General features: G+C 47.5%; 54 protein-coding genes and 2 pseudogenes (1 of these 56 running past the window's edge). 6 read left to right on the top strand and 50 right to left on the bottom strand.

What is annotated here, in order from left to right; translation table 11 throughout:
• The 13 genes from ACPV3A_RS23410 to ACPV3A_RS23350 all read right to left on the bottom strand — a co-directional run.
• Positions 1 to 828: the 5' portion of a glycoside hydrolase family 88/105 protein gene (locus tag ACPV3A_RS23410; protein ID WP_426201501.1), read on the bottom strand. The gene continues 219 nt to the left of window position 1, outside the view; only the first 828 of its 1,047 coding nucleotides appear in the window; the start codon lies at positions 826 to 828; its stop codon lies beyond the left edge, outside the window.
• Positions 829 to 906: 78 nt separating this feature from the next.
• Positions 907 to 1,641: a DUF1961 family protein gene (locus tag ACPV3A_RS23405; protein ID WP_220685080.1), complete on the bottom strand. Its 735-nt coding sequence runs from the start codon at positions 1,639 to 1,641 to the stop codon at positions 907 to 909.
• Positions 1,642 to 1,710: 69 nt separating this feature from the next.
• Positions 1,711 to 4,311: a hypothetical protein gene (locus ACPV3A_RS23400; protein ID WP_426201499.1), complete on the bottom strand. Its 2,601-nt coding sequence runs from the start codon at positions 4,309 to 4,311 to the stop codon at positions 1,711 to 1,713.
• A 259-nt stretch (positions 4,312 to 4,570) separates the two neighbouring features.
• Positions 4,571 to 6,895 (bottom strand): helix-turn-helix transcriptional regulator, encoded by a 2,325-nt coding sequence (locus tag ACPV3A_RS23395; RefSeq protein WP_426201497.1) that lies wholly within the window; start codon positions 6,893 to 6,895, stop codon positions 4,571 to 4,573.
• Between the two features lie 334 nt (positions 6,896 to 7,229).
• Complete coding sequence (locus ACPV3A_RS23390; protein WP_426201496.1) at positions 7,230 to 7,817, bottom strand: hypothetical protein; 588 nt, start codon at positions 7,815 to 7,817, stop codon at positions 7,230 to 7,232.
• A 16-nt stretch (positions 7,818 to 7,833) separates the two neighbouring features.
• Complete coding sequence (locus ACPV3A_RS23385) at positions 7,834 to 8,640, bottom strand: extracellular solute-binding protein (protein ID WP_426201494.1); 807 nt, start codon at positions 8,638 to 8,640, stop codon at positions 7,834 to 7,836.
• A gap of 125 nt (positions 8,641 to 8,765) precedes the next feature.
• Positions 8,766 to 9,650, bottom strand: coding sequence for a carbohydrate ABC transporter permease (locus tag ACPV3A_RS23380; protein ID WP_071219006.1), 885 nt, complete (start codon positions 9,648 to 9,650; stop codon positions 8,766 to 8,768).
• A 24-nt stretch (positions 9,651 to 9,674) separates the two neighbouring features.
• Positions 9,675 to 10,637 (bottom strand): ABC transporter permease, encoded by a 963-nt coding sequence (locus ACPV3A_RS23375; protein WP_194544812.1) that lies wholly within the window; start codon positions 10,635 to 10,637, stop codon positions 9,675 to 9,677.
• A gap of 256 nt (positions 10,638 to 10,893) precedes the next feature.
• Positions 10,894 to 11,727 (bottom strand): nucleotidyltransferase domain-containing protein, encoded by an 834-nt coding sequence (locus tag ACPV3A_RS23370; RefSeq protein ID WP_426201492.1) that lies wholly within the window; start codon positions 11,725 to 11,727, stop codon positions 10,894 to 10,896.
• An 85-nt stretch (positions 11,728 to 11,812) separates the two neighbouring features.
• Complete coding sequence (locus ACPV3A_RS23365; protein ID WP_194542939.1) at positions 11,813 to 12,136, bottom strand: hypothetical protein; 324 nt, start codon at positions 12,134 to 12,136, stop codon at positions 11,813 to 11,815.
• Positions 12,137 to 12,151: 15 nt separating this feature from the next.
• Entirely contained in the window at positions 12,152 to 12,880 is a 729-nt protein-coding gene (locus tag ACPV3A_RS23360) for an NAD(P)-dependent oxidoreductase (RefSeq protein ID WP_426201490.1), read from the bottom strand.
• Between the two features lie 315 nt (positions 12,881 to 13,195).
• Positions 13,196 to 13,528 (bottom strand): winged helix-turn-helix transcriptional regulator, encoded by a 333-nt coding sequence (locus tag ACPV3A_RS23355; RefSeq protein ID WP_071219003.1) that lies wholly within the window; start codon positions 13,526 to 13,528, stop codon positions 13,196 to 13,198.
• Positions 13,529 to 13,667: 139 nt separating this feature from the next.
• Positions 13,668 to 14,039: a winged helix-turn-helix transcriptional regulator gene (locus tag ACPV3A_RS23350; protein WP_194542942.1), complete on the bottom strand. Its 372-nt coding sequence runs from the start codon at positions 14,037 to 14,039 to the stop codon at positions 13,668 to 13,670.
• A 246-nt stretch (positions 14,040 to 14,285) separates the two neighbouring features.
• On the opposite strand from ACPV3A_RS23350, the gene ACPV3A_RS23345 reads away from it, so the two are divergent.
• Positions 14,286 to 14,864, top strand: a complete 579-nt coding sequence (locus ACPV3A_RS23345; RefSeq protein WP_426201488.1) for an NAD(P)H oxidoreductase — start codon at positions 14,286 to 14,288, stop codon at positions 14,862 to 14,864.
• Between the two features lie 48 nt (positions 14,865 to 14,912).
• Here ACPV3A_RS23345 and ACPV3A_RS23340 read toward each other — a convergent pair whose 3' ends face one another.
• Positions 14,913 to 15,509: a DUF1349 domain-containing protein gene (locus ACPV3A_RS23340; RefSeq protein ID WP_426201486.1), complete on the bottom strand. Its 597-nt coding sequence runs from the start codon at positions 15,507 to 15,509 to the stop codon at positions 14,913 to 14,915.
• A 247-nt stretch (positions 15,510 to 15,756) separates the two neighbouring features.
• Between ACPV3A_RS23340 and ACPV3A_RS23335 the strand changes: the two genes are divergently transcribed.
• Positions 15,757 to 16,215, top strand: a complete 459-nt coding sequence (locus ACPV3A_RS23335; protein WP_220685075.1) for a DinB family protein — start codon at positions 15,757 to 15,759, stop codon at positions 16,213 to 16,215.
• Positions 16,216 to 16,371: 156 nt separating this feature from the next.
• Here ACPV3A_RS23335 and ACPV3A_RS23330 read toward each other — a convergent pair whose 3' ends face one another.
• The 10 genes and pseudogenes from ACPV3A_RS23330 to ACPV3A_RS23285 all read right to left on the bottom strand — a co-directional run bounded on the left by ACPV3A_RS23330 (position 16,372) and on the right by ACPV3A_RS23285 (position 24,687).
• On the bottom strand, positions 16,372 to 17,520 hold the full coding sequence (locus ACPV3A_RS23330) for an enolase C-terminal domain-like protein (RefSeq protein WP_426201484.1): 1,149 nt from the start codon (positions 17,518 to 17,520) through the stop codon (positions 16,372 to 16,374).
• 165 nt (positions 17,521 to 17,685) lie between these two features.
• Positions 17,686 to 18,036: a DUF1048 domain-containing protein gene (locus tag ACPV3A_RS23325; RefSeq protein WP_426201482.1), complete on the bottom strand. Its 351-nt coding sequence runs from the start codon at positions 18,034 to 18,036 to the stop codon at positions 17,686 to 17,688.
• A 10-nt stretch (positions 18,037 to 18,046) separates the two neighbouring features.
• The gene (locus ACPV3A_RS23320; protein ID WP_426201480.1) at positions 18,047 to 18,394 is read right to left on the bottom strand and encodes a DUF1048 domain-containing protein; all 348 of its coding nucleotides are present in this window, start codon (positions 18,392 to 18,394) and stop codon (positions 18,047 to 18,049) included.
• 328 nt (positions 18,395 to 18,722) lie between these two features.
• Positions 18,723 to 20,420, bottom strand: coding sequence for an NPCBM/NEW2 domain-containing protein (locus tag ACPV3A_RS23315; protein ID WP_426201478.1), 1,698 nt, complete (start codon positions 20,418 to 20,420; stop codon positions 18,723 to 18,725).
• Between the two features lie 22 nt (positions 20,421 to 20,442).
• Positions 20,443 to 21,498 (bottom strand): LacI family DNA-binding transcriptional regulator, encoded by a 1,056-nt coding sequence (locus ACPV3A_RS23310; protein WP_426201476.1) that lies wholly within the window; start codon positions 21,496 to 21,498, stop codon positions 20,443 to 20,445.
• A 286-nt stretch (positions 21,499 to 21,784) separates the two neighbouring features.
• A pseudogene (locus tag ACPV3A_RS23305) lies at positions 21,785 to 21,880 on the bottom strand (acetyltransferase); the annotation flags it as partial.
• 104 nt (positions 21,881 to 21,984) lie between these two features.
• Positions 21,985 to 22,209, bottom strand: coding sequence for a hypothetical protein (locus ACPV3A_RS23300; protein ID WP_194542950.1), 225 nt, complete (start codon positions 22,207 to 22,209; stop codon positions 21,985 to 21,987).
• 175 nt (positions 22,210 to 22,384) lie between these two features.
• Positions 22,385 to 22,870, bottom strand: a complete 486-nt coding sequence (locus tag ACPV3A_RS23295) for a DinB family protein (protein WP_194542951.1) — start codon at positions 22,868 to 22,870, stop codon at positions 22,385 to 22,387.
• A 184-nt stretch (positions 22,871 to 23,054) separates the two neighbouring features.
• Positions 23,055 to 23,867 (bottom strand): arsenite methyltransferase, encoded by an 813-nt coding sequence (locus tag ACPV3A_RS23290; protein ID WP_194542952.1) that lies wholly within the window; start codon positions 23,865 to 23,867, stop codon positions 23,055 to 23,057.
• Between the two features lie 370 nt (positions 23,868 to 24,237).
• Positions 24,238 to 24,687: a MarR family winged helix-turn-helix transcriptional regulator gene (locus tag ACPV3A_RS23285; protein WP_194542953.1), complete on the bottom strand. Its 450-nt coding sequence runs from the start codon at positions 24,685 to 24,687 to the stop codon at positions 24,238 to 24,240.
• Positions 24,688 to 24,937: 250 nt separating this feature from the next.
• Between ACPV3A_RS23285 and ACPV3A_RS23280 the strand changes: the two genes are divergently transcribed.
• The 3 genes from ACPV3A_RS23280 (at position 24,938) to ACPV3A_RS23270 (ending at position 27,736) form a co-directional block, all read left to right on the top strand.
• Entirely contained in the window at positions 24,938 to 25,891 is a 954-nt protein-coding gene (locus ACPV3A_RS23280) for an ABC transporter ATP-binding protein (RefSeq protein WP_426201473.1), read from the top strand.
• 2 nt (positions 25,892 to 25,893) lie between these two features.
• The gene (locus tag ACPV3A_RS23275; RefSeq protein ID WP_194542955.1) at positions 25,894 to 26,727 is read left to right on the top strand and encodes an ABC transporter permease; all 834 of its coding nucleotides are present in this window, start codon (positions 25,894 to 25,896) and stop codon (positions 26,725 to 26,727) included.
• A gap of 292 nt (positions 26,728 to 27,019) precedes the next feature.
• Positions 27,020 to 27,736, top strand: a complete 717-nt coding sequence (locus tag ACPV3A_RS23270) for a GNAT family N-acetyltransferase (protein ID WP_426201470.1) — start codon at positions 27,020 to 27,022, stop codon at positions 27,734 to 27,736.
• Positions 27,737 to 27,750: 14 nt separating this feature from the next.
• Here the strand turns inward: ACPV3A_RS23270 and ACPV3A_RS23265 are convergent, their stop codons facing one another.
• The 19 genes and pseudogenes from ACPV3A_RS23265 to ACPV3A_RS23175 all read right to left on the bottom strand — a co-directional run bounded on the left by ACPV3A_RS23265 (position 27,751) and on the right by ACPV3A_RS23175 (position 49,039).
• Complete coding sequence (locus ACPV3A_RS23265) at positions 27,751 to 28,062, bottom strand: hypothetical protein (RefSeq protein WP_426201468.1); 312 nt, start codon at positions 28,060 to 28,062, stop codon at positions 27,751 to 27,753.
• A 51-nt stretch (positions 28,063 to 28,113) separates the two neighbouring features.
• Positions 28,114 to 28,269 (bottom strand): hypothetical protein, encoded by a 156-nt coding sequence (locus ACPV3A_RS23260; RefSeq protein WP_339293991.1) that lies wholly within the window; start codon positions 28,267 to 28,269, stop codon positions 28,114 to 28,116.
• A 19-nt stretch (positions 28,270 to 28,288) separates the two neighbouring features.
• A complete protein-coding gene (locus ACPV3A_RS23255) occupies positions 28,289 to 28,711 on the bottom strand; it encodes a DoxX family protein (protein ID WP_426201466.1) in 423 nt (140 codons plus the stop codon).
• Positions 28,704 to 29,192, bottom strand: a complete 489-nt coding sequence (locus tag ACPV3A_RS23250; RefSeq protein WP_426201464.1) for a phage tail protein — start codon at positions 29,190 to 29,192, stop codon at positions 28,704 to 28,706. The genes ACPV3A_RS23255 and ACPV3A_RS23250 overlap by 8 nt, the downstream gene beginning before the upstream one ends.
• Before the next feature lie 85 nt (positions 29,193 to 29,277).
• A pseudogene (locus ACPV3A_RS23245) lies at positions 29,278 to 29,500 on the bottom strand (effector binding domain-containing protein); the annotation flags it as partial.
• A gap of 226 nt (positions 29,501 to 29,726) precedes the next feature.
• On the bottom strand, positions 29,727 to 30,995 hold the full coding sequence (locus ACPV3A_RS23240; RefSeq protein WP_426201462.1) for a cytosine deaminase: 1,269 nt from the start codon (positions 30,993 to 30,995) through the stop codon (positions 29,727 to 29,729).
• Positions 30,964 to 32,241, bottom strand: coding sequence for a cytosine permease (gene codB / locus ACPV3A_RS23235; RefSeq protein WP_426201461.1), 1,278 nt, complete (start codon positions 32,239 to 32,241; stop codon positions 30,964 to 30,966). The genes ACPV3A_RS23240 and codB overlap by 32 nt, the downstream gene beginning before the upstream one ends.
• Before the next feature lie 661 nt (positions 32,242 to 32,902).
• Positions 32,903 to 33,910: an SGNH/GDSL hydrolase family protein gene (locus tag ACPV3A_RS23230; RefSeq protein ID WP_426201459.1), complete on the bottom strand. Its 1,008-nt coding sequence runs from the start codon at positions 33,908 to 33,910 to the stop codon at positions 32,903 to 32,905.
• On the bottom strand, positions 33,907 to 35,283 hold the full coding sequence (locus tag ACPV3A_RS23225; protein WP_426201457.1) for an FAD-dependent oxidoreductase: 1,377 nt from the start codon (positions 35,281 to 35,283) through the stop codon (positions 33,907 to 33,909). The genes ACPV3A_RS23230 and ACPV3A_RS23225 overlap by 4 nt, the downstream gene beginning before the upstream one ends.
• Positions 35,284 to 35,322: 39 nt before the next feature.
• Positions 35,323 to 36,336: a glycoside hydrolase family 130 protein gene (locus ACPV3A_RS23220; RefSeq protein ID WP_194542964.1), complete on the bottom strand. Its 1,014-nt coding sequence runs from the start codon at positions 36,334 to 36,336 to the stop codon at positions 35,323 to 35,325.
• A 34-nt stretch (positions 36,337 to 36,370) separates the two neighbouring features.
• A complete protein-coding gene (locus ACPV3A_RS23215) occupies positions 36,371 to 37,273 on the bottom strand; it encodes a carbohydrate ABC transporter permease (RefSeq protein ID WP_220685061.1) in 903 nt (300 codons plus the stop codon).
• Between the two features lie 142 nt (positions 37,274 to 37,415).
• Entirely contained in the window at positions 37,416 to 38,315 is a 900-nt protein-coding gene (locus ACPV3A_RS23210) for a carbohydrate ABC transporter permease (RefSeq protein WP_220685060.1), read from the bottom strand.
• A 72-nt stretch (positions 38,316 to 38,387) separates the two neighbouring features.
• The gene (locus ACPV3A_RS23205) at positions 38,388 to 39,794 is read right to left on the bottom strand and encodes an ABC transporter substrate-binding protein (RefSeq protein ID WP_426201454.1); all 1,407 of its coding nucleotides are present in this window, start codon (positions 39,792 to 39,794) and stop codon (positions 38,388 to 38,390) included.
• Between the two features lie 130 nt (positions 39,795 to 39,924).
• On the bottom strand, positions 39,925 to 41,550 hold the full coding sequence (locus ACPV3A_RS23200) for a response regulator (RefSeq protein ID WP_426201452.1): 1,626 nt from the start codon (positions 41,548 to 41,550) through the stop codon (positions 39,925 to 39,927).
• Positions 41,537 to 43,300 (bottom strand): cache domain-containing sensor histidine kinase, encoded by a 1,764-nt coding sequence (locus ACPV3A_RS23195; protein ID WP_426201450.1) that lies wholly within the window; start codon positions 43,298 to 43,300, stop codon positions 41,537 to 41,539. Before ACPV3A_RS23195 ends, ACPV3A_RS23200 begins: the two co-directional genes overlap by 14 nt.
• Positions 43,301 to 43,481: 181 nt before the next feature.
• On the bottom strand, positions 43,482 to 46,556 hold the full coding sequence (locus tag ACPV3A_RS23190; RefSeq protein ID WP_426201448.1) for a family 16 glycoside hydrolase: 3,075 nt from the start codon (positions 46,554 to 46,556) through the stop codon (positions 43,482 to 43,484).
• A gap of 348 nt (positions 46,557 to 46,904) precedes the next feature.
• Positions 46,905 to 47,735: an isocitrate lyase/PEP mutase family protein gene (locus ACPV3A_RS23185; protein WP_426201447.1), complete on the bottom strand. Its 831-nt coding sequence runs from the start codon at positions 47,733 to 47,735 to the stop codon at positions 46,905 to 46,907.
• 190 nt (positions 47,736 to 47,925) lie between these two features.
• Positions 47,926 to 48,495 (bottom strand): YdeI/OmpD-associated family protein, encoded by a 570-nt coding sequence (locus ACPV3A_RS23180; protein WP_426201445.1) that lies wholly within the window; start codon positions 48,493 to 48,495, stop codon positions 47,926 to 47,928.
• A 79-nt stretch (positions 48,496 to 48,574) separates the two neighbouring features.
• On the bottom strand, positions 48,575 to 49,039 hold the full coding sequence (locus tag ACPV3A_RS23175; RefSeq protein WP_194542971.1) for a VOC family protein: 465 nt from the start codon (positions 49,037 to 49,039) through the stop codon (positions 48,575 to 48,577).
• A gap of 98 nt (positions 49,040 to 49,137) precedes the next feature.
• Between ACPV3A_RS23175 and ACPV3A_RS23170 the strand changes: the two genes are divergently transcribed.
• Positions 49,138 to 50,058 (top strand): helix-turn-helix transcriptional regulator, encoded by a 921-nt coding sequence (locus ACPV3A_RS23170; RefSeq protein WP_426201442.1) that lies wholly within the window; start codon positions 49,138 to 49,140, stop codon positions 50,056 to 50,058.
• Between the two features lie 19 nt (positions 50,059 to 50,077).
• On the opposite strand, the gene ACPV3A_RS23165 is transcribed toward ACPV3A_RS23170, so the two are convergent.
• The 7 genes from ACPV3A_RS23165 to ACPV3A_RS23135 all read right to left on the bottom strand — a co-directional run bounded on the left by ACPV3A_RS23165 (position 50,078) and on the right by ACPV3A_RS23135 (position 57,241).
• On the bottom strand, positions 50,078 to 50,572 hold the full coding sequence (locus tag ACPV3A_RS23165) for a DUF4358 domain-containing protein (RefSeq protein ID WP_194542973.1): 495 nt from the start codon (positions 50,570 to 50,572) through the stop codon (positions 50,078 to 50,080).
• Between the two features lie 4 nt (positions 50,573 to 50,576).
• On the bottom strand, positions 50,577 to 51,716 hold the full coding sequence (locus tag ACPV3A_RS23160; protein ID WP_426201440.1) for a DHHW family protein: 1,140 nt from the start codon (positions 51,714 to 51,716) through the stop codon (positions 50,577 to 50,579).
• 12 nt (positions 51,717 to 51,728) lie between these two features.
• A complete protein-coding gene (locus ACPV3A_RS23155; RefSeq protein ID WP_426201438.1) occupies positions 51,729 to 53,135 on the bottom strand; it encodes an MBOAT family O-acyltransferase in 1,407 nt (468 codons plus the stop codon).
• Positions 53,136 to 53,170: 35 nt separating this feature from the next.
• Positions 53,171 to 53,854: a GDSL-type esterase/lipase family protein gene (locus ACPV3A_RS23150; RefSeq protein WP_426201436.1), complete on the bottom strand. Its 684-nt coding sequence runs from the start codon at positions 53,852 to 53,854 to the stop codon at positions 53,171 to 53,173.
• Between the two features lie 10 nt (positions 53,855 to 53,864).
• The gene (locus ACPV3A_RS23145; RefSeq protein ID WP_426201434.1) at positions 53,865 to 54,566 is read right to left on the bottom strand and encodes an N-acetylmuramoyl-L-alanine amidase family protein; all 702 of its coding nucleotides are present in this window, start codon (positions 54,564 to 54,566) and stop codon (positions 53,865 to 53,867) included.
• A 180-nt stretch (positions 54,567 to 54,746) separates the two neighbouring features.
• Entirely contained in the window at positions 54,747 to 56,567 is a 1,821-nt protein-coding gene (locus ACPV3A_RS23140) for a sensor histidine kinase (RefSeq protein WP_426201432.1), read from the bottom strand.
• Positions 56,564 to 57,241, bottom strand: a complete 678-nt coding sequence (locus tag ACPV3A_RS23135; RefSeq protein WP_426201430.1) for a response regulator transcription factor — start codon at positions 57,239 to 57,241, stop codon at positions 56,564 to 56,566. The genes ACPV3A_RS23140 and ACPV3A_RS23135 overlap by 4 nt, the downstream gene beginning before the upstream one ends.
• Positions 57,242 to 57,671 lie beyond the last annotated feature (430 nt).

The following is a 57,671-nucleotide window of genomic DNA, read 5'->3' as shown; positions in this document are numbered from 1 at the left end:
ATGAAGCGGATTATTCTGCATCACCATTGCCGCGGCAATGCCAGCCGTGGCTGACACCTCGCCATAAGCTTCCGGGTAGTCGAGCACGGTGCCCCAGAGGCCGTCATCCTTCTGCAGCTTTTTGATGGCGGCAAGCTGGTCTCGCAGCGAGCTTATAATATGCATAAATGGTGGGTACAGGTAAGCTTGCGGCAGCACATGTCCCACGCGTGACATCGTATAGGCCGCCCAAGCGTTGGCGCGTGCCCAATACATTCCTGACATATGATCTTTATTAAGGTGGTTATATCCGTGATACCACAGGCTGGTATTCTCGTCCTGCAAATAATTAATATGCCAATAAAACTGATGAAGTGCATCGTCAATAAGCTGCTTCTCCCCAAGCACCACGCCTGCGCGTAATAGGAAATATCCCGCCATAAACAGAGTGTCCGCCCAGCATTGCTCCGGAAAATCGTTTTTAGCCGACACCGTGTGCTGGAGCACACCGTCACCGAAACGCAGGGCGTTGTTCTCCAGATAGTCCACCTTGCTCATGATGATATCGAGGTATCTCTGATCCTTCGTCTGTTCGTAAAGGGTGAGCAGCATATGTCCCATCGAGCATGTGTTGACCGTCCATCCCGGAAGTCCTGCTTCGATATATTCATCGCACCACTCTATCATCCGTTCCAAATATGCTTGCTCGCCAGTCACTTCAAAGGCACGGCTGATCCCGTAATAGGCGACGCCGCAAGGCCAGTCCCAAGTGAGATCCATGCCGAAGGTGTAATCTGCAACGCACCCGACAACCTGCTTTAGATCGGCATTAGCAATAGTTAACTTCAATGTGCAAAGCCTCCTTGGTCAAAGCCTCTACTGAGATGGAAGAGGCTTTGACAGTAATTATGGAATTAACGGTGTTTACTACGATTTACTTTCGGCATATACGGTTAAATTCGCGTATTCTCCAATCAGAGGCGCCATCTGGCGGAAACCGAGCTTTCCGCCAGCGATTGGAAGCCCGTACGTGACGCCGTCGTCTTTCCACGAGAAAAGCGGAAGATTGTTAACGGCAAACGTAATGCGATGTCCGCTCTTAACGATCAGCATCCGGTATGGTCCGACTGCGTCCATGACACCCGGAATCGGGTCGGCACCTTGCGCGACCAGGTGGAAGCCGTAGCTTTTACGCAAATTGCATGTATGAAACTTCCGCTCCTCCTCCCACTTCCTCCGGAAGTAAGAAACGTGGAAAGCGTTCATTTCGCCGTGATGATACTGGTCGTATTCACCAGTCCGTGGCTTGATGGAAGAATCGAACAAATCCCTGCCTTGCGTGCCGCTTGCGCTAAAAAACATAATCGCCAGGCCCGGCTCGCGTACCGGCCAAAAATCCCATGAGACGGCGGCGTCCGCCGGAAAGTTCTCCGGGCACCACAATACGAAATTGGCTCGCTGCCCCTCCGCCTCGTCGCGGACGCTTTCGAGCCGCATACGTCCCAAAGGAAACGTGATGGCTCCTTCTCCCTCCATTCGAAAATCCGCGACATGCTCGGGCTTGGAGAGTGGGTTTGCATAAATCGCACGCCAACTTTCGGGAATCAGCGGGCTTTTAGCAGTATGCACGACCCCTGTTTCGGTTGGTTGATCTGTTGTCATCGTATTCACGCTCCTTTCTTCCCATGTCTGGGTTACCGCGCATGGGCGACGAGCGATAACCGAGCTGCATTACACATTAGCTTCCTGGCGGGCCGAGTCTACATGGTCAGGTAAAGAATCTGGGATCAGTTCCAGGCTGATGATCGTGTTCAAAGACCATTGCGACGCCTCATTCGTATTCATCCAGTCAATCTCCTTCAGCTTGTCGACGTACGTAACGTCAACGGCATCTTTTTCCAGGTCTGTGGTTGCAAAAGAGTGTCCCAGCAGCGTCGACCAGGCAACATCGGCTGTACGCCTGTCCTTACGGTACCACGCGCCGTAAGCGACGAGGGCCAGCGTCAGAACTGGATGCTCAAACCGCTTTGTGCTGATGGCGCCGCCTGTGATTTGATCCTTTTCTTCCTGCGAAAGATTATAGAAAACACCGAAATCGGCCATCATGTCGTCCCACTGTTTATCCTTCAGCATGCCGGACAGCTCGAACCATACCTGCGGCGCGCCCATGCATAACGCCAGATGGCGCCCCCAGTTGTCGTCACCCATCGACGTCAGCAAGCCGGTATTCGGATCATAACCGTAAGTCGGACCGGAGATCAGACCGTAATTCGCCTGTTTAATGCATTGAATGCCGGTAAGCAGTTTATCGCGGTAAAACATATCCTCTTTGCGCTCCCAGCGGGTCATCCAGTTGGAGCTTAAAGCCGCCCAATCCGGGCCGACCCGGATATGGGTCTTATGCTCGTCCTTGGGAAAATAGGCGCGCATCGGATCGATATGGACGGTCGTATAGTCGGCATCCTTCGCCTCGTCCATCATATCCCCGATCCGCTCGTCCCCCGTTAAATAATAATAGTAGCGATGGAGTCCGGCCATGCCGATCCGTGCCTCCTTGCAGCCGCAGCCCCAATGGACGACGTTATGCCGCGAACCGAGCCCGGCGTATTCACCGAAATGATAGACGTCGACCTCGCTCGTATGGCGCGTCATCGCCTCCGCCATCCGGAAAATATCTTCACGTCCCGAGCGCAAAAACATCAGCCACAGCCACATGTTCGGGACCAGCTCCGTATTTTGCCAAGCACAGCCGCCGAGGTCATAATTCCAGACATGGCGCGCAGGGTCGTAGCTGTGCATGAAATCGCCGTAATCCCAGAAGCCGTACCAGCGCCTCTGCTCCACCTCCCTTTGGTAAAAGGCGATGATCCCGTCCAGCTTCTCTTCGAGGCGGGATTTGGCGGGCGTTCCCCTGTCCGGCAAGCTCCAAATGCCAAAAGCGCCTTGGCTCCGCAAATAAGCCGGCTCGCATACAAGCTGCGGAGGCGAGTCGTTATAGCTCGCGTAAGCCTCCAGCTCAACTGGCGACGGCGTAAACGCCCGGCACCAAATCGTCAGCTCGCTCGTATTGCCGACGCCGTACGGAGTTGCCCGCAGCTCTTCCGCGCCTTCGTAGGAAGATTCAACATGCGTTAACGTATCGTAATGGCGCATGTCCATGGCCGGCGCTTCCGGGGACCAGAACCAGGCGATCAGCTGCGCCTGGTCCTCTGTGAGACCGTGCGCCTCCATGCCCGAAGGATGCTTTTGCCAGAAATTGCGCATCGCAAGAGCCAGTCCGCCGCCGGGCCCACCGACATATGCAACACCGCGCGCTCTCCGGCCTTCTCCGGATTTGATCCAGCTGCAGCCTGCCCTGGTCCGCTTGGCCATCAGATAATGGTCGGCGGAGAACTGCGTCACCTTAAAGCCGTCCCAGCTTGCGGAGTCGTGCAGCAGACTCATAAAGTACTCGTCGTCCATTTCTACGTCGGTCAGTGTTTCCCCATTGAGCTGACGCTTGAACAGCTCCAAATATCTGCCTTTTGTGCGCCGCGAATGAAGCGTTTTGGGCGATTCGCTTAAATAACCGGTATCACCGGCAAATCGGATGTGGCGGTTGTACAGCGGCCCACGAATCGGCAGGGTGAAACGGATGCCGAGTCCTTTCACGAAATCCTGGTTCGGATTGCCGTCATAAAAAAACGTATGCACCATCCGGATCGACTCCAGACCCGCGTAAGCATACAGGCGAAGCGAAAAAGGAAGCCATTCACCAGTTCCGTTCACGGCACGGTGGCGGCCCGTCAGCTTGACGACCGCTCGTACCGGACCTGCTTGCTCCACCTTCGCTTCGTAGATTTGGGATTGATAACGTTCCTCCCGGATCGTTCGGCTCCCGGTCAGCTCGCTTACGCTTTCCTTGATAGCGATCAACTCGCCATAAGAGCTTATACTGACACCGTTTCGTAGAACATCAGCGATCATTTGGCTACCTGTTTTCGGTACCCGAAAGGAAATGACGCCCGTGTCGATGGTAAAGCCATCCTCTGCTTCACGTACGGACAATGAAGCCGCTGTTGGTGAATGTTTGGAATCTCCCTTCACGATGGTATACCCATGAGGGGCACCAGTCGGAAATGCGGCGGCATGCGCCGTCCATTTGACGCTGCCGTCCGGCCAATATGCAGTCGGCCAGCTTTGCAGTGCAGGGGCAGTCCCGCCCTCCAAGTGCAGCGACAGCCGGTCGTCCCGTGAAAGCTCCCCCTCCTTCCACGGCATTCCCCAAGTCAGCCCGGCCGGAATATCAGCGGCTGCCTTTAACCAACGCAGTGATACTCGCGTGTCGTTCATGGCATCATCTCCTAAACGTTTTCTTGGCTTCCGTTCTTTCAACGCCCTCATTGTAGACAGCTGCGGCTTTCCCGGCAATGGCACTTTCTTGATGGCATCCGCCGGGCTAAATTGCACGATTTCGCGAGAATTGCACTTTATTGCACGTTAAGGTTTTTCTGGTGCTTCGCAGCCCTGCGCATCACAATAAAGCCGGCAGCGGTCACATCATGAACCGCTGCCGGCTGCTTCTTTCGATCTGTTTATCGCAGCTTACTTCCTAATCTGCCCGGCTAAGTTCACGATAACGGGTAGGAGTCATGCCCTCGAGCTTTTTAAAGATCCGATTAAAATAGCTGTGCCGATATCCGACTTGTTCGGCGACCGTGTTAATTTTCATCTCCGATTCCCGAAGAAGCTCCTTCGCTTTTTCCATACGCAGCTCGGTCAAATAATCGATAAAGTTTTTGCCGGTGACCTGTTTGAATGATTTGCTCAGGAAAAACGGGTTCGTGCCGATGTGGTCGGCACAATTGTCGAGCGAAATGTCGTGCATATAGTTTTGCTGCATATAGATCATGGCATGCTCAATCAGCCGTTTGACCTGGCCATCCGTTCGGGTCGTCAGCTCCTTCAAGAAAGGGGCGATCACCTTCACTTGGAACCATTCCCTGGCGCCAGCAGGTTCTTTAATCTGGGAAAGCTGCTCATACAGGTTGGCGCCCTTGAACAAACGATTCGGCTGAATACCGGATACCAGAATCGCATGCTGGACGGAACCCAGCAAATGAAGCATCCCCTGCTGGACATCTATCGCTTTTGCCTCCTGCACGGACAGCGCATTCTGGAATTCAACGAGCAAGGCGTTGGCGTCCGCTTCCTGTCCGGTTCGAAGCGCCTGAAGAAATTCTCTTTCCAGCGTAAAGGGATACTGCGGTTCGGACGAATCCTCGAAATTCAGCTGCTCCATTTCGATAATCTGGTTATCGTTATCGAATTTGCGGAAGCTGGCTGCGTGTTTCACGCCTTCAAATGCGAGCGGTATGTCGCTTACACGGCCGGTAGCCCGGCTGATCGCCACCGTCACCACCATGTTCAGCAACCGGTTAACCGTCTGCGCAAGCTTTTCGCAAAACGATTTGATCGTTTCTGTACATGGCTCCCCTTCCGGCAAGATGAGCAGCACCCCTGATCCAAGATCATGGAAATTGATCGTGCTGCTTTGCTCGAAATACGAATCCGCCAGCTCTTCGATCATGTTGACGGATGCGAAGGTAACCAGTCCCTCGTCGCCAAACTTGAACTTCCCTTCCATGCTGGCGATCCCGGTAAGCTGTACGTACAGCACGACAAATTGCTTTCCGCACACCTGCCATTTATACCGTTCCATCCGTGACCGCAGGTCCTCCTCCGTATAGGCGTACAAATAGCCCTGAAGGAGCTGATGGAGAAAGCTTTCCTTTACATGCGGCAGCTGCTCGAGCCACTTGGCGTTCAGCTCCCGACTCTCCCTGCTTAAATGCTGCCATTGCCGCTCGATTAGCGTAAACTCGTCCTCCCGGCCTCCGCCCGATAAGGAGGCGCTTGGCAGCAAATCCTTCATTAGCCTTTTTACAGGTAAGTACATTCGGATCGATGCAAGCCAAGCAAGCCCTATTGCCAGCAAGAGAGCGCTCAAGCTGACCGTCAAAATGACTTTGGATATAAAAACGACCGGTGCAGTTATATTAGTGATCGGCGAAGCCGACACGTACAGCCAGTTATCCATGATTCGTGCGAAATAACCGTACGTGACCGCATAGGTCTTGTCGTTCCATTCATAAAGAAACGAGCCTTCACTGTTCACGTTTGACTCGACCTCGCTTCTGACTGCCTTTACGAACGTCGAATCTATCGAGCTCCCGTTGGCGGATACGAATAGATGACTGCTCGGCTCCGTTAGAAAATTTTCGCCGTCGGCATAAGGAGTAATGGTCTGCAGCGCTTCCGCGACTTGATCGCTGTCCAAGCGGACGATCAAGGCTCCAATCGGTTTTTGGCTGCCACCGGGAACGAGATGCACAAACGTCAATTCCCGTTTTCCCGGCTGATCGGGATCCAGCGTTAGCTGTGTCCAATACGTCGTTTTTCCTGCGTCAAGCAGTTGGTTGTATAACTTGATGACACTTGCATCATGTAAAGCGGAATATTCCGGATAAAACAATACCGGCTGGCTTCCGCGCAAATAGAGGCTGACGTTACGAATCATCGTATTGGAGCCCTGCATGACGAGCAGCGTATTCGTAATATCGCGGGTCTTCTCAAAATCACGCACGAAGTCGCGTTCGCCGAGCGAATAATCGAAGCTCGTATCGAACGCCCAATGCGCCAGCATCATTTCGAGATTGGACAGCTGTTTATTCAGGTTCTGCGACCGCTGCTCAATCTGGTTGTTATGGAGCTTCAGCAGCTCCTTTTCCAGCTTACCACCGGCCATCGAATATACGAGAACCCCGGTAATAATGCCGGGAATTCCGGCAACAAACAGGAACATGATTAAGCTTTTCCTATAGAAGCTGCCAGATCTGCCGGATAAGCGGGCCAATAACATTTTCCATCCATTCATCGTCAGCTCACCAACCATATCTAAAATTAGTTTTGCCTTCCTTTGTTAGGCGGTCCTTTGCCTTTCAGATATGTAAGCGTATTCAAATATAGCAACAGCGAAATAAAATCGACTGTCTTAATTAGCATAACGCGGTCCTACTAATAAAACCTGCATATTTTCAGAGTAAATTGTTTAAAAAACAGAGGAATTCCAAAAACCGGCCATCGTGGAGTCTTGGCTACAGAGCAGCTACCGTCACTTTGTGGGGACTCTCGGAAGAAAAATTCGGATAGAGAAAAAAGAGGCAGTTGGCCTCTTTTTTCCGCTGAATATCACTGCTAATTGACTTCGTCTAGGATTTGGACGCTGCGTACAGCTCGTTGATTTCCTTCACGTAATCGTTGCCCCCGGATTTTTTCCACAGTTCGATTGCATCGCGCCAGCCTTGCTCGTCGATTTGGCCGACGATGAATTTAATGCGGGCATCATTAATAATATTGCCAAGCTGTTGTCCTTTTTGCGAATACACCTCAGAAATAAACGGCTCCGCCGGATTGGCGACGATGGTTTCCCGGTTTTTTATTTGAACCTCTGTTTGTTTTAAGCGAAGCGGTGTCTGGGCCACTTGCAGCCCTTTTCCTTCAGGAATGTAAGGTACCATCTGGTTAAGACCTTCGACTTCAGACTCGAGCAGCACGGAATCCGTACTTCTTTCCAGCGTTGTATCGTCGATCTTGGTATAATGCACGCCTTCAAGGCCGAAGCTGGTCAGCGTTTGCAGGTCAGGCTCGTTCAGCTGATCTAGAAATTTCAGAATGCGGTCGACTTCCTCCTCAGTCTTCACACTCGACTTCGGAATGGCCAATAGGCCGGCAAAACCGGAAGTAGGCAGCGTGCGAATTTGACCATCCGCACCGGTTACTGCACCGAACACATCCATGTAATGCTCCCTTGAATCATTGCCCGCCGCCGCGTTCGCCGCCTTGATTTTGTCGTCGACTCGAGCCGCTCCGTCGACGACGTCGACCAAACCACAGTTTGATCTGGTCGAAGCCCGCTCCCCAGCCGGCCGTCCATTTGACCATAACCAGTCCGTACGTGTCGTCTTTACCGTTGCCGTCCGGATCCTTCTCTTTGAACGCTTTCAGCATGTTGTAAAAATCGTCGATCGTTTTCGGTTGCTCAAGTCCGACGTTCTCCAGCCAATCCTGGCGGTAATAAACGCCGTTGCGGCCAAGCTCGCGCCCGCGATATACGCCGTACGTTTTGCCGTTAATCGAGGAGTTGTTCAGAATGATTTCGCTGGCCTGGCTGAGGTTCGGATAATTTTTGAGTTTGTCGGTCAAATCCCAGAACGCCCCCGATTTTACCGCACTAACGAAACTCGGGCCCTTTGAGTCCGGCACGTAAATGATTTTCGGCAAATTGCCCGATGCAAGCGTAATGTTGAATTTATCCGCATAGGAAGCGTTAGGCACCCATTCGAAATGAATGTCCGTGCCGGTCAGCTTCTCGAGTTCAGCCGCTACGGGACTGTCGTCCTTCGGATAGTTCGTTTTAAAAATCGGGAGCATGATGTTCAGCTTAAACGCTTCTTGCGTATCTGCGGAAGCGCTTGCAGGGGGAGCCGCCGTCGAATTGTTGGAAGAGTCTGTGCCACCGTTGTTTTTACCGGACGAGCAGCTTGCCATCAGTACGATACAAACCGTGCCTAGAATTAGAAATGTGGAAGCACGTTTCGCCTTCATTGTCTTTTTCTTCATTAAATAGCCTCCCTTTATCATTAAGATCATATTGCAAACCGCATGAGCTCCAAGCAAATCAATCAGCGTGTCTCGGGTATTAACAACAGAGCCTAAGCGGAATCACACATTTGGAATAACAAACTTTAGCCTTTGACAGAGCCAAGCAGGACGCCTTTGGCAAAATGCTTTTGCAGGAACGGATACACACACAAGATCGGAACCGTGCCGACAACGATCACGGCCATTTTGATCGATTGATCCGGCGGCTGCACGAAATTAGGGTCCATCGAGTTCAAATCGCCTGCAGCCGCTTGCGACAGCAGAACGATCTGGCGCAGCATGACCTGCAGCGGCCATTTTTCCGGATCGTTAATATACAGCAGTGCCGCAAAGAAATCGTTCCAATGCCCGACGGCGTAAAACAACGTAAACGTAGCGAGGACGGGCATTGAAAGCGGCAGCACGATCCGCCCTAAGAGGCCAAGCTCGGAGCAGCCGTCGATGCGGCCGGCCTCCTCGATCTCCTTCGGAATTTCCTGAAAAAAGTTTTTGACGATGATCAGATTAAACGCGCTGATCGCCCCTGGCAGCATGAGAGCCCAGAGCGAATCGAGCAGGTTCAGCTCCTTCACGACCAGATAAGTCGGAATCATGCCACCGCCAAACAGCATGGAGAAGATGACGAGATTCAGCACCAGATTCCGGCCGTACAACCCTCTCTTGGCTAAGGAATAGGCCATCGTAACCGTGAAAAACAGGTTGACGAGCGTGCCGATGACCGTTATGTAGACGGAGACGCCGATGCTTCTCATGATCGTATCTGTCGAAAAAATAAACTTATAAGCGTTTAATGTAAATGTTTTGGGTATGAAAAATACCGCTCTTGACGTAAGCTCCGCGTCCGAGGCAAAAGAGCCCGCAATCACGTAGACGAAAGGGAGCACGGCAGCCAGCCCGAACAACGATAGCACGATGTAGTTGGCAGCATCGAACGTGACACCGGCCGCGGATTTGTATTGCTTGGCCATAGATTGATTCCCCTTTCTTGCTTATCAGTAAAGCCCGGATTGGCCGAACTTTTTCGCCAGCCAGTTCGTGCCGAGCACCAGCGTTACGCCAACAATCGATTTAAACAGCCCGACAGCCGTACTGTAGCTAAAAGCGCCTTGTGTAATGCCCATCGCGTATACGTATGTGTCGAACACTTCGCCTACCGAGCGGTTAAGCGGATTCAACATCAGATAAATCTGTTCGAAGCCGTTGTCCAGCACGCTGCCCATCCGCAAAATCAAAAGAATTACGATCGTGCTGCGGATCGCCGGCAGTGTTATGTGCCAGATTTGCCTCCAACGGTTTGCCCCGTCAATCGTCGCCGCTTCGTACTGTTCCACATCGACGGCCGCCAGCGCCGCCAGGAATATAATCGTTCCCCAGCCGCATTCCTTCCAGATCGTCTGCAAAATAATCACGGGGCGGAACCAAGACGGATCGGACAGAAATTGGATTTTGTTCCCCGTATATTGGAATAACAGTTCGTTGACGGTGCCGCCTTCCGTGGTTAGGAACACGTACGTCAGGCTTGCCACGATTACCATCGATATAAAATGCGGAACGTAAATCATCGTTTGAATCGTGCGCTTAAAGAACGAAAGCCTTACTTCGTTTAACAAGAGTGCCAGTATAATCGGAGCGGGAAAAAAGAAGATGAGATTATAGAACGATAGCAACAGCGTATTACGCAGCAGCATTAAAAACTCTGGATTGTTAAAAAATAGCCGAAAATGCTCGAAGCCTACCCATTCGCTTTTCAAAAAGCCGGTAAACGGCTGATAGTTTTGGAATGCCAGCATGACCCCCCACATCGGCACGTATTTAAAAACCAAAAAATAAAGCAAGCCTGGGAGCAGCAGCAGGTAGAGCCATTTGTCCCTGCGAAGCCTCGCCGCGAAGCTCGTGCGGTGCTCCACCTGCTTGGACGTTTGCGGGAAATCCCTTTGAGCCGTAGCTTGCTTCATCATTCTCCACCTCCATATGTCGTTCATCACCTCGCGAGCGGTGTGGCCTTATTATGCGGCAGCGCTTTCTTTTCCCGCAATGAGACATTTTTGAAGAGTAAAAAAGCCTCGTTTTTCGGCATTTTTAAAGAAAGTGCAAAGTCGGCAAACGAGTGGTAAGACGCGTATAGTCCTGTATAAACAAGCACTTCTCGCAGAAACAAAAAAAATAAAACCTCCAAGTATCTGGAAGTTTTATTGTGTAGTATTGTCTTATTCAACTAAAGCCCCCGTTAGCTTTATAAGGAATGTTGGCTTCATTTGTAAAGTTAGCGCCAGCCCATTCCCCCTCAATCTTAAACAACTCATACACAGCCTTATGGTCTGTAGGCGGTTCATCTATCCAATTTAGCAGAGTGCGAATGATTGATTTTTTTTCTGGAAAGTGATGAAGAAAGACTTCAGACTGTTCGTGAAGTCGTGTCGTCCAAATCTGAGAACGCTCCATCACCATTGAATAGTATGTTCGAATGAGTTTACGAGCGAAGCTTTGTGTAATTTTTTTGAAATCCTCTCCAGAAGCTGTTGTTAACCTTGTTAACGTCCGATTAAGAACTTCATTAATATCACCATTAAAACGGATGGCTATCTCTGATGTAAGTTGATAAGGACCAAATCGTTCACCTAGATCCTCTCCATATACACAAACACAGAGTTCCTTAAGAAATGCATTTTCGTAATAATTTGAGGGGGCAAGCGTATAGTCATAATAGGCTACAGCAATACCAACATCCCGAACTATAAAACGATAATTATTAGATAGTTCTCCAGCAAGTTTCTTTAATTCAGCTAACTTATCAGAACTTAATTTGGTATTGAACATAGCGATAAGGTCTAAATCTGATTTAATTGCAATCGCTTCTCCTCTGGCTACGCTACCGTACACATAAACACTATGCAAATGTTGATGAAATAAATGTTTAAGGCTCTCGATCGATTCATGAATGCAAGTCGCATAGACATCCGCAATTTTGTCTTTACTCACATCGCTTACAATAAAGCCATTATGGTCTAGGCCATAACCCGCTTTTAAAATCCCTATTTCAATCACCAACTTTCCTTTTACCCAGCATTTTCCTAATTATAGCACCACAATCATGTGACTAAAAGCGGGTTAGGACGCTCCATCGGCTTCTTTAAAATGGCTTAACGACCATGAGCACCAATATGGCAATCATCAACAGCTGTGCTGCCGTCTCGATGGGTACGATCTTTTTGATCAGCTGGCCGAACTCGGCGGGTATATCATTACCCTGCTCTTGACTTTCAGATAGGATCTTAACAAGTACGAATCCGCCAATTTTAGGCATGATGGCAAGCTTGGTCGATATACCAAAAGTAAAGTGCAGCTGGCCGACGGTTCTTGCTGATCTTCGAATGATGGGCATCACGAAAGCGGGGCCAATAATGGCGATCGAAGCTAATATATGCAAAACGAGCAGTAATCCAAACAAATCCATGCCCCTCCCTTCTTCTCAGCTTACCGATATCTTGCTTTGATAGGCTAGACTGACCCTTTTCCCCTTAAACGCTCCTCCGAGCACAAGATGGTCCAACATACACATTACGACATCGTCATAAGCCACATTCAGCTCTTGAAATCGGCTGAACAAGTGACCGGCTATTTCTGCCTCGGAATATGCCTTAATCGTCTCCGGCATCGGAACGGGCAAGGTATCCGTTGTTACATGAAGATGAACCGGCTCTGGATGCTCGCTTGAATCCATCATGGTTCCCGGACACATCATGGACCAATCGAGCCCAGTCCGTTGCAGCCTTTCGAAATTCCGGTTGTGATTTTTATACTCAGGTGGGAACCCCGGTAAATTGTTGCCGATAAGTTCGGTATATGGAATATCCAGTAAACCGGCTCCTCCCATGACCCATACCCGCCCAGAGAAACTAGGCTCCAATTCACATTGGCTAATAATGTTATCGACGATACGAACAAACTCTTCTCCCTGGCCTGCATGGCCTGCTGCAATAATAGCGGCGTCTTGATTCACGAGCGCCTGACGGACACCTACCGGGTTCATCATATCGTCCACGATCACCTTCACATGCTTTGCGGAATGCTCACCTAATTGATCATATAGCTTCTCGGAATTCCTCACAAATGCGGTCATTCCATGGCCCATTTTTATCCCTTGTGACAGCACTCTTTTCCCTGTATTCCCTGTCGCTCCAAAAACAATAATTCTCATCGTTCGTTCCTCCTCTTTTAGGGTCCCAAATTTTGGCTAACTCAAGCTTAGCATCGCTTCAATATGATGTTAAGAACCCACTTTAAAGTAGGGTGCTTACTTAAAAGTAAGCATGCAGAAAGGGATACATATTAGCGGAGGTTGGGAGGAAGGGGGAATTTTAGACAGATTGGCGACAATTCTACTCTAATAGGAGTTTTGTTATCCATTCATATCAGGATTGTGCTCTGTAGGTAAACAAAAAGCTGCCCGGAATTCCGAGGCAGCTTTTTGTTTGAGTTGATTGAATTCGTGTACAAGTTCATTGAACCGGCTTTATGACGCTGGCTCTTCATATTTCCGCTTATTATGATTTTCTCCCCAAGAACACATAATTTCTGCTACAGGAATCAATGTTCTGCCGTATTCACTAAGAGAATATTCCACTTTTGGAGGGATAACCGGGTGAACCGTTCTATCGACTATGCCTTCTCGTTCCAAATCTCGGAGATGTTGTGAAAGCATTTTTTGTGAAGCATCAGGTATAAGCTTTTCCAGATCGTTGAACCTCTTCTTGGATTCAATCAAATGCCATAAAATCATGGGCTTCCATTTACCGCCTAAAACATGAATGAGTGTCTCAATTGGACATTCGCGCTGATGAATCATTATTGAATCATCCCCTTACTTTTAAGTAAGTGCATTACCTATAATTGACATAACAAAATTTTACGATAGCTCTACAATCAAGTCAATCATTGAAGCTTCAAAGGATAAACACCCATTCTTTTAGGTGTATAAAATTGCCTTAAAACTCCTCCAAAACCTTGGATTTATCGCCATAAATCTTTTCCAGGTGATCTTCTCCCCAATAGCATAAATGGTCTAATGCGGGTTTTAATCCCCAGCCGTAGACCGTTAACTCATACTCCACTTTAGGTGGGATCTCTTTATAAACCTTTCGTGCAACAATCCCGTCCTTTTCCAGGCCTCTTAGTTGAGTGGTCAGCATTTTTTGCGTGATGTCGGGCATTAACCGTCGAAGCTCAGACGTCCGTTTCCGTCCTGTCATCAAATGATAGATGATTAAAGGCTTCCATTTCCCCCCCATTACTTCTAATGCCGCCTCCACTCCAACTTTATACTTCTTTTGAACGTTATTTTCCCTCTTCTCAGTCATCTCTCATTCCCCCGTTAAAAGCCTGGTTTTTCTAGGAACATAAGATTCATTTCAGTCCGTTACTCAGGTAAGTTTCTAGGGCAACTGTCTAGGGCACTTCGATGTTTCTAGGGCACCTGTATCATCCTATAGAACTTGAAAGTGCGTACTTCCTGATAATTTTATTACTGTTTATAATAGCATCAGCCATTGATCGTGGCTATATGATAGCTGTTGAGAAATGAGAAAGGTAGTGAAGAGACAAGTATGAGAGTATTATGCGTTGTTTCCCACCCAAGAAAAGATTCCCTGACCTTTAAGGTTGCCGATCGTTTCGTAAAAGGTCTTACTGCGGCGGGCCACGACTATGAGATCTTGGATTTACACGAGATTGGTTTTGACCCTGTTTTAAAAGGAGTAGATGAACCTGATTGGTCAACAGAGGAACAGTCCTTTTCCCCTGAAGTAGAACTAGAAATAAGGCGAATGAAGAAGCACGATGCCTTGGCATTTATTTTTCCAATTTGGTGGTGGCATTTGCCTGCCATGCTAAAAGGTTATATAGACCGTGTATGGAACAATGGGTTTGCGTACGGTTCGAACCAGCTTCATCATCAGCATGTCTTGTGGATTGGTTTGGCGGGCGTTTCGAAAGAACAGATGAAAAAGCGTAACTATGATGAAATGATGACTCATCTGCTCAATGTGGGAATTGCAGATTATTGCGGTGTATCCAATTCCAAGGTTGAATTTTTATACGAGAATTTAGATTCCAATCCCAAGCATTATGAGATGCTGCTTAACCAAGCTCATCACTTAGGGTTGAATTATGCGAAGGAACAGTAAGCTTGAGGTTAAGTCTGAACTGTCTGATTGCTTTATTATGTGTTTAATCTAAAACCTGCTTCTTTCATCAGATTCGGATAAAACCAAAGACAGAAATTCGACTCGGCAACCTGCTCCCTTCGGTGATTGGGCTACCACACCCGCTGTAAACTGTGCTGAGGTGTTCATTCCAAAGTATCGAATCAATTTCCAAGCTTCACCATCTGATGAGTAGTAAAAAGAAATAAGTTGATCATTCTTCGTTATTTTTAAATAAGGATTGCTTACTAATACACGCTCAGAATTACAATCATCCGACAAACCGTTCTGCGTAACAACAGACACGATCGTAGCATACTCACCGTTGAACTCAAAACAAAGCTTAGCCCAATTGTTCTCATCTGCCATCAACATCAGACACCCGGAATCATACAATTCGTTCATATCTACCTGAAGCTGCGTTATAAGCTGAAATGTTGAATTCACCTGGATGTGCAGATAAGGTGCAGAATGAGCTATATGTTTACCTCCAGGGTCTTTGAAAAAGTCAGCTTTCGTTGGAGCATCAATGATTAGCCTGCCATCTGCTGTAAACTCCCAATGTTCAGGTTCATTTAACCACATTAAATTCTTTCTTGTTTCTGGCTGAAATAAATTCTTAATCATAACTCATTCTCCTCTATTGAATTAACTTTTATTTCTTAAGATGGGATGTTCAACAAAAGCCCATCTTTCCCCTTCTAAATATATCATTTATAAAACAATTTTGTGATATTTGACATCTCTACCCAGCACGAATACTCTAGCGCTTTGCCCCAAACTTAATCGTCAGTTGTTCCCATCTCTAAAAATAAGTTACAATGACACATGGTAGTAAATACCTGTAACAACTCTATTTTTCTTGGAGGATTTTATGAAGCTCACTACCTTTTTTCCTTATCGAAACGATGCAAGAAAGATATTGATCCCTTATTTAAATCAATTGACTGAGGAACAGTGGCATGCAAGGCATCCGGATCATCCGAATTCGATCGCTTGGATCGTTGAGCACATCGCGCGCAGCGAAGACGAATGGATTAACGTGATCGTACTTAAGGGAGAGCGACGACTTCAACGAGTCTTGGATCGTCCTCAGCATATTTTGCAGGCATATATCGACATTCGAGACCATACAGACCATAAACTCGACTTTATGGAATACGATGAACGCGAGCCAGTTGTAGAGCTCCCTCGTTTTTCAGACGGTTGGGAACCGCCTTCGCCGCCGACGCTACGATGGATTATCCATCATGTTTTCGATCATGAGTCGTACCATGTCGGTCAAATCGGCGTCATAGCACGTTTAAACGGATTCGCCGGCCCCCTATTCTGAACGTAATGACTCGATAGCTAATCGTATAAGTTATGTCCATTTCGGTAATCGGTACAGTTCCTTGTCCCCGGCTCGAGACAAGAAATTGTACCGATAAAATAAAAAAGCCGCTAAAATAGCGACTTTCAATAAAAACCATGCAGTTGTACCTCGACATCAGGACCAGCCGGATCGCTTTATAAGGTTAGTTACAAGTTCATCGTCGAAGACGATTCCGAAACCCGGCGTGGCCGGAATATAAATCTCTCCGTTTTCGATTCGATAGCCTGATACATCCATTCCTTCGATTGTAATGTCGTCATATTCCACAAATTCGAAGTTCTGCACCGCGGCTGACAAATGTCCAGACGCGTAAATACCATAGGCATTTCCGTAACAATGAGGCGCAGTCCGCAAACCATGGGCATCCAGTTTCTCACCTAATTCCATCCAATGCGTGAAACCGGGCCTGATGATATCGTACTGCAGCACATCGACAAGGCCGCGTGTCGCCCACTCAATTAGATGCGGTGAGGCAAGCCCTTCCCCATCCGCGATAAGCACATTCTGCCCACGTTGCCGGAGCCACTCCTTCAGATCCTCGTACAAGGCATCATCCTCATGGAACGCTTCTTCCAGCCAATACAGATTTACATCCGCTAAAGCCTCCAAGACCTCTTTGGTTAAGTTCAAATTATATGCATTATTCGCATCGATCATGATCTTACCTGTGGGACCTGCCACTTCCGAGATCCCCCGAACAATTGCGATATCTCGTTTCGTCCCTTCCCAGAGTGGCATATGGCGTCCGCCACGGCCAACCTTTATCTTAAAATGACGTTGGCCCTTCGCATAACCTTGCATCGCTTCTTCCTGCATCAACGCGACTGCGGTCCTCTCATCGGGCAAATGCAAATCGTCGAAGTACAGTGAGGTATCATAGCAGGGAACAACCAATGGGACTCCTCTTTCCATGTGGGCACCGGACACCAAGTCATACACGGGTTTGTCTTGTCTCTTTCCTAACCAATCGAGCATTGGGTATTCCAATTGCAAACGATACGCTTCGAGCAGTCTGCCCCGGTCATCGAATAAGTCAAGCAATCGGCGGCCTATGATGTCTTGGGCCCATTCCGGCGTCATATGAATCGAGCTACCGTACCCTGTTTGTCCATCGATCGTTATTCTGGCGATATCCACTGTGCAGCTTTTGCCATGAATGCCGATCCTGCCATTGGCCCCCGCGCTTCTGGCTCGTTCTCCCGTTAACTTGGCGAATTCGATCTTTTCCACTTTCCAATCAGATTGTATACCCGTAATATTCATAGAATCCTCCTTCACCGACTCGACGGTTTCATGTCCCGATGTGATTCGTAAGCAGAACACCATATTATAGAATTATACTGTTAGAAGATAAGAACATTCTTCTTCCGTTGGAAATCTGTAAATGACCTTTCACTTCAATTGCTGTTTCCAGACTGATATCCCACTTTACTTTGTTTTATCCGTAACCTTCTTTATGGCTTTGTTACCCTCTTGATCCAGAGATTCTTGATAGATGTCAGCGTAAGTTTTTGAATCTTTGATTAGATCGTCGCAGAAAGCCGCTACGTCACTGCCCGTCACTTCGAGCACGCCTTTCCTTAAGGCCGCACCCTCTTCAAAAAGATCAATTATCCCCGAAAGCAAACCCGTCCCGTCCGTTAGCTCAACAGGACCGACCTTAAAGAGATATTTTTGAATCTCTTTATAAACAATCTGATAATCTTTCGGGAGCGCTTTGACACGCGCCACGTGCGCCCGCCACTCTTTTTTGCCTTCAATGATATCTTGAATTCTCATTTTCATCCTCCTATTTACCTAATTTTTTAGCGATATTGTCGTTGAGTTGCTTGCGCCACTTGTCGCGAAAAGATTTTGCCTCATCGATGCCGGCCAGCGCTGAACAGAAGCCTTTGATATCGTCACCCAAAACCTCTTCGATACTCTGTCCGTCTGCCGCCGTTTCTTCGAGCAGGCCAAGCACACCGTCAAGAATGGGCATGAGGTTGCGACCGGTGAAATCTGAGTGCGGCCAAAGATGCGCATTAATTTTTTCCCATGCCGCTTGATAATCAGGTGGTAACTTTTTGGCTCTCAATTCAAAAGCTTTCATTTCCTTATTCATGTCGCTGCCGGTGATTTTCTCCCAAAAATTCATTATTTTATCTCCTTTAACTCGTTAATTTTTTCCCGTTGCTATTCTGTATCACTGGTATAAAGTAATACATACTACAGCTATAAAGTAACACGCAGTAGATGGATTGTCAATAGCGTTTGTTCTGATGTCGATTGTACGTTTTCAACTATCCTGCCGTTAATCCATGGGGACAAGAACTTGCACCCTTAAAGGAAAAAAGCCGCTAAATTAGCGACTTTCAACGGGAGCATGTTTTGTATCCGGCAATTATAGTCAAATCCTTGTTATCCGTTGTTCAAATTCAAATATGTTTTGCACTAAGCCTTTGTAACAGCGGATATTAGCCTTCCTAACGGTTTACATCGGATCTAGCAATATGAGCATTTGCCCAATCCGCATGGTCGTAGCCAGTGCCGTCTCCGCCATCAGTAACGACCAGCTTCAGTACGTTTGCACCGGAGATATCCGCATGAACTTTTTTGACGGAATCAGATCCGGTAATAAGCCCGCTGTCATATACTTTCTCGTCGTCTGCCCAAATTTGAAATACGACCGACCCTCTATTCCCCACTTCATCATCGATTCCGATATCAGCGGCAAACGTTGAGAAGTTGCCGCCTATATAATAAGCAATCTCAGCATTCGCATGTACACCTAAGCCTTTCGTATATTTTTCACCGCCAATGGTTATGGTTTTTCCGTCGTCTTTTGCTTTTTCACCGTTACTCTGATCCCGTTCTACGGGCCCCCAATGATTAGCGGAATGAATCCATTCCACATCACTTACATAAGAATCTTCAGTTGGGAGCCGTTCTGGTATCCAGACTATGGAGTCGGCACTCCACTCTGATTGCTTATTATTTTCCCCATATTCAAATGAAACGGTGGCATTTAAATTTGCGAATCCAGGCTCAGCAGTATCTGGGGGCGTCACACGCCAATCCGTTTCAATCGAACTTCCAGGAGAAAGATTCGTGACCAGAGGATCATTTACTGCCTCTACGCTCCAACCATCAGGGGCCGTTAAGTCCAATTGAATGGCCTCGATTGTGTTTTGTCCATAATTTGTAAAGGTTGAGGTTAATAGGGTAGGTTCACCCGGAATAACATAGTTATTACGATAAGAAAAAGTTGTTGCCGATTGAACATCTATCGTGTAATGCACTTCGGGAATCCATTGCTTACGGTAAAAGTCGCGTCCTTGGACAACGACCCTGTCATCGTAAATTTGCACATACAATCCTTGGCTTTCATCCCAGTTTACTGTTGGTGCGAAGGTTGTATAATAAACAGAAGCTGTATTGATACTCGTAAATTTATTCTGCGTTAGGTTAATATTTGGAAGTCGCATATCCCGATGAGTATGGCCAGTGAATAAAATAACTTGCGGATACTTCGAGAAGAGATCAGTTAGACGCTTTTCTGCTGTTTCATGTACAGCGGAAAGAGGCTGATGAAGAAAAACAAACATAGGCTTCTCGCTATTACTGCGCTTCTCCAAAGTATCTTCCAGCCAATTCAACTGCTCGTCGCTCAGATAGGCATGGTCTTTGGTGGGAGAATCGACGGGCCCCCAGCTTTCAGAGCCTAGAAATATAAAAGGATAGCCTTTCACGATTTTCTCGTAGTACACATGCTCCTCTTCGATAAAGTCTGCGAACCGACTTGTGTTCACTTCATTTCCTTCTCCATTAAAAAACTCATGATTCCCAATGGTCATATACAGATTCTTCGGTTTAGGAGATTGATCAAGAAGTTCGCGAGCCTTCGCATATTCTTCGGGAAAACCGTTATTCGTTATATCTCCGTTGATGACCATAGCATCTACCAGCGGATCAGCGGAATGAAGATCTTGAAGCGCTTTCAATAGTTTGTTATGAGAGAACGATGTATCCCTAATATGCAGGTCACTGATCACTTGAAAGGTTGCTTTTGGTTTTTTTTCATATGCATTTGTGTCCCCTTGTGCTGATTGTGCGTGCGCTGGAGCAACCAGGGGGATAAGCATACAAGCGGCTAAACCGAGACAAGCAATTATTTTTTTCATTATTATACCCTCCTCAAAACCTTCATATATTTTTCAGTTCGCTTTTCTCGGTACAGCTACTGCGAACAATAAGTTTTGTCGGCAAATAGCTGATCAATGGCAAAGGTATCCCCCCTTCCATGCGCTGAAGCAGGAATTTGACTGCGATTCTCCCCATTTCCTCCTTGTGTACCTGTACCGTTGTTAACGGAGGGTTAATGAATTCTGACATTTCGACATTATCAAAAGAAACAACAGATATATCATGGGGAATCGATAGCCCATATTCACCAATTGCCTTATACGCCCCGAATGCCATTTTGTCGCTAGCTGTAAATACGGCCGAAGGCGGACTCTGCGTGTTTAAAATTTTTTTCATGGCTTCATAGCTCTTGGTCAGATCAAAGCAGCCGTCTTGAACCCACTCCGGAACAATTTTAAGATGGTTCAACTCCATCGCTTCTTTATAACCATAGAAACGTTCTTCTTGGTCAATCGGCATTCCAAATTGTGAGCTTCCGCCAATAAATGCAATATTTCGATGACCGAGATCTACCAAATATTGAACTGCTTGCATTGCCGCATGACGAAAATCCACCGTAACGTAATCCATTTCCAACTTAGGTATTTCGCCCACCGATATAACAAATGGAACCTGCTTATTCAGCTCATTTATAAAATCATGCTTAAGCGGTCCGATACAAATAACTCCTAAGTCACTCTCGTTCATATCCCCAAATAAATTGAAATTGAAAATATCCTGCACCTCAAATGTAAAGTCCAATATACATTCTTGATCAAGTAATTCACTTTCGATTCCGTATATAATTTCTGAAAAATATGGATCCTGGTATTTAGCTTTTACATCATATAAAACAAGTTCCACTCTCTTTGGGACCTTTTCATTCTCTGAAAATTTTTCGTTTTTTTGCAGTTTATTTTTAAACTTATAGTAACCCAGGTCCTTGGCAACTTGAATAATTCGCAGACGAGTTTGGTCGTTTACAAGTGCTGGCGAGTTTGCGTTGTTTAAAGCCCTCGAAACCGAAGAAATAGATACATTGGCATGCTCAGCAATGTCTTTTAAAGTTATTTTCATATCGGCATAACACCTGTCTGTTATAGTTTTGGAAAGCGCTTACCTCCCCTTTGTTGAAATCTTATACTGATTTAGCAAATTATTCAATCTTTTTTGCGCAATTTTTCACTTTTTTGCTGCAAATCATTTCTGCGATTGCCCACATGATCACTTGAGTAAGCCCTCTACTTCTGCCAGCTAGCCTCTGAACAAGATCTTGTACCTCAATGCAAAAAAAGCCGCTAATATAGCGACTTTCAATGGGACAATGTACTTGTCCCTCGACCTTACTACTATCTTTTATACTTCAATCTTTAATCACTTTCGCTGGATTACCACCAACAACCATCATGTTGTCCGGCACATGCTTAGTCACCACGGCTCCTGAGGCGATAATGACGTGGATGAACCTTTCATTTTGATGAAGCACTGCAGTTCATATCAAACCCGGAAGATGTCTATTTGAAGAAGGAACCACGGCAGCCCCTGTTTATCATGGTTAAGCTCTTAATCCTGGGATGGATCCTCATCCATGCCAACGGCAGAATCAAAAACACTGTCTTGCGGAACGCGCGTGAGATCCAGCTTTTGCTTCACCTGATCGTTGATATCCCCATACCAGGCCTCAAAGGAGTCATCCAACTGCTCTTCTCGATTACGATCCTCGTTCACATCCGAATCCACTTCGATTTTATTGCCTAATACCCCATAGTCGTCTTTGGGATGGATCATACTCTTTACTTCAGCTCCTTCGCATACGGATTGAATTAAATTTCCCTGGAAAAGCAATTCTATACATATCTGCTTTTCCAACTCCGTCGCACAAACATCGTTACCATAAAAAAAGCCGCTAAATTAGCGACTTTGCATGGTACTTTATTCTTGTATAGCGACATGTTTCTACATTCTACCGCGACTTATCGAATAACCCTCTACGAATCAAGTTTGCTGTAACCGGCGTCTTTCCGATTTCTCGAGACCATATTGACAATTGACCGATATGGTGAATTTCGTGGGCAATCACGTGTCGCATCACTTCACCGAATGTAAAGCTTTCCTGCTCTCCGTTTTGGTTTGTATCATACATGATACGGTCTTCCAAGCTATCATTCCAAGCGTAGATGAAGGGTGCAATTTCCGCATGGCATCGTGCCGAATAATCTCTTAATCCCTGTACGCTGGCACAATCCTCGAACGAAGGGATGTCCAGCTCTTTTCCTTGTAAATCCCCGCACAACCAGGCATATTCAACGGTCACGATGTGATAGAGTGTATAGAGAATGCTTCCTATGCCCCCGGTCCGTCTTTTCAACAGTTCTTCCTCACTCACCGTATCGCACCAGTCAAACCAATCTTTGCGAACTTGCCAGTTATACTCGAACAGTTTCAACATGTCACAGCCTCCTGTAATACAACTTTGTTGCTTCTACCATGATTCGCCATAAAATCTTGTTATCCTCCAATCTGTGAAGATCCCTGATCCCGCACATATGGATAACAAAATATAACTCCTAGGATAATTGATGCGGATACGGCCTGTTACGGGGGGCTTAAGATACTCATAACCGCACCCTAATTTAAGGCTTAATTGCCTTGATTACCGCTGAAACGATGTAATCCTCGATATTGGATCCCTTAATCCAATCTTTAATAAAAGCTTTGGACTCATCCTTCGGTTCAACGGAGATATCTGTAAATCCACTTTGACGGAGCATGGCCTCAATTTCGTCGATTGATGATGCCCCTGAAATGCAGCCAGAATACAGTTCATTCAAATCGTCCTTTATTTCTGGAGGAAGCTCTGCTGTCGTTACAATATCAGATATCGCTAATCGGCCGCCTTTTTTAAGAACGCGAAAGGAATCATGAAATACCTGCTGCTTATCCGGCGAAAGATTCACTACACAATTCGAGATGATGACGTCCACCATGTTATCGGCAACCGGAAGATGCTCAATTTCCCCTAAACGAAAATCTGTATTCACGAAATTCCCCTTAGTTGCATTGCTACGAGCCCGGCTAACCATTTCAGGCGTCATGTCCACACCGATCACTGACCCTGTCTCCCCCACCTGCCGGGACGCTAAAAAGCAGTCAAACCCACCACCGCTGCCTAAGTCCAGTACCACCTCACCAGGCTTCAACGATGCAATAGCTTGGGGATTGCCGCACCCTAACCCCAGATTTGCACCATCAGGTACCGAGTCTAATTCTTCATTTGAGTAACCTAATTCGCTTGAAATTGTATTAAAATCAGAAGATGTAGTGCAGCAACTGGTTGCTTGTATATTGGGATGGCAACACGATTCAGCACTAGCTTCTTGAACGGCCACTTGCTTATATCGGCTTCGTACATTCTGGCGGATTTCATCATTCGTTAACTTTGTCATGGTAGACACTCCTTAGGATTGGTTTCGATACAAGCAGCATTCATTGCGGATTTAGCAGCAAGCCTGAAGTGATTGCGTACAGCACGGTATTGCTTCTGGTTGGCGAAAACCGGTTAAGATACGATGCCGTTTAGAATCGGACTTACCGGTAGACCATTTCCAAGCTTCTCGAGCGTTCTTTTGTATCTCTATCTCTTGTGCCTTCATCATGTACTCAGCATAGTAATAATTGTAATTCATCCGGATCCTCCTTCATTCAAAATTGTTTATGTTAATGACTCACAGCGAATCGCTGATGCGCCAATTGACATTATTTTAAGCAAGTCTCCCTATTTATTTGTATTTTACAAGTAATTGGGAAGAAAATTTTTTACCCGATTATTGGTTTGCAACAATGATCCGATTTAGCCATGGCTTCATTCATCAACCTGATTGAGCGCAGGACGGTTTCTTTCTCAAACTCAGTCATTGACGAAAAAATATCGTCAAAATAAGCATTCATCTGGTGATCAATCGTTGTAGCAACGTATTTTCCTTCAGCGGTTAAGGAAAGTGTATAAACTCGGCGATCGGTCGGATCTGGTGTCTTTTTAATTAGATTCATTTTGATTAACGCCTGTACCTGCCTGCTAAAAGTGGTAATATCCGTCCCCAATGTATCTGCGATTTGTTGAATAGAAGGATGATGTTGACGATCGACTTCGAATAAGATATGGCTTTGAACCGGCGTAATGTCATTACCGCCTACGGTGCAGCAATTTTTGTTCAATAAGCCGAAGCGGCGTGTCATAATCTGAAATAGTTCACGTGTACTTTCCATTTGTTCTCTTCACCTCTTCCTTCAGTTATACACTTATTATTTGCAAAACGCAAATGTTATTTGTGTAATTATTTCCCTTCACTTTTTATTATCAGATCTGATTTTCCGCCGATCGAAGCCCTGGATATGGGAGCTCAGCATGCTGTCTCCGTCCTGAGACGGAGACGAAAACCATTCTGCCGCCCGTCACTCCTTAGCAGAGCTATGCGATATCTTTAAACCAAAGTACGAACAGAAAGGGGCAAGAAGGATGAAGCTGATTTATCAATTAGAGCATGTGAATAAAACATACAAAAAAGGAAAGGTTGTTGCCAATCATGACATAAGCTTTGATGTGCAAGAAGGTGAAATTCTCGGTTTGCTCGGTCCGAATGGAGCAGGCAAATCCACGCTAATCAAGCAGATGGTAGGACACCTTGCTCCCACCTCAGGTACAGTAAGCTATAAAGGAACCAGCGTGAAGACCCAAACCAAGCAAGTTGCCCAGGAGGTAGCCTACTACTCGCAAGAGCCTCACGCCCTGACCAGTTTAAAAACGTGGGAAGCTTTGTATTTTACGGGAAGATTGCGGGGGTTGACGAAAGAGTCCGCCGTAAAGCAAACAGAGGAATTGTTGGAACGCTTTGGAATGCAGGACCTTCGTCATAAGCTGCTGAAGAACGTTTCCGGTGGACAGAAGCGTTTAATCGGAATAGGAACTTGCTTGATCGGCTTTTCCCCCGTCATGATCCTGGATGAACCGACCAACGAGCTGGACCCGAAAAAGAGAAGACTCGTATGGGATCTGATTCAAGAACGGAATCGGCAAGGAGTAACCGTAATCTTGGTGACACACAACGTGCTGGAGGCCGAACAGGTCGTGGACAGAGTAGCTGTCGTAAATCACGGCAAGCTGCTCGCCATCGATCATGTCAGCGTATTAAAACAAAGGGTCGATCAGCGGATGAAGCTGGAAATTACGACTTCCTTTGGTGAAAGCGATCATGTATGCCGAAGCTTAATCGCGCTGGGACAGTGGACCAAAACGGGAGAAAACCGTATCCGGGCACTGATCGAGAAGCAAGACGCCAGCTACGCGATTGACTTCATAACCAAGCAGCATTTACCGATTGAAGAATATTCCTTAGTCCCGCCGAATCTTGAAGATGTCTATTTTCATATCGATGACGAACAGGATAAGCCTGACAAAACGGAGGTGATCTAAACATGGAAAATACTCAACCATCTATGCAAAGCAAAGACTTGCAACTGCAAGAAGCGGTCTTTCTTCAAGAGCACGAGCAGCAGAGCGTAATCCATCGCAGAATAACAGAATGGCTGATCCTGGCCCGCATTCAATTCACGATCATCCGCGAGGCATGGGTTTGGATTTTTATCATGGCATGCATGTTTCCATTAACGACGCTGCTGTTTCTCAAATTCTTTACGGTCGACCCAACGCCGGCTGTCATGACCCGTATTATTACGGGGAATATGCTCTTCGGCTTAATTGTCATGGGACTCAATTCCATGGCTCAGGAGATATCTTATCAGAAGCACCAAGGGCACTTCACGTACTATTCGTCCCTGCCGATTGCGAAGGTAAACTTCATCTTTGCCAATCTGCTGCGCGGTTTGATCATGAGCGCCCCCTCTTTTATCATCTTGGCGATGATAGGTCAGCTGGCTTACGGCATTCAATTCCACTACAGCTGGGGACTTGTCCCTGTACTGCTGCTTACCGTCTTCAGCGTGGTTGGCGCAGGTGTGCTGATCGGCTTCTGGTCACCTAGCCACCAATTGACGAACATGCTGGTCCAGGCGCTGATGATGTTCATCTCGTTTTTGACGCCAGTCATGGTGGATATGGATCAATTGCCTGCGATCCTGCAGTGGTTCTCTTATCTCTTCCCAACCACTTACGCCGCCGAGGCTATGCGGGAGGTGCTGATTTCGGGCTGGTCCGGGTCTGTCGCCTGGAACACGCTTGTACTCTTGCTCTTTTCGCTGATTTCCATCATATTGATCTTAAAAAAGGTAGATTGGCGTGTTGAGAAGTAGGGATATGTTCTGCCCTGTCCTTCGATTAGTCGATGGAAAAGTGCTCTTTCCCTCCTTCTATACTTATTAGGCCCAGTATTCTCCCACATGTTTAATCCTCCCATTGATTAAGCGGCTCGCGGCTTTTACCTGTGAGTCGGTGTTATGCATAAAACAATTATCAATTGGATTATACATTTTATTCATCTGATGCCATCCCTATAATGATGTCTAAAGGCAATTATAAACGGGATAGTCAGCTTGAGTATCTCGCGCATGAAAATGACCATATTGCGAATTGGAGGATTTTTATATGTGGAAAGAAACGGAGTTTAAAAAAGCTGTTGATTTTTTCGTTCGAGGTGAATATACCTGTAGTCGCCAACCTGCATCCCAAGTATATGATTACGATTCTATAAAACATCTTGCTTTTGGTACACATGTTGATGGCAGAACGGACGAGTTTGTCGTATATAATTCTAATTTTGCACACGTTATGGATACCGTAAATAAACTAGATGTAAAAAAAGACTATTGGCTTACCGTGTTTTCAGATGAAGAACATCGTATTTATGAGGCAGAGGGATATAACATCAAAAGTTCAGAGTTTCTTATGATTTTATATCTGGATAACTGGTCTCTTGAACCAGATAACAAGATCATCAAGTGTGTCAAAACGGAGGAAGAAGCTCGACGTATCAATCATTTTTTCAATAAGGCTGTTATCGATCTCAAGAAATTCAATGATCCAAATCTGCATTTTTACGTTGCTGAGGAAAACGGGTATCCTGCATCTTTTGGAAGCTATGCACTGCTAGATAAAACCGCATTTTTGAATAATGTCTTTACACCAAAAGAACATAGAGGTAAAGGATTAGCGAAAACACTTTGCCGAAAAATGCTTTGTGATGCCCAGCAGGAAGGCGCTGTCCAGAGCGTTCTTGTTGCTAGTCAAATGGGACATCCTTTATATCTAAAAATGGGTTATCGAGATGTATCAAAAATGTGGGTGTTTACAAAGCAAGCCTAAGGGCAAAGGATGAATCAAAATGAAAAGATGATGGCAAGGATAAAAACAACGATGATGGCAATGGATAGAACCGCAATTCGGATGCCGATCCGGACCAGCCAAAACTTTTGCGCAATCCGTTCATTGATCGACTCCATATAATAAGCTCCACCTGCAAGGAGAAAGAACAGCACATTAAAAATGTAATCTCCAGCCGTTTTTGGCTCGGAGGTGTAAGCTTGGAATCCGATGGTATTTCTCATGCTTTCATCCCTAGCGAAAACCGCCATGATGGCAGCCATGATGATGTGTAATACCAAAAAACAAATGATAATCGTCCCGACCATCGATATGCCCCCTATAATGAAAAGAATCGATTTACAGTAGAAATTTCCTTTTTAAATATAGAGGAAGAGCAGCTGCCAGGGCAAGCTGCTCTCATCGATGTCGAGACACAGTCGAATTCCCAACGGACAACGAAATTCTCCAGGTACGTCAATAACGGCAGCCGATCCGGCTGCCGTTATTGACTTTTCTACTTCCAGAATAATCACGCCGTCATTTTCTTTAATCTTATAAGCGGCTCTTCGATGGCCGCAGCGCCCACGAAAAGATGTTTAACGCAGCGTATGAAAGCGGGAGGATCAGATTAAACCCGTAGTTACCGTAATCGTTAGCAAATGCATGGGATAATGCCGCACCCGTCATTAAAAAGAAGATACCAGCGTAAACCCATTCTTTAAGTCGAGGTAAACCTGGCACGACGAGAGCGATGGCTCCAAGCACTTTCCAAATCCCGAGAATGGTCAGGACGTATAATGGGTAGCCCAGATTCGTCACCAACTCGAGGTTTCCTCCAAATTGCATCAGTTGTCCGATACCACTTAACATAATAGCTGCCGCAAGCAGCAATGTGACTGTCCAATAAGTTACCTTTTTTCCAACAGGACGGTCATTTACTTTCATAGTTGTTTCCACACTGGTCATTTTATTCATGGGTTCCCACCTCATCAGTATAATTTTTCTTAATTACAAAGAACGAGCCCCGAATGGTTCCGGCTAATTTTGACTTCTGCCTAGCAAACTTAAACTTCCCTTCTAATTCTTCTGGTACCTCCATCCCCTCCGAAAGCTTAAAACCAACGGCTCGCTTCTTAGGGTCATCAACCGTATACATGACATTGAGTCCAAGACCATTCTCATAAAAGACATAGGCAAATTGGATGTTATCCACTTGAAAACGCGACGTTTCTAAAGGTTTAGCCGAAAACTCAATATGTCGTTCTTCTTTCAATATTCGATTCACATATTCAAGGGTCTCCTTGCTCTCGCTGGCGGGTACAACCGTAAATTCATGCTTATACTTGTTCATAAAGTAACGGGCTTCATTCGCTCGTAAACCAGCAAGCGCTTCTGCTACGGGTGAAGATTCTAAACCAACGGTAGATACATTTTTAAAATCAATGATATTGGACATTGTTATCCCTCCTGAATGTTTTGTGAGCTATAATTCTATGATGCTACTCCGTGCAAAACATGCTTGAAAGCATCCGCTAATCTCTTTATTTCCTGACAACGGGAATCCACATTTCACCAAAAACTAGGTCGTCTCGCTGACCCATCTCAACCGTTGCATTTGGCCCGCTAAACATAGGCGAAATTCTTGGCTACCGGCAATACTTGACCAAAGGCAACACCAGCAAGCATATTCCTCAACTCATCAGCCGTCTTCCCTTCCCCTTTTACTACGAGGTATTCCCCTTTAGGAAACTGAATACCTCGGGTTGCTTCGGGCACCGATTTCTCTGTCGTCTTCTTAAATTTTCTTTTTACTTGATGGGTTTATCATATTCTTTAATCATGTCAAAAAGTGATACTGTTTAGGGAGCGATGAAAATATCATAAATAGGCCGCCGATTTATTGCTGTCGGCAGCCTTCTTCAGATGATATAGATCTAAAGTTTCTAAAACAAAAAAATCCGCGAATTCCGCGGATTTAATGCATAATAGACTATTTATTGAAAGTGACCTGCTCTGAACCGCCCTCAAAAACGATCGACGTGTCCCGCGGCTTCGTTTCGGCGATTTTGCGGCCGCCTCTGAACGAATAAAGCACTGCGGCTTGTTTGCGAATGGCCTCATATTCGTTCTCTGCTTCAAGAACGATGAAGTTGGCAGGCTTGCCTTCTTCAATACCGTACACATCCTCGATATGCAGCGTTCTTGCACTGTTTTTCGTAATGAGATCAATCGAGTTCACGATCTGATCGTAACCGAGCAACTGCGAAGCATGGATGCCCATGTGCAGCACTTGAAGCATGTTGCCCGTGCCTAGCGGATACCATGGATCAAAGATGTCATCGTGACCGAAGCACACATTAAGACCGGCTTCCTGCAGCTCTTTGACGCGAGTCAGCCCTCTTCTTTTCGGATACGTGTCGAAGCGTCCCTGCAGGTGGATGTTGACCAGAGGGTTGGAGACGAAATTGAGGTCCGCCATCTTCAGCAATCTGAACAATTTGTACGTATATGCATCATTGTATGAACCCATCGCCGTCGTGTGGCTTGCCGTCGTGCGGGAGCCCAGCCCGCGTTCGTATGCTTCTTTGGCGACGACTTCCACGAAACGGGATTGCTCGTCGTCGATTTCATCGCAATGGATATCGATGAGACGGTCGTATTTTTCGGCGAGGTCAAACGCAACCTTCATCGAATCGACGCCATACTCCCTCGTGAATTCGAAGTGAGGAATACCGCCGACCACGTCAACACCCATTTTCAGCGACTCTTCCAGCAATTCCGCACCGTTCGGGTAGGAGTGAATGCCTTCCTGTGGAAATGCTACAAGCTGGATGTCGATGTACGGTGCCATTTCTTCTTTCACTTCCAGCATCGCTTTAACTGCGGTCAAGCTTGGATCGGTGACGTCCACATGCGTGCGCACATGCTGGATGCCCTGCGCCATCTGCCACTTCAGTGCAGTTTTAGAGCGTGTTTTGACGTCTTCATGCGTCAGGAACGCCTTGCGTTCGGACCAACGCTGGATGCCTTCGAACAACGTTCCGCTCAAATTCCACTCCGGCTCGCCCGCCGTTAATGTTGTGTCCAGGTGAATGTGAGGTTCAATGAACGGTGGCAGGACCAGCGAGCCCCCCACATCAATGACTTCCTCATTCGCAGTTGTTTCCAGAGACTGCGTGATATGCCCAAACTTACCGTCTTTCACGACGATATTCCATAAACCTTCTTTACCCCGCAATTTTGCGTTCTGTATAATCATTTGATTTCCTCATTTCATTGGATTCTTTGGCAGGAACGATCAGCATTAACACGATGTAGGCCACTGCCGTACCGATCAGTGCGTTCAATGGCGTTATTCCCGGAGCCAGCTGGGCAAAAGCAACGCCGATAGCCCAAGCCGCCATCGCTATCCAGTTTACCTTCTTGAAAGTCATGTCGGCAAACGGTTTATAGTTTCTGCGCTTCACAAAGAAGTAGTCCGCGATGATGATGGCTCCGATGGACGGGATCGCCGCACCCAGCACATTCAGGAAACCAACGAAATTGTTGTACATCCACATGGCCAATACGGTACCCACGATGCCGTTTACGATGACGAAGAATTTCTTTGAAATTTTAGTAATGTTGGCAAAGCCCAGTCCTGAAGCATAAAGCGCATTATCGTTGGTCGTCCAAATGTTCAGCCCGAGTACGATGATCGCGGGAATCATCAAGCCTTGCAGGAACATGACCTCCGAGATATCTGCCAGGTTGTACGCCATTGCGCCGACTGCGCCGAACAGGAACATGAGCGAGTTTCCAAGAAAGAAGGCAAGGACCGTCGCGGTCACCGCCTGCCGGGACGACTGGGAGAACCGTGCAAAATCCGGCGTCAAGGTCCCGCCGCTAATGAATGAGCCGATACAAATGGTCAGTGCTGCTGCCGCTGTGAGGCTCTGTTCCGGCGTGTAATCGAGTAAGCCTTGAAGGCCGCCAAGCGAGCCTGCGCCTTCGAACATGGAATAACTGCCGAGAATGGCAATGGCCGGAACCGCAATATAACTCAGAATGACAAGCGACTTCATGCCGTAGATGGCTGATGCCGTCATGGCGAGACCAAACAAGAAGATCAACAGGTAAACGTTCCAACCCATCGCTTTGGCGACGGGTATCGCGAACATGGCTACTCCGACGCCGAACCATCCGACCTGCGTGAAGCCAAGAAGGAACGATGGCAGGTACGACCCTTTCTCACCGAACGCATATTTTGCCAGCAAATGCGTGGAGAGGCCTGTTTTGGCAGCGATATGCGCCAGCGCTCCTGTATAGATGCCGAGTGCCAAATTGCCCGCGAGCACGATTCCAATGAACTCCATGAACGTTAAGCCGACTCCGAGCGTCCCCCCTGCCAGCATGCTTGCCGAAAAGAATGTGAACCCTAACATGACGGATAACGTCTTCCAAAAATGGTTTCTCTGCGTGTTCGGCACCGCTTGCCACGAAAACTCTTGATCTTGTTTGCTCATCAGAATACCTCCAGGTTAAAGTGTTCTGATACCAAAGAAGCAGAAAAAAGAGGCTACTCGTCAAGTCTTAACTGACAAGTAGCCTCTTCTTCACATCATAACCCGCGCGAAGACGCAGAGCATCCCTTGCCGGAATACACACTGATCCTCGCGTGATTATAAAAAATCCGCTGCCCTTGCCAGCCTCTCTGGACTGAATTAAAGGTACCAGTATTCAATTACATTCTATTATTTTGGAAAAACCTACACATGTCAATGTTATAATTATCCAATGGTTAAAATCCGACAGCTCTCCCCAGACTATAAATTCATTTTTTCTATCTGGTATATAGGAGTATTTAATAGCTGCTATATGAAGTCGCTAATTTACGCGTATAATAGTTCATATTACAGTCGAAAAAATAGTTTAGCATACCAATTCATCAACCTTAAATAAATCATATATTCCATAAAGGTGCGTCCGTTGCTAAATAAGTTGTAAAGGCACCTGACAGTAGTTAATCTTTTAATCAGTGCAGTGAAGAATTTATATACTTCATACCAAAAAAGCCGCATAGGATGCGGCTTTAAGGTCTTCAAGTTCTTTTCGTCCAATCAAAACAAAGTCCAAAAATGATCCGCCATGATTCCCATTGGTAATCCCAAATTTTATAGAAACCCGTCACTCCGCGTTTCGATGTACAGCCCGTAACGCAAATTCCTGAAGATTGCGGAAACGCTGCCCTAGCAGCTCATATCCCTCGGCTCCAGGGTGCAGACCATCCGTCAGAAAGGCTTCATCCTCCGGACCGAACCACTTCAAGCCATCCTGATAGTATAACTGGCGATCGCCCCGATCCCTTAGCAGCTCCACGGTCTCGCGGATGAATTCGCGCATGACGGGCAGGGTGAAGCCCAGCGAGTTGAGCTGCCTTTCGCGGACGGTGCCATAAATCGGAGAAATGACAAGCAGCGGGGTATCCCTGTGTTTGTCGCGTATCGTCGCCAGCAGGCCAATCAGCAGCGGCTTGAACATGCGAGGGCTTATGGTGCCCCCGCCATAGATGTTCACGCCAACACATATCGAGATAAAATCGGCCGGCAAGTCGCGAATCAGACGCCCGATCATAGGTTCCATGTGGCAGTTGCCGGAGAAGCCGAGATTGGTCAAGCTGAAGCCGCAGGCTTCGGCGGCAATGGCAGGCCAAGCGCGGGAGGGGCTGGAAGCCCCGACGCACTGGGTAATGGAGCTCCCGTACGTAATCCAGCGGGGACGGGTATCCTGCAGTGTGACTCCGACGGCATGGGCATCAATCCGTAGGCCGGAGACGGTTATTCCTATATTTTGAGGGAGCCAAATCTCCAAATCCTTGATTCCGTCCTTAAGTCCGCTGAACAAGGCTTCTGTGGCTCCAACGGGCAGGCTGAGCGTCTGGCATAATTCCCCGTCTGCCATGCAATCCATGGCGGCGGCGTCCGAAAGCGGTGCAAAAGAAACTGCCACCTCGGTGGAGTCCGTCCGCAGCCGCAGGCGAACACCGGCACATATCTCGGCTTTGCCATCGATTCCCGCAGGCGGGTACAGCTCGTAATCCATGTAAGGAATCCGCCATGGCTTGATACCATCCTTCCGGTGCTCGAGCGACACGGCACCGTGGAACCACTCATCCGTTAATGGAAGCTGCCTCACGGTGCACCCCCTTCCTTCTGCTTCTCAGCCGGAATGAAATCTTCTCCCAGCCATACATCCTGCTCCAGCAGCCGCTGCTGAAGCTCGGTTACGGAAATGCCGCGAGAACCGGTGCCGTCCCGCAGCGCCAATGCCGCTGCCGTTCCCGAGGCCTGGCCCATGGAGAAGCAGTTCGGCATCACCCGAAGGGAGCCTTGCACTGCTCGGTCCGAGGATACGCAGCGTCCGGCAATCCAAAGATTGTCGATGCCAACCGGCAGCATGATCCGGTACGGTACGCCGTGTGAAACCCCGGGCGGCAGATGGTTAAAGGTCATCTCGCTTTTGCTGTTGGCGAGATGAATATCGATGTAGTATGCGTTGCGGGCAATGTCGTCCGGGAAGGAACGCGCAGCAAGGAAGTCATCGACCGTCAGGATATAGTCTCCTTCAATCCGCCGCGTCTCCCGGATGCCGAGCTGCTCACCGCTCGCTACCATATGGGCGCGCTCAAAGCCGGGCACATAGCGGCGGAAAAACTGCAACTGGCGTTCCGCTGTGCGGCGTCCTTCAATCGCCCCCCGTGTCAAATCCTCGGCACGGGTGCCGTCCACGCCGAATACATGGCCGAAGTTGACGCCTACCAAATCGTCGCTGACCCAGGCAAGGCCGGAGATCGACTTACGGCCCTCCGGCAGCGCACCGTCCTCGATCGCCAGCTCCACCGTCTTGTGCAGTTGGCCCGTATCCCCGCTCTCCTCCAGGTAACGTCTGAACGTTGGACGGTCCACATTCGCAAGCAGATAGCACATGCTGCCGGGCTGAAGTTCGCCCGCTTCCCCGCCCTTCTGAAAAGGAACTCCCGCCAGTGCGGCAATATCGCCATCTCCCGAGCAATCGATAATATACCTGCAGGGGATGAAAGAACGTCCTGTTTTGTTAACAATAACGACACCATCAACCTTCCGGCGATCCTCTGACCGGACAACATCATAAACAAAGGTGTGATACAGCGGCGTCACACCGCTTTCCAGAATGGCATCGTCATAAACCCGTTTCAGCACTTCGGGATCGATCGGCACCCAATCCAGCATTTCTTGATATTCCTCACGGTACTGAGGATCGCATGCCTGCTTCATCCGTTCCATCAATTGAAGGCCGAGACCGCGGATAATCGGCTTCCGCTTATCCGTAAAGGGACAGAAAGCCGGAACGAGCGCAACCGTACCCATACCGCCGAGGAACCCTCGCTGCTCCACCAGCATCGTTTGCGCTCCACCTTTCGCAGCGGCAATGGCCGCGGCGATGCCGGAAGCGCCTCCGCCGATGACAAGCACATCCACCTCGCGGGCAACTGGAATACTGGCAGATGGCAACGTAATATGTCCTTTCATAGAAACCTCCCCATTCTGTATAGCTTTAACATGTCATCATTACGTATGGACTGTGCCTTTCAGACAAAGATGCAGCAATTCATCTACATGCGCTGTTGCCAGGCATTCTACGGTATCGGCAGCGCCGTAGTAGATTTTGACCTCCCCGGTATCTTCCAAAATCATGCCCCCAGGAAAAATAACATGATTGCGGAAGCCCCCATCGGTCTCATAATCGGCTTCCGGAGCAAGCAGCGGCGTCTCGGCTCTGCCGATGATCCGGCTGGGATCGGCAAGATCCAGCAGTAAAATCCCGGACGTATAACGCTTCTTCCAGCTGTCCTCCCAGCCGTTCTTGCCTCTGCTGGGATCAATGTCCACGGCATGGAACAGGGTCAGCCAGCCTTTGTCCGTTTTGACGGGGGGAGCGCCTGGGCCTACCTTGTCATTGGCATAAGCTACATCTTCAACCGCCAGCAGCAGCTTGGAGTTTCCCCAGTATTTCAGGTCAGGCGAGTCGCTCATCCACATGTCGAAGCGGTCTATCCCGCCCCGGCTGTATACAGGCATCGGACGCTCCAGCCGGACGTACTTGCCCCCGATCCGCTCCGGGAACAATACCATGTTGCGGTTATCCGGCAGCGATAGGCTTAGCACCTCGAAGGATCTGAAATCTTCGGTGACGGCGATGCCGCCGCGGAGCCCGTGCTTGGTGTCGACCGCAAAGCACATATAACATTGTTCGCCGATTACCGTTAGACGCGGGTCATACACGCGGATGACCTCTTCATCATGCCAGAACCAGCACGGTTCCGGCTGCACATCCCACTTTATGCCGTCATCGCTGAAGGCCAGCCCAAGATTCGTTGTATGATGAGGGGCAACAATCCCTTTAAGTTCATCACCGTAGTCATTGCGAAAAACCATCACATATTTGCCTTTAAATTTGGTGACTCCGGCATTAAAGACCATCGCCGGACCGTAGGGCACATCACCCGGAGTCAGAATCGGATTCGCGGAATGCCGGGTCATGATCGGGTTGGAAAACAAAGGTCCCACTATAATATCGCTCATATGCATCAAACTCCTTATATATGGAATTATGAAATTAACCTTTGACTGAACCCGCCGTCACTTGAATAAAGGATTTGTTCGCCACAATATAAGCGAGAAGCATCGGCAAAATCGACAGGCATGCTCCCGCCATCATCAAATGGATCTGCATGGCCGCGGAAGAACCGTAACGGAGATTCGCCAGCCCGACGGTGAGCGTCTGCAGCTGCGGATTCGTCATCGTGAACACCAGCGGCAGAATGTATTCGTTCCAGGCATGGCGGAAAGCAAACAGCCCGGCCACGCCAAGCCCTGGAGTCAGGAGCGGGAGAATAATCCGGAAGAAGGTTCGGACAAAGCCGGAGCCGTCCACCATGGCCGCTTCGTCAAGCTCTCGGGGAATCGCTTTGAAGAAACCCAGCAGCATAAAAAATGTGCTGGAATGGGCGCTGATCAGAATCAGGATCACGCCCCACAGCGTGGTATTCAGGTTCAGCGCGACCATCAAATCAAATTGCGGGCGCAGCACGATAGCACCGACAGATATAAACATCATCGACGCCTGCGTCGTCACATACAGGGATTTGCCTCGAAATTGGCGACGGTCCACCACATAAGCCGCCATGGCAGCTACCAGCAGGGTGCCAGCGGTAACCATAATGCTGACAAAAGCGCTGTTCCAGGTATAGCGGGCAAAATTAGCCTGCTTCCAGGCTTCGGCGTAATTGACGAACTGCAGCTTGGCCGGCAGCAGGCTGCCGCCGGTCATCATTTCGGCGCCGGTCTTGAGCGAACCGGACAATGTCATCAACAGCGGAAATAATGTCAGTATCGCCGTAATCAATAAGAACAGCCACATCACCGTACGGCCCACAATTCTGCCTGTGTGACCGGAAGGCGGGCGGGCGGTGATTTTGCCGCGCGCATCCGGCTGTTCGGGTAATACCTGTTCGTTCATCTTCTGAGCCTCCTGCACGCCTAATGATCAATCGATCTACGGCGTTGTTGTCAAATCGTAAGGGCCTTCGCTAAATTGGCGTCGAATGTTGCTTATAATACATGTTCACAAACCACGTGAAGTGGGCTTTTTTATAGAAACTCTAATAAAGCTTGTTCATTTTACGGCTTAATAAGAAATACAGGCCCGTAATCGCACCCACAATAACAGCGGTTGCGAAGCCTACCGCGCTGCCGTATCCAAGCTGCTGCTCCACTGGAGAACCCGTGGATACCGGGAACAACAGTTTGTATAGATAGAGATACATGACCTCGGTTTTGCCTATCGGTCCGCCTTCCGTGATGAGCATAATGCTCTCATAGCCTTTCAAGGATGCGATAATCGCGAGCATAATGACCAATTGGGCAACCGGAGCCAGCATCGGAAGCGTGATGCTCCAGAACCGTCTTCCGGCATTCGCGCCGTCCATGGCCGCACTTTCGTACAAATCCTGCGGAATGCTCTGCAATCCAGCCAGAAACAGCAGCATATAGTTACCAACCGCGCCCCATACCGCCACAAGAATGACCGTAAGCATCGCATGCTTTGGGCCGAGCCAGTCGATGGGCTGCGAGACAAGATGAAGCTTCATCAGTACAGTGTTTACCATCCCGTTATAGGAATTAAAGATCGTATAGAACACTACGGATATAACCGCAGTGCTGATGATCGTCGGCATAAAATAGATCCCGCGCAGCAGTTTTCCGCCCCGCAGCTTGCCGTTCAGGATGACTGCCAGCAGGAGGGACAACGGCAGCGTCAGCAGCAGCTTGCCTCCGGCATAGATAAAGGTATTGCCAACCGATTCCCAGAACAGCGCATCGCGCATCAGGCGACGGAAATTGTCCAGACCAACGAACAGCGCATCTCCATATCCCGCATAGTCATAAAACATATAACGCAGCATCCATAACAAGGGATAGATGCCCAGAGCCACCGTCAAAATGATGCTCGGGGACAGAAACAGAGCATTCTCCCCCAGCCGTTTCCATTTAATACTCACGATTGCTTCCTCCTTCGGGGAAAGAAAAGGGGCATCCGCCAAAAAAGCGTGCGGCAGCCCCATCCTTGCCTGTTATTCTCCCTGCGGTTTGGTTGGATTAAAGGCAGGGTTCGGCGTTACTTTGACCTCGCCTTTCTCCACCGCTTTGGACAATGCGGCGTTGTATCTTGTGTTTAAATCCTCCGTAATCGCTTTCAGGTCTTCATCGCTAAGCATATATTTGAAGAATGCATCCGCATAGGTGGATCCCTCCGGTGTAACGTTTGGCGAAGCAGGCCAGAGCGAGTCGTGTTCCCCGACCAGGAAGCCTTCCATGCCATTGATGTCCGGATCTTTTGCCTGTTCTACAATGCTGGGCACAATGGCAATACCGAAGCCTTTTTCATGATAGGTCTTCAGAACCTCATCGCCGTACATATACTGCATGAACTTCCAAGCCGCTTCCTTATTGGCCGATTGGGCGCTGATGCCGAGCCACGTTCCGGCTGACACAATTTCGGAAGTTCCCTTAATCTGACCATCCAGCGTTGGAGCCAACGCGCCCCCCCAGTTGATTTCGGTCGGGAATTGGTCCATGTACACGCCTGGCTCCGTCGAGAAGGATAGATACATCCCGATTTTGCCTGCGGCGAATTGTGCGCGCAGCGGGTCGATGTCCAGCGCTTCCGCGCCAGGTAGAATGCTTCCGTCTTTATGCATTTGCTTGAAATATTCAATGACCTGCGAGTAAGGTTCAAAATCGAATTGGCCTGTTTTCAGATCAAAGCCTAGTCCCTGATGACCGCTCAAAGAAAGAATCTCCCGGACGGAACGGTCAAATGCTTGCTTCGGATTTTTGAAGTTCAGCGCAAAACCATAGATGCCCTCGGCCTTGCCGACTACTGTAATTTTCTTGGCATCCTCCACCATTTCCTGCAGCGACTTCGGAGGATTCTCGATGCCCGCTTTGGCAAAGAGATCCTTGTTGTAGACCAGGCGCATGGTGAGGCCGGTATTGGCGAGCGAGTACACCTTGCCATCAAAACGGTTGACATCGTCGATCAGCAGGCTGCCGAACTTCGCTTTCAAGTCATCGGTAAAATACTCGTCAATCGGCGCGAGATACCCTTTTTTGACAAATCCGGATGTATTGGCGCTCTTTAGACGCAGCACATCCGGCGCCTGGTTGCTGGAAAATGCAATGTCGACGCTTTGCGCGTAATTCTCGGACATGACCGTCAATTCCACCTGGATGTTATCGCCGTTAGTTTCATTGAACTTGTTGATTAATTCCTTGATATACTCCTGGTCATGACGGTCGTCAGTCCAGTATTTAAGCTGTACGGGTTGGCCCATCTCGGTTGATGGTGCTGCCGTTCCTCCGTCAGACTTGCCATTCGTCGTACCGCCATTGCCATTGTTGTTGTCGCTCCCGCCGCAGCCTGCGATTCCGGCGGCCAGAATGAGGCTCAAGCCGAGACTTAACCATTTTTTTCGCATACATTCTACCCCTTTGATTAACGTTTGTATTGTGAGCTCGTTTTTAATTATAGAATCCCGTTCTCGGAAAAGGAGTGAGGCAAATTCACTCTCAAGGGATAGAATTCTATGGTCTCCTGCAGCACTCGCCTCATGCCTCCGGCCGGTCCATGTGATAGCCCGCCCTGAAATCCGACGGTGTCTGGCCGGTGATCTTCTTAAACATCTCGCTGAAATATCTGCGCTCCTCATACCCTACCGCCGCAGCCACCTCCTGCACCTGCGCTCCCTCCACCAGCAGCAGTCTCGCTTTTTGAATGCGTTCCGAGGTGATAAACTGCGTGACCGTCATCCCTGTCACTTGCTTGAATAAGCTGGAAAAGTAGCTGGCACTGAGATGCACATACGCGGCACATTCGCCAACGGTAATATCCTCGGACAAGCGGCCCTTGATATAGCCTATGGCATTATAGATAACCTTCTGTCCTTCGGATAAGCTGTTCCGGCGAACCAGCTCGGCTCCCTCCGTGCACAAGGCATGCAGATGACGCTGCAAAGAGGCCAGCGGCAGCCCCGCCGTCCCTTGTACCGTTCTGAATTTCTGAATCATCGGCTGTATCTCCGAATATGGAACCATTTCGTAAAGCGTGCGGATTGCTGAAGCGGCCAGCTCATCGTACAGGCTGAGGAGATAATCCGGATTTTGCCGGGAGATCCGTTTCTGCAGCGCTTCCGAAATCTCGGACAGAATCCCGTCCGTCCGGACAGCATTGCCGGAACGAAGGGCCAGCAGGAGCTCGTCCTTGTACTCCAATGCCAACGGCTCCTGTCTTCCGCTCTGATGGATATCGTCATGCATAATGGCAGCATTGCCTTCGGTGAACAGGTGATGGGAGAGCGCTCGATGAGCCTGGCGATAGGAATCCGGGAGCCCGCTGATCTCCTCCACTCTGCCGCCGACCCCGATCGAGACCGTAAACTTGGTGAATCGTTCAATATTCCGGCAGCACTGCTCGGCAATTTCGATCGGACTGGACGGTCCTGAAACGTTCAGTACGGCCAGGTACTGATCATGACGGGCACGGAAAAGAACGCTGTGCGCATAATGGGCAAGCGTCTCCTGCATAATATTCAACAGCGAGAACCGGATCAGCTCCATCTCTTTCACGGACTGCTCGGCAACCTGCTCCCGAAAACGATCAATTTCAATCAGCATCACCACGAAGCCGTGCGGATCAAGCTCAATATTCAGAAACTCCCATCGTTCCGATGCCTCTTCCCATGAAGTGCGGTGGCTTACGAGCAGCGTAAAGTATTCCTGCCGCAGCGCCGGCATGCTCTCGCGCAGCTTGTTCTCCATTTCCCTCAAACTTATCCGTTTGGACCTCTCTTCCATAACCTCTGCTTTGGCTCGCAGAACAGCCGACATCATATCTTCTTCGGTGAAGGGCTTCACCACAAAATCAAACGCCCCCAGCTGCACCGCCTGCTGCGCATATTCAAAGTCGGCGTAGCCACTAATCAGAATGACCTTGCAGTTGGGGTTCTCTTCCAGCAACAAACGCAGCATGCTCAACCCGTCCATGATCGGCATCCGGATATCGGTAATAACCAGATCCGGACGCAACCCGTTGATCAGCTTAAGCCCCTCTTCCCCATTGCTCGATACACCTGCAACCCGAATCCCCTGCTCTTCCCAGTTCATCGCGGTCAGCCCGTCAACAACGCTTTTAATGTCGTCGATAATGCAAAGACTGATCGCTTCAGGATTGCTCATTCAAATGCTCCCCTTTCTTGGGCAATGAAATCCGTATTTCGGTTCCGCGTTCCGGCGCACTGTCTACGTGAAACTCCGCACCGTCCCCATAATAGAGCCTGAGCCGCCGAATCAAATTGGACACCGCATATCCCTTCTTCGACTCCAGCAAAAAGAGTGCGCGCACTTGGGTCTCATCCATGCCCCTGCCGTTATCACGTACGGTAATCGTCCAGCATTTCTCATCCCCGCTAATTTCAATTTCGATTAGGCCGCCGTTCTTCAGGTCGCGAAAACCGTGCAAAATGCTGTTCTCCACCAGCGGCTGCAAAATGATTCGCGGAATCGAAAGCGATGACACCTCCGGTTCGCGTACATGGATCTCATAAGTGAATAAGTCTTCATAGCAGCTTAACTGCAGTTCCAAATACTGGCGCACATGTTCCAGCTCTTTCGACATTATCGTGATTTCCTGTCCATTGTTCAGCCCGAGTTGGAACAGGCGGGAGAGCGACATGACCATTTGCTGCGACGGTTCGATCTGCTTCAATTTCAATTTCCAGTAGATGGTGTTGAGCGTGTTGTACAGAAAATGCGGGTCCATCTGCGCTGACAGCGCCTTGATCTCTGCCGTTCGCTTATGCGTCTGCGCTTCCGTTACCTCATCAATCAACACCACAATCTGTTCCAGCATCCGGTTAAACCGATATCCCACTTGAGCCAGTTCATCTCCGCTGCCACTCTCAAAACGGGCGGTCAGATCGTTGTTCTCGACCCGCTTCATCACCTTCAGAAGCCCTTGCAGCGGCTTTAGCAAATAGCGTGAAAATGCGCCCGAAATCAACGTGGTCACGGTAAAAGCAGCCAGCGTAACCCCGGCGATCAGCCATTTGACGAATACCATGTCCTGGAGCACGTCAGCCCGGGAACGGATGGTGGTCATCGTCCAATCCGCTATGCCGAGACGGGCATAATTAAGCAGATAGGTTTGGCCGTCCAGATCAAAAGCCTGACTTCCCTCCGAGCGGTTCATCATGCCATTCAAATCTCCTGTCTCCACCGCCTGCCTGATCAGCTGTTCCTTCACGGGGTAAACCGTCTCTCCATCATCGTTAAGCAAGAAGCTGGACGCTCCTTCCGCGGTGTTTCCCTGCACGAGCTTGCGGAAGCCGTCCTCCCGGATATTCACGACAATATAAACACCGCTGACCGGTGTGTCAAAGATCGGCTCCAGAATGAGCGAAATGACGCGTTCCTTCCCAGAGAAGAGCATATCCTCGTGACCTTCCACCCACAGGTTCTTCTTCTCCTGTTCGATGCGCTCATATAGAACGGTATCCTCGAATGCGGTGAGCCGATTGCGGTTCATGGAAGAAGGATAAAATTCGCCAATCGGAGTAAATACGTAGATCGATTGGATAAGCGGCTCGGCGATCCGCGCCTGCGAGAAAACGTTATCAAGATCATTCAGATGCGTATAATATCTGCTGGCATCCCCGGAGGCGGCATCTTTCAGCATGTCGTAGAAAGGCTGGCTGATCATAAACGTCATCATAATCAGCATCAGTTTATTCAGCTTCTCATCCACGATCTGTGCGGACCTGACCACCGTGTCCTGCGTGAGCTTCAGCGCATTCTTTTCCAGTGTGGCAGCCGAGATATAATAAGACAATCCTCCGGTCATTAGGACAGAAAGCACGATGACAGCCAGAAAAGCGATCTTGAGTTTGTTGCGGAACGATTGCCTGCGGAGATACTCCAAGCTTTTCACGCCTTCCGTTACATTCTATTCTTTGATTATGTCACTGCATCCCCTGTACGACAATGCAAAAAAACGAAGCTGTCCCAAAGCAGCCATTCATGGCTTTAGGGGCAGCTCCTTCGTATGATCCCATTAACGCTGACCGACCTGTGGATCGGCTCTTATTGACATGGTACGGGGGCCGTTCTAGTTAGATCGGACCAGGTGCCAGTACCACAGCATCATCAAAAGCTACGCCTGCCGAAGTGGTCCGAAATCCTATTTTTCCTGCTGTCAATTCCGTCTCGGGATTGGTCCATTCCACTTTTAATTCTCCATCCACATAACCTTTTATTGTGTTCCTTTCAATGGAAGCCTTCATCGTATACCACTGGTTCGCCTGAGTTGTAAACGGAGTACTGGATACAAGAGTCATGACGTTGTCCACGGATTTGTACAACTCCAGCTTTTGGACTGCGGAATGGATTCGGAACATATAGAAATTACCCGCATCCTGTACCCTGAAGAGAATGCCTGCGTTGGCATTGGTGATGGGCATTTTCGCTTTGGCTTCGTAAATATAATCCGTCCACGAATCGCCGGCAGCAATGACTGCAGTGGCAGCTTGATTCTGAATCAAGGTTTTTGTGCCGTCCGTTGTTACATCCCAGGAACCTGAAGCAGACGTCCATCCTCCGGCATTTCCATCTTCGAAATCGTCGCTGAATCGGATGACCGTAGGATCCGGATTCACGGGTGATTCATTCACGTCCGTGACTTGGATCGTAAAGGTCTTCTCAACATACAGCCCGCCTGAGTCTGTACTCCTTACCCGGATGCTGTAGTTATCCTTAGCTTCGTAATCAGGCGTTACGGCTAGAAACAACTTATTGTCCGAAATGCTGAAGCTGTTGTTGTCCATATCCCCTGCCCCTGCTATCAGCATGTAAGCAAATGTTTCCTCCGCATCAGGGTCGCTGGTGGAAAAGGTTCCGACCACACCTCCCGCCGTCGTGTTTTCAACAACACTGTGATGTGAAAGAGCAATCTCCTCAGGCGATTTATTGAGGAGACTAACCACGGCATCGTCAAAATGGACGCCCGCTGAAGTGGTCCGGAATCCGATCCCCCCAGCCGTCAATTCGGTGACAGGATTGGTCCATTCCATCTTTAATTCTCCATCCACGTAACAGGAAATCGTGTTCCCTTGTATAACCGCCTTAACCTTATACCACTGTTTCTCAATGGCCGTGAAGGGTGTACTGTTTACAAGTGTCAATTGTCCATTCACGGATTTGAACAACTCCAGCTGTTGATTCGATGAATGAATGCGATACATATAATAATTGTTTGCATTCTGCACCCTGAAGGCCAAGCCCGCGTTGGCATTGGTGATGGGCATCCTCAATCTGGCTTCATAAACGTAATCCGTCCATGAACCCCCGCTGTTAGCGGTAATCAGGGAGGTGGTTGTCTGGTTCCCGCTGGACAGCACGTGATTCGTGCCGACTGTCGGGACGGTCCAGCCACCGGACATCGACGTCCAGCCCGCCGTGTTACCGTCTTCGAAATTGTCGCTGAATAGCGGAGGTTTTGAATTGGAAAAAACGATACCATTTACATTGTTATTGACGGTAACATTCAAGTCGTCCAGGGTTGTTGCAAGCTTGCCTCCGACATAAACATCCGTGAACGTGACGCCGTTAACCCTTCCGCCTTTCGTGGCATTCCCGGAAATTCTGGATTTCTGGGTGCCGGTCTCGCGAACATTGATGTTCTTGACTACAACATTGCTTACATCGCCGGAAGTGCTGGTGGACACTCCAAGCCAATAGTTCCCGAATTGATTGATACCGACGCGTTCGATATCGATATTCTCAAACGTAATATTTTGGGCGTAACCTTCCTCCGGGAGCGTATTCAGTTGGTATCCATGATCAATAAGCAATGCTCTGGCGCTTTGATACACATACGAATTTCGGATGGTTACGCCGATTTGCGGCTGGGCTACACCCATGCCAATCTTGAAAGCCGCGCATCTTGTCCATGCAAAAGCGTCATCAAAGACCACGTTCTCCAAATGTTCAAGCTCGCCCGGCCAGTCTTTGGACATCCCCGTTTGCAGCCAGGTTTTAGTGGAATACGTGTCATCATCCGAGATGGCAATCGAATGTTGAACAAGCACGTTCTGACTTTCATTAATATCGATAACGTCATTCTCGATTTTGTATAAATCCTGGAATCCCTTAAGGTTGTTTATGGTCACATTGTCGGAACGAACCACCATAAACGACCAGAAACCGCCATCCCGCAATATTAAACCGTCAAAAGTAAAATTGGATGTTGCGATCGGAACGAGCAGGTTATTGAGGAACCCTTCATTCTTATTCGGCGCCGGCATCTTTCGCTCTCGCATCGCAATGCCTTTTCCATCAATGGTTCCCCGTCCCCGTATTGTAATATTGGTGGAATCTACGGCAGTACGAATAAAATACGTTCCATCCGCGTTTCGTGAATCCTTGCGAAAATCAATCACGTAGTCTTCCCCCTTGCCCGTGCCGACAATGACGGCGCCGCCGGCCAGGTAAAAGGTTACGTTGCTTTTTAATGTCAGGTTCCCGCTCTTATAAACACCTGCCGGAATGAATACAACGCCGCCGCCGGCTTCATGGGCGTCATCGATCGCCTGCTGAATCGGACCCGATGCCAGCGATGTGCCCGTGTTATCCGCATGGTAGGGCGACTGCGTCACATTATAAATCCCGGCACCTGTGGACGGGGGATTATCCGTCTCCAAGGGATCTGCCGCGATGACCATCTTTTTCCTCTGGTCATTGATTTTCACGATCACATAGGTTGAGGATGAAAGCAAGAAGGTTAGCTTGTTCCCGTTGACCGTGCCTTCGATGTTTTTGGCCTGAGGACTGATGGAGAATGATGTAATCGGCACATTGTTGGTAACTTCGATACGGACCGTCCCGGAAAAAGAAAATTGAGCATAATCATAATCAGCCAGATAACTGATTACAGGAATCGCTTCGTTATTCGCTTTCAATGAAAACACGCTGGATGCTGTATAGATGGATGGCATCGGGTAATTTTGTATCGTGGCCGGATCAGCGGCGGTCTGTGCCAAAGATGCCGGATCAGCGGCATCCATCATATCCATTGAAGAAATGGAATAGCTATCGATTTCTGCGGCACCCGCAGTTCGGGGTGAGAATCCTGTGATCATTACGGCAAGCACCACCAACAGACTAACTGCTTTTCTTGTAATGGTAAGCATAAATACCTCCTCAAGATTATCTATCCACCCCATGATAATAAGGCGGCGCAACTTCTGTTCGCCCGGTTGTATTCTTGCTTAGTTTTTTTGTGAAGGCGCTAACATTTTACCGGAAGCAAGCAGCCCGCTTTCTGACGTTCACTCCCCCCTCCATCCAGACTTTTCTCTGTCACGATGGATTATAATCCCTGCCCATAAAAAAAGGAGTGGGGCAAGCCCACTCTCCAGGGATACATTTTAACTGTTCTCCATCGCTCTGCCGTTTTACCAGCAGCCATAGCGTTGCGGGAATGAAGATCTGTGTGTGAGACGCTACCTTCGTTGATTGTTACCAAAGCTAATTTTCCATTAAGGTGTTTCAGTATTGGATAAATCATCGTAAGAAAGGACTCTCGAAGTCATATGCTCAAAAGTTCCCTTCTCCAGAATTTCTTGGCCCATGCGATGCAGCAGCGATAGTGCGGCGCGAAAAGGTCCTGAACCGGTGCTGATGCGCTGAATCCCTAGTGCTTCAAGTTCATTTGCGGAAGGCATTCCCGGCCCGGCCAATACATTGATCGGACAGCTTATTTCATGACGCAATGTTTGGATGTCGGAGATATCCTGGATTCCGGGAACAAAAATACAATCTGCCCCGGCTTCCTGGTAGGCATGGGCCCGCCTGATCGTCTCTTCAAGCCTCCTAGCAGGCGGCATAGACTTGATCCAGTAAGAATCGATCCGGGCATTGATAAAGAGAGGATAAGCCATGGCGTTCCCCAGCTCCCGGATGACGGCTATTTTTTTTTGCTGGACCGGAATATCAAGCAGCGGCGCTTGTCGGTCCATTCTGCTGTCTTCAATGTTAATTCCCGTCGCGCCTGCCTTGATCACCTGCTTAACCGACTCTGCGACTTCATCGGGTGTTTGTCCATACCCGTCTTCCATGTCCACGGTAACCGGAGTATCCACGGTTTGCACGATCCTGCGTACCGTATCCAGCATCCTGTCAAAGGGCATATTCCGATCCGCATACCCATGGGAAACCGCAATGCCTGCACTTGTCGTGCCAATGGCCTTGAAGCCGCACTTCTCAAAAGTTTTCGCGCTTGCAGCATCCCATGCATTAGGCAAAATAAAGAAATCGGAATGAAGCTTTTTAAAGGCGGCAAGCTGTTCAAGCTGTTTTGTCATGTCCATACCATAACCCTCCCCATCTACATTCTGGTGTACTTTTGTATATAGTATAAACCGAGTACTATTCGATACACATCGAAATATGGAATGCACATTGCGCTTTAGAAGGATATGGTACAGTCTGTCAAGAATAATAATCAAAAGCTATAAGAAATTGAGTGAATAGGGTTGTTGGCCTTCGACCCAGGAAATATTAATAATCTATAAGACGGCGATTATCGTTCCATTGACCGTACATCTTGTTTTCTCTCGTGTTGGTTATGAATTTGTCTAATCTGCTCTTAAATAATTCCGGCTGATTCTTATAGCTTTGTATCGTGTCGATCCGAACTCTTTTATAAAGATCCGGAAATGCCATGAAATTCTCATATACTTGCTTTTCCTCTTTAAGCCTTTGTTCGATGACCCCATCTATTCTGAAAGAACCGGGATCCATGTCAGGAAGAACCCTCCTGCCTTCGTCACTCATGAACCCCAACTTTTCGAGGCGGCGGACACGTTCTTTATTTAATTCGGTCCATGAGCTTTTTTTACTTCTAGGAGACAGTCTCTGGGCCAGCCCGGTTTCGGACACTTTCTTTTTGACTCCGTCAATCCATCCAAAGCATAAGGCTTCCTCAACGACGTCCAAATATAACAACATATCAGGGGTTGGCGTCATACTTACCAAGACCCAGCAAGACTTCTCGGTCTTGCCATGGTTCTGCAGCCAAATTCTTATATCCTCTCTCGTTTTTGCTGGAATGACATTCTCAATTTTCATAGCTTATACCCCCCCCTCCTCCTTTCTAATGAGAATATTAAAACATGGCCTTTCATTGGAAGGCCATGTTTTGAATGAGTTACTGTTTGTTGGAAATGACACGATCAAGAAACTTATCTGCGTCGCTATTAAATTTCCAGGCAATTCCGAATTGATCAACCAGCATGCCAAAGCACGAAGACCAAGGGGTATTGGATAACGGCATTACGACATGACCGCCAACAGACAATTGGCTAAAGTAGTCTTCCAATGTTTGTTTATCATCCATGACTACACTAATAAGCACGTTATTTCCTTTTACCAACTCACCCGTTACCGCCTTCATGGAAGGCAAAATATCCGACATCATGATTTTTCCGCCTGCAAATTCTATTGAAGACTCCATGATCATATTTAATTCATTTTCTGGCAATGGATAATTTGGATCCTGCGGAAAATCCCTAAATTTCACTTTTTTTACCTCGTTCGCATTGAGAGCCTCCGAATAAAATTCAATCGCTTTTTCGGCGATTCCATCAAAATTCAAATATGCTATAGCTGACATAAAGTTGTACCTCCTTCTTTTGATAAATGAAGTATAATTTATTAGTGGTGACAGACGCATGTCACCATTTAAAAATTTGTACCAAAAGAGGGGCAGCTATGGAGAAGGTTGAAAGATTAATATCGATTATCATGATACTGCTAAAAAAAGATATCGTTTCAACAAAAGAATTCGCACAATTATTTAACGTTTCCAAAAGAACGATTCTTCGCGATATGGAAACACTGAGTTTATCCAACATCCCCATCTATTCTGTTCATGGAATTCATGGCGGATACGGTATTATGGATGAATACAAGGTGGATAAACGTCTTTTAAGCAGCTCCGACTTGGAGAATATATTGACTGCGCTCGGCGGATTGGAACAAATTCTAATTAGCGAAGAAGTTGAAGTAACTATTAAAAAGATAGAAGCCATGGTTAGCCCATTGTCACTGAAAGGTTCAGTCCGACTGTCATTTTATGATTGGGAGGGTCGGTCCGAGGTTCTTCAAACCTTGAAGACATGCCAGGAATCGATCTCAGGGAAAAAGTTAATTTCATTTGATTATATAGATAAAAATGGCATGATAACGAATCGAATCGTCGAGCCTTATCAGCTTCATTATAGCGAGACGAGTTGGTATTTGAAAGGATTCTGTTTACATCGTCAGAGCTATAGAGCATTTAAATTATCCAGGATCGATAATCTCAATATGAATGAAGAAACCTTTAAACCGAGAGATTATGCATTAGAACAAGAAACAACCCGTTATCAACCGCAACTAGTCGCTATAAAGGCATTGATTTCGCCAAGCATAAAAGATCAATTCATTGAAAGGTACGGTCGAAAGAGTATTTCAAACTATAATTCTGAATATTTCTTGGCAACCATTTATATACCTCAAAACCATATTGGATTTCAGTTTTTAGCAGGTTTCGGCACGAATCTGGAAATCGTAGAACCTGAATCATACGTGGAAGAGTTTCGAAATTATTTATATAAAATGGTGGAGAAATATTCTTATTTGGAAAATTAGGATTTGAGCTGGGCTTCTGTTAAAAAGCACTGTCAAACATGCGTTCCATTGATTCGGCGTCTTTAGAAACCGCGAAGAAAATAAATCGCCCCTTCGTCTTTAACACGTGATTATCGACCAGAAAATATTCATCGGGGCGATAGTCCTTGAATTTCATTTTCTGTGCTTCGATTCGTTGCTCCATATTCACTTTGACGCTTTCTGCCTGACTCTCATCCTTCAGCTTGATAATGGCCAATTCATCAGCTTTTACATTCGATGTAGACGTATAAAGAATAAAATCATCCATGCTGTCTGCATCCATCTTATACAATTTCTGCAGCTTATTCAGATCCTGCTTTTTCATGTCTTTTAGGCTAACTGCCTGCTCGATACTTTTTCCGATTTCGGTGGCAGTCAATTGTTCTGAAGTCTTGTCATCCTTGCCTGCGCAACCGGACAATACGCCAATTACGACGATGAATGCAAGCATAACGGGGTAAAAACTCCTTTTCCCGCTCCATTGTTTCTTCATTTAATCACTCCGTTACATTTTTGATGGATGGGTCCTCGAAAAACGTATTCGCATTATAAAGCAATAGCATGTCCTGGATCCCCTGCTCGTTCACGAAAGACGCTAAATCCTCATCATAATACCGAAGGTCTACCACATGTATTTCGCTAAAATGCTTAATTAAGAAAGGAATCAGGCTGTTAGCGTACGAATCTTTGACCACCAGCAGCTTTCTATCGCTCGGATTAGCCGTTTTAATATGGATTCGTGCATGGTTACCGTTAAGAAACACCGCATATTTATCCTTCCTGAGCAGCTGCTCCATCGCATACAATGAATCCGTGGTCTTCTCTTCATCGACATACGTTACGGTATATTTCTCTTGATCCTTTGACATATAAAGCTCCAAACGATCGGACTGTACATGTCTGAAACCGCTTTTTGAATAAAGCGAGCCGTAAAATACATCGGTTACTTGCTGGATGTTAAACTCTTCCTCTTCCTGTGGTGTCAGCCCCATTTGTCTGCAAAGTTCCAGGTAAGCGATATAAGCGCCTTTCGTCGTCCAATGATGATCGGTTTTATAATATATAGGTTGATCACGCGCAGCATATAAACTTGGAAAAACATCGATAAAACGTATATTGGGATTCAGCCATTGCTTTACTTTTTTCAAGTATGCTTCTTGATCGCCGATGATCGCATATTTCGGGAGCTTGTCTTTATATAGAGCGGCTGCCGTTGGTACCAGCATCACATATTTATTCATTTCCGTCGTGGCCTGGTCAAACGAATGAATGGCTTCGAGCTTCTCCCTCACATCCTCTTCCGCCGGGGGAATGACATCCTGAATCAGATACCCGTCTGTTCCTAGGTAAACTCCGTTGCTCTCCTTTTTTCCCAAGAGCCGGTCCGCATCGGTTTTTGCCCCGATCCAAAAGTCTCTGAAAACAAATTGGTCGGACACATATTTTTCGAAATCCGCAGTGAAATCTCCTGACAGCAATGCTTTCAGCGACAAATGCGGCAGCTGCTTCAGCATCCGGTTTTCCGACTCCGAAAATGAACGATCCACCGCCAAAAGATGAAGAACTGCGATTACGCTAATAAATAGGAGCAGCAATAAGGCCAGCAATTTATTTTCTAAATTTTTGTAATATCCCATGGCTGTCCCCTTTTAAAATCGAAAATATAAAAACGGATTGTAGGTTTCATTGACCAAATAAGCCGTCGACAGGATCATGAATAAAAAATAGATAAGCGGAACGGTAATCACGCCGGCGATTCTCCATTTTTCCCTCATGCAGGATAACATCTTTCCTGGAAGCGGAGTAACACAGATTGCCAACACGACAAACAATACACCATTCGCAGACAAATCATAGAGCGCCTGCTGATCCGCAAAAGCATGCCCGCCGAAACCGAACATCACGCCGATGAAACGCCAAGCGGAAGCCAGTTGCTCCATTTCGAACAATACCCAGCCGATCACAACGACCAGAAGCGTGTAAACATGGCCGACAAAAGCGGGTAAACGTCCAAGACTTTGCAAAAGAAATCGTTTCTCGATGATCACAAAGAATCCGAAATACAAACCCCACATGATAAAGTTCCAGCTGGCTCCATGCCATAATCCGGTTAAAAACCATACGACCAGTAAATTCCGGAGCTGCTTCATAAAGCCTGACCTATTACCGCCAAGCGGTATATAAACGTACTCCCGAAACCAGCTGCCGAGCGAAATATGCCATCTGCGCCAAAATTCGGTTACGCTTTTTGAGATGTAGGGGTATCGGAAATTTTCCATGAAATCAAATCCGAACATTTTCCCTAGTCCCCGTGCCATGTCAGAGTAACCACTGAAATCAAAATAGATTTGCAGAGTAAATGCGGTAATGCCAAGCCAGGCGGAGAGTACGCTCAATTCCTCGATCGGCGTCGCTTTAACACTCGCCCACAATAATCCGATATTATTGGCCAACAGCACTTTTTTGGCAAGTCCCCTGATGAACAGCTCCGCCCCTTCGCCAAAACGGTCCAGCGACACCTTTCGGGAAACGAGCTGTTCCGCGATATCGCCGTATTTCACGATGGGACCCGCTACAAGCTGCGGGAACATGGTCACATATGCCCCAAAAGAGATGAAATTCCTCTGCACCGATACTTTATCCAAATATACGTCAACGACATAAGACATCGTTTGAAAGGTATAGAAAGATATGCCCACAGGCAGCGGCAAATCGTCTGCTTGGATATTCATGTGAAACAACAGATTGATGTTGTCCACGACAAAATCCGCATATTTGAAAAATCCGAGAATACCCAGACTGCCGACCATCGAGCCGATAAAAATCGATCTGGCCATCAGCTTCCGATGTCTATACTTATCGATCAGCAGCCCGTTGATATAATCGAAGACCGTGGAGAAAATCATGATGAAAATGTATATGGGCTCTCCCCATGCATAAAAAATCAGGCTGACAACAAGGAGGACAGCATTTCTAAAATTCATCGGAGAAACGTAATAGATCAGAATGGTGACCGGCAGAAAGAGGAACAGGAATATTAGGCTGCTAAAGACCAATACTCACACCTCCAAATCGACTGATCCATAACATGTTATTCCACTTGATCTTTTAGCAGGTCCAGCATTCTTGTATAAAACTCTGGTTTAAAATGAATGCCGTCCGAGTCGTACAGATTATTTGAGCCGTTTGAAAATACCGAGGACAAATCAACATATCCAATGTTCTCTTTCTCCGCCAACTCTTTTAAGCCTTGGTTATAATCATTGATATTTTTATATCTTGGTTCCAGCTCTTCCGCTTCTGCCGTTACCGGGGTTACCGATAAAAGAGTTATTTTCGCTTGTGGAAGCTTTTCCTTGATTATACCGATCAGCTTCGCATAGTTTTTCAAGGAATAGGTTTTGGGGTTATCCGTTGGCCATAAAATGTCATCCGATCCCAAGTGGATAAAGATATGTTCTGGATCCCGCTTAGTCAACTCAGCCATATCTTGAAGTGCAAACTCCGCCGTTTTTCCTGCGCCTGCCAGAACATTCTCCTCTTTAAGCACATCATGAAATGATAAACCCTCCGTAATGGAATCCCCCACAAAAACGCTGTTCTGGAAAAGTGCTTGATACTCGGTTTCTACGGAGCCTTTTGATTCCGTTGCCTGTCCTTGGTTTCGTGTGGTCGGTTGCTGCGGACTCGAGCTTGAGGATTCGTTTCCGCATGCTGCCAATACAAGTGCAATACTCCCAAGGAGTAGGGTTGCAACTATTTTTTTCATGTTCATGTTCCTCTCTTTAATTTAAATTTAAAGCTTCTTTAATTCCGTCTAGAATAGAGCTTGCCATCCGGTATTGGAAATCTTCCGTCAGCATTTCATTCTCTTCTTGCGGATTCGTTAAATAACCCATTTCGATTAGAGCGGCCGGCATGTTCGAATCCTTCAAGACAAAGAAATCCTCTTTTTTTACTCCCCGGTCCCGAAATCCGCTGGTTTGAACCATATGCTTTTGCATAATTTCCGCCAGGAACCGGGAATCTTCATGATAATAGTAGGTTTCTGTACCCGAAACACTAGCGTCTTCGTACGTATTTCCGTGAATGGATATGAATATATCCGCACCCAGTCGATTGGCGATTTCCGGCCGTTCCCGGTCAATCGAAGATATAAAGCGATCCTCTGATCGAGTGAGAACCACTTCAATCTGCGGCTCTTGTTTTGCCAGTTCTTCTACTTTTAGCGCTAGCTGCAGCGTAAAATCCTTCTCAAAACTACCACTGGCTCCCGTTGCGCCGTTATCCTTACCGCCATGTCCTGAATCAATCACGACCTTATAAGGCGTTTCTGACCGGTATTCTAGCGTTCTTATCTTATCCGAGCGGACATCCATGCCGGCTTTGCGGTCGCTTGCCGTCCCTTCCCTCGAAACAAGTTGACACAGCAGAACGATCACCAGCGCAGACATAAGAGTGATTATAATCGAGCTGCCTTTTCTCATACGTTCTCTCCTCCTCCTGATAAAAGTGTAGTAGCCCGAGATCAAGATAAGGTGCAGATGATATCAAACTTTCATAGAGTAATAGGTTTTGGCGGCGGCAAACAAAAAAGAGCTGTTCCTGACAGGTCCATAAGAACCTTCAAGAACAACTCTTCAATTAAATAAGCGCAGAACCGGGTTCTACGCTTTCTTATTCAAATGAAAATAGAATAGGACTCCATCAGGAGTGTTGGTTACACCATATCGGACACCATGCATTTCCAGAATCTTTTGGGAGATGGAAAGGCCCAGCCCGGTCCCTCCAGTCGACCGTTTTCGGGAAGGCTCGCCGCGATAAAACCGGTCCCAGATCTTCTCAAGCTGTTCGCTTTGAATGTGGACTCCTTTATTTTCGATGCATACTTTAACGGTGTCCCCATCTTCCAAGATACTGACAAGAATGGACTCCTGCTCCGGTGTATAGCGAATCGCGTTGCTGAGGAAATTGACAACGACCTGCTCCATTCGCCGCTCATTTGCCAGCACTTCGACTGGCTTCAGTGACATATCAAGATGTAACTGCTTTGTTTCGATGTCCGCAGCCAATTTTGTACATACCCGCTCGATAACGGTGTCGATATAAAAAGAATCCATGTCCATGGTATACGTTCCGGATTCGTACTTGGCCAATTCCAGCATATCCACGATCAGCAGATCCATTCTTTTGACCTCGTCCTCCATCGCCTTAAAGTAATAATCCCTTTTATGGCTTGCCACCCCGTCCTTCATAATAGCCAGACAGCTCTGAATAACACTTAACGGAGTTTTCAGCTCGTGGGATACGCCGGATATAAATTCTTTTCTCGTATTCTCCAGCTGCTTTTCTTTCTCGATATCTTGCTCAAGCCGAAGAATATGAGAGTGCAGGCGCTCGGAGAGCTCATTAATGTTGCGTGATAAGTCCCCGATTTCATCCTTCGTTGTAATGGGGATTTTCTCCGAAAAATCAAGGTCTGCCATTTGCCGTGTGGTACGGTTGATGCGCAGCAGCGGCCGTGTGATCTGTCGAGAATAATAGAACGATGCCAGCACCACGAGAAGCAGAGTAGCAATAATGATGTACACATAGTATTCCTTGATCATCCCTGCAGCTTCATTAACCGGCTGGAGTGACGCCATCGCGAACAGATATGCGGGATTTCCGTCGCGATCTTGGATGCGATTCACGATAATTTTGTAATTCACGTCATTTTCTTTATAATCTACGATCTGATTGCGGTTCTTGCTATCCTTCCAGTCGCCGTACAAAAGATCCGATTGGAAAGCCTTGATGCGATCCAGCAACAAGTGATTGGTATAACGCGAGACCCCTGCGCCTTCCGGTAACTGAACCTTCATAATGGTTCCCTCGACCAGAAATGTGGGATATTTCTCAAAGTATTGGTTCGGACTCGCAAATCGAGTGACGACCTCGTACTCTTTTCTCACCATCTGCGAATTTTCCAGCCTGCTTTCGTCTCTTAGGTTAGAATTACCCCTTCCCATCCGCTGGATCACCGGCTGGCCATTCATAATCAAACCTTCCATGGCGATCTCTTCCCCTTCTTTAATCCAAGGCGTGAGGAACGGATTATCACTGCTGAAGTCCTCTACGTCGATCACACTATACAGAGGAATGGTCATCGTTTTATTAGAAAACATGGTTTCATCCGAATGTCTTAGCTTGACTTCCATGAAGAAATCATCGGTGTACTTTAAATTACCTTGGGTGTCCACAGTCGTAACCCAGATGTTATGCCTTTGATAAAAATCTTGCTCCAGCTTTGCCGTCTCCTGCGTGTCCGCTGTTTGATTCAGGTAGTCTTGTTCGTAAGCCTGAAGCGCCGCGCTCACGTCCTTCACTTTCTGATGAACATAATACTGTTTGAAAAATACGGTCTGCAAGGTAAAGATAACAGCAAGAATGAATAAGCATAATCCCGTCGTAAATAGAAACAGCTTTAGAACAATGCCTTGTTTCATAACTTGTCCTCGAACTTGTAACCTGATCGAACGATCGTAGCAATATGCTTGGCGTGCTCTCCCAGCTTGGAACGCAGATTGCGGATATGACTGTTGACCGTGCGATCATCACCGACAAAATCATACCCCCAGATTTTTGTAATCAGCTGTTCTCTGGTTATAATAATTCCTTTGTTTTTCATCAGATAAGCCAAAATTTCAAATTCCGTATGCGTCAAACTGCAGTTTTCCCCATCCACCGCCACCGTTCGGGATGGAAAGTGGATGGAAATACCGTTGCTGGACAATGAATCGTCTTCTTGTTCCCGAGTCTGTCTGCTCTCCAAAAGCCGCTTCGCCCGTGCCAGCAAGATTGGAGGGCTGTACGGTTTGGTTACGTAGTCGTCGGCTCCCAGTTCAAAACCCATCAAGGTATCATCCTCATCCGAACGGGCCGTCAGCATGATAATCGGAACGTTAGATACTTTTCGGATGCGTTTGCATACGGACCATCCGTCCAATTCAGGGAGCATGATATCCAGAATGATCAGATCCAGCTCATGTTCCTGGAATAGCGCCAAAGCTTTTCTGCCATCATCCGCTTCGAGCACTTCATAACCTTCTTCAAGCAAATAATCTTTTATGATTTCTCGTAAAATATGCTCATCTTCTACAATCAATATTGTTTTAGACATGTGACAACCTCTCAAGTTTTTATGAGCATGAGCATTAGTCCCTCATACTCACCCGTGTGTACTTCAGTTGGATCGTAACACTTTTTCAAATGCTAGACAAACGTAGTCATCTCTGAGACACAACTCTAATTTATATTGGGACTAATCATAGAATAGAGAAATCAAGATCGGGTGCAGACAAGATCAATATGGAGTGATTATGTAACAAGCTTCGTCTTAAGCTCTTGTCGTTCAATTAGGAAAAAAAAACTGATACCACAAACTGAAAAAAGCCGCAATTTTGAACTGCACCCCAATTGTTAGACACATCTAACAGTTGGAGGTGCAGTTGTTTTATGACTAAATTTACTAAGGATAGCAAATTGGCATTAATTCAAGGGTATGACTCTGATCTTCTATCTCAGACCGAATACGCAAATCAAATGGGCGT

The sequence above is a fragment of the Paenibacillus sp. Dod16 genome (assembly GCF_049893405.1).
Classification (GTDB): Bacteria; Bacillota; Bacilli; order Paenibacillales; family Paenibacillaceae; genus Paenibacillus_AQ.
Note: the sequence above shows the minus strand (reverse complement) of the source record. Positions and strands in the feature narration are given on the sequence as shown.

Coding starts and splice junctions, on each gene's coding strand:
- ACPV3A_RS23135 (WP_426201430.1), bottom strand. CDS start 57,241: ATGTCTAAAACAATATTGATTGTAGAAGATGAGCATATTTTACGAGAA.
- ACPV3A_RS23280 (WP_426201473.1), top strand. CDS start 24,938: ATGAAGCTGATTTATCAATTAGAGCATGTGAATAAAACATACAAAAAA.
- ACPV3A_RS23325 (WP_426201482.1), bottom strand. CDS start 18,036: ATGAGAATTCAAGATATCATTGAAGGCAAAAAAGAGTGGCGGGCGCAC.
- ACPV3A_RS23180 (WP_426201445.1), bottom strand. CDS start 48,495: ATGAAAATTGAGAATGTCATTCCAGCAAAAACGAGAGAGGATATAAGA.
- ACPV3A_RS23265 (WP_426201468.1), bottom strand. CDS start 28,062: ATGGTCGGGACGATTATCATTTGTTTTTTGGTATTACACATCATCATG.
- ACPV3A_RS23170 (WP_426201442.1), top strand. CDS start 49,138: ATGGAGAAGGTTGAAAGATTAATATCGATTATCATGATACTGCTAAAA.
- codB (WP_426201461.1), bottom strand. CDS start 32,241: ATGAGCAAACAAGATCAAGAGTTTTCGTGGCAAGCGGTGCCGAACACG.
- ACPV3A_RS23385 (WP_426201494.1), bottom strand. CDS start 8,640: ATGAAGAAAAAGACAATGAAGGCGAAACGTGCTTCCACATTTCTAATT.
- ACPV3A_RS23405 (WP_220685080.1), bottom strand. CDS start 1,641: ATGACAACAGATCAACCAACCGAAACAGGGGTCGTGCATACTGCTAAA.
- ACPV3A_RS23360 (WP_426201490.1), bottom strand. CDS start 12,880: ATGAGAATTATTGTTTTTGGAGCGACAGGGAATACAGGGAAAAGAGTG.
- ACPV3A_RS23145 (WP_426201434.1), bottom strand. CDS start 54,566: ATGAGAAAAGGCAGCTCGATTATAATCACTCTTATGTCTGCGCTGGTG.
- ACPV3A_RS23290 (WP_194542952.1), bottom strand. CDS start 23,867: ATGACAAAGTTAACGAATGATGAAATCCGCCAGAATGTACGAAGCCGA.
- ACPV3A_RS23295 (WP_194542951.1), bottom strand. CDS start 22,870: ATGTTGAAACTGTTCGAGTATAACTGGCAAGTTCGCAAAGATTGGTTT.
- ACPV3A_RS23150 (WP_426201436.1), bottom strand. CDS start 53,854: ATGAACATGAAAAAAATAGTTGCAACCCTACTCCTTGGGAGTATTGCA.
- ACPV3A_RS23310 (WP_426201476.1), bottom strand. CDS start 21,498: ATGAAAATAACTTTAAAAGACATTGCTGAGCATGCCAATGTATCTATT.
- ACPV3A_RS23270 (WP_426201470.1), top strand. CDS start 27,020: ATGTGGAAAGAAACGGAGTTTAAAAAAGCTGTTGATTTTTTCGTTCGA.
- ACPV3A_RS23300 (WP_194542950.1), bottom strand. CDS start 22,209: ATGATCCATCCCAAAGACGACTATGGGGTATTAGGCAATAAAATCGAA.
- ACPV3A_RS23160 (WP_426201440.1), bottom strand. CDS start 51,716: ATGGGATATTACAAAAATTTAGAAAATAAATTGCTGGCCTTATTGCTG.
- ACPV3A_RS23380 (WP_071219006.1), bottom strand. CDS start 9,650: ATGGCCAAGCAATACAAATCCGCGGCCGGTGTCACGTTCGATGCTGCC.
- ACPV3A_RS23345 (WP_426201488.1), top strand. CDS start 14,286: ATGAGAGTATTATGCGTTGTTTCCCACCCAAGAAAAGATTCCCTGACC.
- ACPV3A_RS23355 (WP_071219003.1), bottom strand. CDS start 13,528: ATGATTCATCAGCGCGAATGTCCAATTGAGACACTCATTCATGTTTTA.
- ACPV3A_RS23375 (WP_194544812.1), bottom strand. CDS start 10,637: ATGAAGCAAGCTACGGCTCAAAGGGATTTCCCGCAAACGTCCAAGCAG.
- ACPV3A_RS23350 (WP_194542942.1), bottom strand. CDS start 14,039: ATGACTGAGAAGAGGGAAAATAACGTTCAAAAGAAGTATAAAGTTGGA.
- ACPV3A_RS23330 (WP_426201484.1), bottom strand. CDS start 17,520: ATGAATATTACGGGTATACAATCTGATTGGAAAGTGGAAAAGATCGAA.
- ACPV3A_RS23315 (WP_426201478.1), bottom strand. CDS start 20,420: ATGAAAAAAATAATTGCTTGTCTCGGTTTAGCCGCTTGTATGCTTATC.
- ACPV3A_RS23175 (WP_194542971.1), bottom strand. CDS start 49,039: ATGTCAGCTATAGCATATTTGAATTTTGATGGAATCGCCGAAAAAGCG.
- ACPV3A_RS23390 (WP_426201496.1), bottom strand. CDS start 7,817: ATGGATGTGTTCGGTGCAGTAACCGGTGCGGATGGTCAAATTCGCACG.
- ACPV3A_RS23275 (WP_194542955.1), top strand. CDS start 25,894: ATGGAAAATACTCAACCATCTATGCAAAGCAAAGACTTGCAACTGCAA.
- ACPV3A_RS23320 (WP_426201480.1), bottom strand. CDS start 18,394: ATGAATTTTTGGGAGAAAATCACCGGCAGCGACATGAATAAGGAAATG.
- ACPV3A_RS23220 (WP_194542964.1), bottom strand. CDS start 36,336: ATGAGCGATATTATAGTGGGACCTTTGTTTTCCAACCCGATCATGACC.
- ACPV3A_RS23335 (WP_220685075.1), top strand. CDS start 15,757: ATGAAGCTCACTACCTTTTTTCCTTATCGAAACGATGCAAGAAAGATA.
- ACPV3A_RS23285 (WP_194542953.1), bottom strand. CDS start 24,687: ATGGAAAGTACACGTGAACTATTTCAGATTATGACACGCCGCTTCGGC.
- ACPV3A_RS23400 (WP_426201499.1), bottom strand. CDS start 4,311: ATGAACGACACGCGAGTATCACTGCGTTGGTTAAAGGCAGCCGCTGAT.
- ACPV3A_RS23140 (WP_426201432.1), bottom strand. CDS start 56,567: ATGAAACAAGGCATTGTTCTAAAGCTGTTTCTATTTACGACGGGATTA.
- ACPV3A_RS23340 (WP_426201486.1), bottom strand. CDS start 15,509: ATGATTAAGAATTTATTTCAGCCAGAAACAAGAAAGAATTTAATGTGG.
- ACPV3A_RS23365 (WP_194542939.1), bottom strand. CDS start 12,136: ATGGATTTGTTTGGATTACTGCTCGTTTTGCATATATTAGCTTCGATC.
- ACPV3A_RS23215 (WP_220685061.1), bottom strand. CDS start 37,273: ATGAACGAACAGGTATTACCCGAACAGCCGGATGCGCGCGGCAAAATC.
- ACPV3A_RS23165 (WP_194542973.1), bottom strand. CDS start 50,572: ATGAAGAAACAATGGAGCGGGAAAAGGAGTTTTTACCCCGTTATGCTT.
- ACPV3A_RS23240 (WP_426201462.1), bottom strand. CDS start 30,995: ATGATTATACAGAACGCAAAATTGCGGGGTAAAGAAGGTTTATGGAAT.
- ACPV3A_RS23395 (WP_426201497.1), bottom strand. CDS start 6,895: ATGAATGGATGGAAAATGTTATTGGCCCGCTTATCCGGCAGATCTGGC.
- ACPV3A_RS23200 (WP_426201452.1), bottom strand. CDS start 41,550: ATGAGCAATCCTGAAGCGATCAGTCTTTGCATTATCGACGACATTAAA.
- ACPV3A_RS23255 (WP_426201466.1), bottom strand. CDS start 28,711: ATGAATAAAATGACCAGTGTGGAAACAACTATGAAAGTAAATGACCGT.
- ACPV3A_RS23225 (WP_426201457.1), bottom strand. CDS start 35,283: ATGAAAGGACATATTACGTTGCCATCTGCCAGTATTCCAGTTGCCCGC.
- ACPV3A_RS23190 (WP_426201448.1), bottom strand. CDS start 46,556: ATGCTTACCATTACAAGAAAAGCAGTTAGTCTGTTGGTGGTGCTTGCC.
- ACPV3A_RS23205 (WP_426201454.1), bottom strand. CDS start 39,794: ATGCGAAAAAAATGGTTAAGTCTCGGCTTGAGCCTCATTCTGGCCGCC.
- ACPV3A_RS23250 (WP_426201464.1), bottom strand. CDS start 29,192: ATGTCCAATATCATTGATTTTAAAAATGTATCTACCGTTGGTTTAGAA.
- ACPV3A_RS23185 (WP_426201447.1), bottom strand. CDS start 47,735: ATGGACATGACAAAACAGCTTGAACAGCTTGCCGCCTTTAAAAAGCTT.